The organism is Clostridium aciditolerans (assembly GCF_016316925.1).
GTDB classification, from domain to species: Bacteria; Bacillota; Clostridia; order Clostridiales; family Clostridiaceae; genus Clostridium_AM; species Clostridium_AM aciditolerans.
In genome coordinates, this window is sequence record NZ_JAEEGB010000044.1 from 1 (window position 1) to 43,132 (window position 43,132).

The following is a 43,132-nucleotide window of genomic DNA, read 5'->3' on the forward strand; positions in this document are numbered from 1 at the left end:
GCTCCGTTGAATTGTACTCTGAATCCACGGTTAACTTGTACGTTTCCGTTGTCGTCTGTCCATGGAACTTTGAACATGATTTGTCTTTCTGGTTCACAGAATCTTTCTAAAAGGTTTTCATCGATGTACTCAGGATGTTTTTCAAGTACTGGTCCTAGAGAACCTAAAACTTCTTCAATTGTTTGTAGGAATTCTGGTTCACTACCATTTCTTTTCTTAACGTTTTCAATAACTCCATTAATGTAAGCTGTTACTCTTTCTTTTGTCATTTTATGATACCCCCAGACAAATTAATTTAAATTTTATTTAAAAATATCATTGGTTAATCGCTTACATTCATAATACTATAATTATTAGAAATTTTAAACTTATTTGTCTAAATTCAATAATAATTAATGCATAAATAAATTTATCCTTAAATTTATTGGTGCAAACAATGGACAAACATAGTTTGATTTAAAAAATTAAGGCTGTTTTAACAAAGTCTTAAAATTTTAAATGAATAATGCAAAAAATGTTAAAAAAATAACAAATGAAATCGTTATAATACCTTAAATTTTGTAGACTTTTAGTGGCGTTTAATTGTATAATATTAATCGATTTAAGATAATATTATAAAATTCATTAAAAATTATGTATTTTAATTATTATTATTTTAATATTTAAATATATATACTATAATCAGAACGAATAATTAATTGTTCAACTAGAGAGGTGTGTCCATGGATAGTTTAGATGTGAAAATATTAAAGTTATTGGAAAATAACGCAAGAGTTACAGCTTCAGAAATCAGCAGTAAAATTAATTTATCTATACCAGCGGTAAGTGATAGGTTAAAAAAGCTTGATGCATCTGGTGTAATAGAAAAGTATACTGTAATTATTAATGCTAAAAAATTAAATAGAAATCTTACAGTAATTATGTTTATTAGTTTAGAATCACCTAAATACACTAACAAGTTTTTAGAAGCAGTTCAGAGAGAAGAAGAGATTTTAGAGTGTCATTATCTTGCAGGAGATTATGATTATGCGTTAAAAATCATTACAGAAAACACTGAAACTCTTGAAAAACTTCTTAATAAAATAAAAGGCTTAAATGGAATTAGCAAAACAAAGACCACAGTTTCTTTATCTACAATTAAAAATAATTATTCTGTAATGCCATCGGAAGAGGACTATTAAAAGAATATTTGTTTAAGGATTCCAAGTTTTTAATATTTAGTAAGGTTTATAAATACTATGATGAAAAGGTGGGATTATTAATGAAATTTTCTAAAAGAATATTAGATATGCAATTTTCTCCAATACGCAAACTTGCACCTTATGCAGAAATTGCGAAAGAAAAGGGAGTTGAGGTATATCATTTAAATATTGGACAACCAGATATAGTAACTCCAGATTGTTTCTTTAATGCTGTTAAAGAGTATGAGGAGAGGGTACTTAAGTATTCAGGTTCTCAAGGAATTGATAAATTAATTGAAAGCTTCATTAAATATTATAAAGGTTGGGGCATTGATTTTGAAAAGAAGGAGATACTAATTACAAATGGCGGCAGTGAAGCAATTATGTTTACCTTGATGGCAATTTGCGATGCTGGTGATGAAGTAATTATACCTGAACCTTTCTATACAAATTATAGTGGTTTTTCAGATGTAGCTGGTGTTAAAGTGGTTTCTTTTATGACAAAAGCAGAGAATGGATTTCATTTACCATCTAAGGATGAAATTGTTAGCAAAATAACAAATAAAACAAGAGGAATAATTGTTTCTAATCCTGGAAATCCAACAGGTGTTGTATATACATATGAAGAAATACGAATGCTAGCGGATATAGCAAAAGAGTATAATATTTATATAATTGCTGATGAAGTGTATAGAGAATTTGTTTATGATGGTTTAAAATATACATCTGCATTAACTATGACAGATGTTTTAGATAGAGTAATTTTAATTGATAGTATTTCAAAACGTTATAGTGCATGTGGAGCAAGAATTGGACTTGTTGCGTCCAAAAATAAGGATTTAATCAACCAGATATTAAAGTTATGTCAATCTAGACTCTGTGTACCTACTTTAGAGCAAATTGCAGCAGCAAATCTAATAAATACTCCAGAAAGTTATTTTTATGGAGTAAAGGCTGAGTATGAAAACAGGCGTAATATCCTTTATAATGCACTATACAAAATTCCAGGAATTATATGTGACAAGCCAACTGGTGCATTTTATATAGTTGCAAAACTTCCAGTTAAGGATGCAGAGGACTTTGCTAAATGGATGCTTACAGATTTCTCTTACAATAATAAAACCGTCATGTTTGCTCCAGCTGAAGGTTTTTATGCTACACCAGGTTTAGGGAAAGATGAAGTTCGTTTCTCATACTGCATTAATTCAGATGAGTTAGAGGATGCAATAGATATCTTTGAAAGAGGATTAATACAGTATTTGAATATGCAGTAATACTTTTAAAGTTTAATATAGGTATATGAAACTCCTTAAATAAAATGACTGTTACGAATCCATTCGTAACAGTCATTTTTTATATAGGATTAAAGTCAAAAAGTTTAAAGCATACCATAATCAAGAACATATAAGTTGTTATTTTCATCGTAACCAAAGGAATTTACTTTACAATACTCATTTTGCAATTCAGGGACTTCCGTTACTAATAATTTTTTAAATTTCTCTAACACCGAAAAAAACTTCTCTTCATTTGCAAATTTTTTTCCTTTTTTAATATAACTATATATTGTCTCATCAGATTCAGTCCCAGTTTCTATAGGATTTAAGAGTTTATGAACTGTCAAATATAAAAACTTACTTTCATATATTGCATATACTGGGCATAATATTTCTTTAAACTTTTCAAGACGTTCATCTTCTGAAGTATATATTTTAAATTCATTAATGCATTGATCAGCTCCTACAGGTAAGGAAAAGCCTGTGGCATCTGATGAAGCCTTAATTATAAAATTATCTAATCGATATACGCAACGCATAGATCGTGCTATTATATTCTTTCTACTTAACTGTTTTAGTAAACTTCCCGCCATTCTCTTGTTTTGACCTAACTTCATACCATACTGATTTAAAAATTTTTCAACTTCATATAATTCCCTATCCATAAATCTTCCTCCCTTTACTTTAACATGAATTAAAGTATCAATTTTTATTAATTGGAATCCTTGCCTTCAATTAATTTTTTGCATAAAAATAAAGGCCATGAAGGCAAGTATAAGCTTACCCCACATGTCCTCTGTATTCTTTACCTGAGAGTTTAGATATAGAGATCTATATTTTACACCTTGGGTTCTGTATTTAAACAGATTTTCAGAGTTTCGTCATATAACGCTACTTTTACCTGAAAGTTTCTGATACAGTTGTGGTGCTATATCATTGCTCCTTCGGTTAACAAAATGTTATCTCACGCTATAATCATCCGAGCTATATTTAATTTTAATTCCTTAAATTCATTATACCATTGTATATTGAGAGTTTCAATCTATGGCATATTAAGAAAATATGAATTAGTATACCATAGGTATCCAAGCCAAGTACTTCTTATTAGAGGTATTTATAGGAGAGGCTTAGTTAAGGCATGTATCCTAGTTGAATATCTATAAAGAGAGATTAGATCAAAGCTCAGTTTACAAAAAATTCATAATGCTATATAATGGTTATACATCATTATATTTCTATTTTTTTGAAAAGGGGTGAATAATGTGTTGAAAATGCTTAGACACAAGAAACTGACAGCAAAGTTAATGACACTGTTTATGCTTTTTTCACTTCTAACGCCTGGTGCGTTTACGAATGTTAAAGCAGAAGCAGCAGCTAAAGCCTTCGACTTAATTGAAATTACTGACTTTCATGGGGCTTTAGAAGATTCTAGTACACCGGCGCTACCTGTTGGTGGAGTTCTTGCAAAGAACATAAAAGATATAAAAAATGCAAACCCAAACAGAACTTTGATTATAGGTGGAGGAGACCTTTACCAAGGTTCACCGATGTCTAATGTATTATTTGGAGTACCAGTTCAAAAACTTATGAGCAGCATTGGAATGGAAGTAACTGCTCTAGGAAATCATGAATTTGACTGGGGATTGGACAAGATTATAAACACTACAATGAAGGATGCAAAATACTCAATAATTTGTTCAAATCTTTATGACAAAAATAAAGGTACAAGAGTATTTGATCCATATAAAATTATTACTAAGGATGGAGTTAGAATAGCACTTATTGGCGCAATAACTACAGAAACTCCAAGTGCAGTTTTACCTGCTAATGTTGCTAACTACAAATTTACAGAACCAGCAGCAGAAATAAATGCTATTGCAAAGGATATAAAAGGTAGTAAAAGAGCTGACGTAATACTGGCTGTTATGCATGAAGGCAGTAATCAAGACAGTAAAACAGGGCCTGTATTTGATATAGCAGATAAGCTTTCTAATGTAGATGCAGTTATAGGAGGACATTCTCACACTGCTGTACAAGCTACAAGCAAAACAGGAATACCTGTTGTAATAGCTAAAGCTCAAGGAAAAGGCTTTACAGATTTAAAAATGAATGTAGATTCATCAGGAAAGGTATCTTTTACAAATGTAGAGTCAAGCTTTATAGCACTTGACAATAATAATTCTAATGGATATAAAGCTGCGAATCCTATTACTGATAGTGAAGCTTTAGCGATAGTAAATGATGCTAAAAGCCAAGTAGGACCTACTTTTAAAGAAATTATAGGAAATACAAAAACTGATTTAACAAGAATGCAGAATTCTAATCCTTTTGGAGAATCTTATCTTGGAAACTGGACTTCTGATGTTATAAAAACAAAGGGTCAAGCTGAGGTTGGATTCCAAAACAATGGGGGAATAAGAGTTGACGTACCAGCAGGAGATATAACTGTAGGAACAATGTTTTATTTGATGCCTTTTGACAATGAAGTTGTTACAGTTAATATGAATAAAGCCCAGTTGGTTAAAGTATTTGAACAAGCTGTAGCAGATAAAGGAAAGGGAATTCAATCTTCGGGACTTAAGGTTTCTTATGATATGGCCAAACCAAGCGGCAGTAGAGTAATAAGCCTAACTAGAGAAGATGGGAAAGCTATATCAGACAGTGAAACAATTAAGGTTGCTACTAATGACTTTTTAGGACAAGGTGGCGATGGTTTCGTAGTATTTAACGAGCCTTCCGTTAAGACAACTTTAAATAATACACATATACTTGTTAGGGATGCTTTAATTGAAAATGTAAAAGCTAACAAAGATATAGTTACAAACATGGATGGAAGACTTGTAGGAAATGGTGATGCAGCTATAACTGTAGTTGGTACATCAGACCTTCATGGAAATATACTACCAATTGATTATAGTAATATGCAACCGGCAAATCAAGGATTAGCAAAGGTTTCAACTTATGTAAAAGGCATTAGATATGCAAATCCTAATGTAATGCTTGTAGATTCAGGAGACACAATACAGGGAACTCCACTTTCATATTACTACGATAAGGTAGACACAACTTCAGAATATCCAATGATGAAAATAATGGGTGCAATGAAATATGATACATGGACTCTTGGAAACCACGAATTCAACTATGGTTTAACGGTTTTAAATAGGGTAATTAAAGATGCTCAAAAGGAAAATATAAATGTTTTATCAGCAAACACTTATAAAACTTCAGATGATTCAAATTTTGTAAAACCATATACTGTTAAAACATTTAAAGTAAATGGAAAAGATATAAAAGTAGGCATATTAGGTCTAACAACTAAATGCATACCTAACTGGGAGAATGCTTCAAACTATGAAGGTTTAAAATTTAATGACTTAGTAGATGAGGCTAAGAAATGGGTACCAGTATTAAGAGATACAGAAAAAGTCGACGTATTAGTGGCTACAATTCACAGTGGAGAAGAAAGCGCTAATGATACAATACCAGAGAATCAAATTAAAGCTGTGGCTAGTAGTGTGAATGGAATCGATGCTATAATATGTGGACATGCACATTCTAATATTGCGAGTGACCTTACTGTTAAAAATCCAAGTGGAAAAGTTGTTCCAATTACAGAGCCTGGCAAGTGGGCTCAAGCTGTTTCACAGATTGATATAAGTGTAAAAGCAGATGGAACTATAGGAACTGTTACTACAAAAACTGTAAAGATGGATGAAAAAATTGAAGCAGATCAGGATATATTAAAACTTGCTAAGCCTTATCAGGATGCAACTGTAAAGTATGTAGGAACTGTTATTGGAAGTTCTACAGGAGAATTCCCAGGTACAAATCAAACAACTGAGCCTACAGCTCTTATGGATTTAATAAACAAAGTGCAAATGGATGGAGCTAAAGCTCAATTATCTATAGCAGCACCTTTAAGCGCAAGTGCATATATACCAAAAGGAGATGTTACAATTCAAAGCATGATGGGAGTATATGTATTTGAGAACTTCTTATATGGAGTTAAAATGACAGGTGCTCAGCTTAAAAATTGGATGGAGTATTCTGTTAGATATTATAAGCAGGTATCAAATCCAGGTGATCAAATAGTTAAGGATTCAGTATTAAATATTCCAGACTATAATTTAGATCAATTATATGGAGCAACTTATGATATTGACTTAACACAACCAGCATGTACTGTTGATGCAAAAACAGGATTAGTTACATCTGGCAGCAGAATTAAAAACTTGAAAATCAATGGTGTGCCTGTAAAGGATACCGATGTATTCACAGTTGCAATAAACAATTACAGATACAATGGTGGAGGAGGCTTTATGAAAGCCGCAGGGCTAAAGCCAGGAGATCCTGCTATAACAACCTATGATTCAGCAAAAACACTAGGCGATGATGGACAAGTTAGAAATATGATGATTAAATACATTCAGGATAAAAAGACAATTACTCCAGATGTAGCAAACAATTGGAAGATAAGCACTACGCCAATACTTCCATTTACAGTGCAGAGCATTAAAGGTGCAGACAGATATGAAACTGCAGCAAATGTTTCAAAGAATGGATGGGATAAAGGTTCTGAATATGCCTTTATTGCAAATGGAGAGATATTTGCAGATGCTCTTTGTGCAGCACCACTTGCTAAAAAATACAATGCTCCAATACTTTTAACTAAGGCTAGTGAGCTTCCAGAAGCTACAAAGGCTGAATTAGAAAGGCTAGGAGTAAAACATGTAATAGTTTTAGGTGGAGAGTCAGTAGTATCAAAAAATATTGAAAATACTCTTCAAAATTCTTTAAAAGTAAAACCTGATATAAAAAGAATATCAGGATCAGACAGATTCGAAACTTCTGTAAATATAGCAAAGGAGCTTGGCACAAAAGATAGTGCAGTTATAGCAAATGGATACCAATATGCAGATGCCTTATCAATATCAGCTGTAGCAGCTGCAAAGGGAATACCAGTGCTTTTGACAGATAGAAATAAGCTTCCTGAAAGTGTAAATTCATATCTAGCTAAGAATAAGCCAGCTAATTCATATATAATTGGATTAGAAGGTTCTATAGACAAAGATGTTAAAGCCGTTGTAGATGCATCAGCATCAACTTCATCTATAAGATTAGGCGGAAATGATAGATATGAGACTAATATAAATATATTAAAACAATTTGAAAAAGACATTAACTTTAATAAAGTATATGTTGCTTTAGGAGATGGTCCTAAGGGAGATGAATTTGCAGATGCTCTAGCTGGTGCAGCACTAGCAGCAGAGGGCAGTTCTCCAGTAGTTCTAACTTATAAATCTGTTCCAAAGACTTCAGTAGATTACATGAAGAATAAACTTAACTCAAATAGTATTGTAATATTAATAGGAGGTCAGGCTGTTATACCAGCAGGCTTCTAAATCTATTAATCATAGACCATACTGCATTTAAATTAGCAGTATGGTCTATTTTTCTTTTGCATATAGGATTACAAGTCCGAAAATTGGCTTACACCCCGGGCTATGTTTCCAAGCTTCAGTCCGTTAAAAACTTTTAGTCAGTCTAAAGCTTATGTTTTAGACGACCTAAGAACTTAGATAAACTCGCTCTGCTCAGACAGTATCTAAGATTCTAAGGTTGTCTTAAAACACTTCACTAAGACTGACACAAAGTTTTTAAATCTACCTTCAGCTTTGGAAACATAGCCCTTTGTGTAAGCCAATTTTCCAGTTTGAAATCCTATAAAAGCAAAAGGACATGAAAGTAAGTTTAAGCTTACTTAGCATGTCCTTAGCTTTTTTAAATGAAAGTTGAAATATATTATGGTTGAGATGATACATATCTTAGACTTTAATAATTTAAGCTATAAAGCTATCATAATAAGAGCCAGAATCAATGATATCCTTTTCAACAATGTCTTTTATATTATAAAAATTAGCGAAAGAGTTTAAAAATTCTTCAGGAGACATACCAGATTTTTTTAGACAAGAATCTAAATCTTTTAGTAATTCCTCAGGAGTTTTAACTACAGTATTGTTCATAACATACACCTCACAATTGTAATATATACTATATAATATGCGTTAATCAACGAAAAAACACACATATTTAATTTTATTTTCATATATAGTATAACACTAATAAAAAATAATTCAATATGCGATTGCGAATTTTATATGTTATTTGACTAAAAAGGTTACAGCGGTATATAATATGAAAGTTGCTCGTGGTTGTAAATATATTGTAATTGTCTTAGCATTTTAAATACTTCTAATAAATCTATGTATTTAATTATGAGAAAATAGTAAAATTAAAATACAATATGAAGTGAAACTTGAATCAGATGGAGTTTCAACCCCACCTGATTCTTAGTTGAACGAATCCAGGGACGTAGCCCGCTCTTTACTCCCACTTTGAAGAAGATGGGAGTATTAGAGCGGATAGTCATCGGATAAATAAGAATTATATATAAATGCAGAAGAAGCTATCAAGCATATATAGAAGAAAATCTAAAGCAATATTTAATAAACAAGATATACTATTCCTAAATGAGGAATAAGTTTAGAAAATTAGTTTTCTATATATTTATTGAAAAGATAATGCACTGAAAGGAGTAATGAATAATGATTGTAGTATTATCTCCAGCAAAAACTTTGAATTATAATAAAAAAACTTTAGCTAATTTATATACGGAGCCAATATTTCAGAAAGAAGCTACTGAGCTAGTAAAGGAGCTTCAACAATATACTCCTCCAGAATTAAGTACATTAATGAAAATAAGTGATGATTTGGCAGAGTTAAATTTTAAAAGAAATCTAAGCTTTCAAATGAAATCTACTTTAGAAAATAGCAAACAGGCAATTTTAACTTTTCAAGGAACAGTTTATCAAGGAATGAGAGCTGATGAGTTCAGTGAAGATGAGCTGCAGTTTGCTCAGAATCATATAAGAATTCTTTCTGGTTTGTATGGCGTACTTAGACCGCTGGATTTGATTCAGCCACATAGACTAGAGATGGGGATTAAACTTAAAAATTCAAAAGGAAAAGATCTATATTCTTTCTGGAAAGATAAGATTACTAACTATTTAAATGAAGAAATTAATAAACATAATAATAAAATTTTAATTAATCTAGCATCTAATGAGTATTTTTCTGCAATTGATACAAAGAGTTTCGCAGGTAAAATTATTAATATAAGCTTTAAGGAATACAGATATGGTACATATAAAATTGTAGCTATTTACGCTAAAAGGGCAAGAGGTTTGATGTCCAGATATATTGCAGAAAATAAGGTTAATGATATTGAAATATTGAAAAACTTTGAAGAAGAAGGCTACTCTTATAATGAGGAGCTGTCTTCAGATAATGAATTTGTATTTACAAGACATGTAAGCATATAATTACGCGAGAAAGTTTTAGGAGGATTGTATATGTCTATAACTATACATGAGGCTTTAGAATTTGAGAGCTTTAAGGGATTTAAAATTATTGCCGGAAATAAGGGGCTTTCAAATAAAATTACTAACGTTGGAATTTTAGATTATGAAATGGGTGGTTTAATAGAAGAGAACTTCATTGAAGGAGAGTTTGTAATAAGTACACTAATGGTAATTAAAGATAACATTGAAGAATTGTACAAGATTGTAGAAAAAATGATTTCAGTAAAAATAAGTGGATTAGCAATTAAAAGTGTATACTTTAATACAATACCTGATGAAGTTATAGAACTAGCGGATAAGAACTTTTTCCCTATTATGATATTCAGTGATACATATTTTGAACACATAATTACAGAGGTTGCTAAAGCTATCGAGGACAGAAAAGAAAATGAGGCATTATCACTAAAGATAGACAATATTTTATACAGCAATCTAGATAATTTGATTATAAAAAAGATAGCTCATGAAATTAACAGAAATTTTAAAGAGAAGAATATAGTAGCCTTTTGTAAAAGGAAAGGTAAGGAAAAATTAATACACACAAAGATTTTCTTTAGTAAAGAGGATTATAAATCTTTAAATAAAATCATACCATATAAGGATGGATATATTTTTATTAATACCTTTGAAAAAATAAGTTCCAAAGAAGCTAAAAAACTTATAGTAAAAAGATTAGAGGAATGTGGAATTACTGCTAAAGAGTATATCATAGGAGTAAGTAGTTTGTATAAAAAACTAGGTGAATTGAATAATTCTATAAAAGAAAGTATGTACTCTTTTAAATATTCAATAGCCTATAAAAAGGATATTTCATTTTTTGATGAGATTGGAGTTAATAAAATCCTAATTCCTCTTATAGATAATCCATGGGTATTGAAATACTATAACGAAATTATAGAACCACTAATTGTTTATGATGAAAATAACGATACAGAACTATTAAGAACTGCAGTAAAGTATATTGAAAATAATGGAGATATTAAAACAACTGCCAAAGAATTATTTCAACATAGCAATACCATAAGATATAGAATAGAAAGGATAAATAAAATACTAAATGAAAATTATGATAACACACATTTTTATGAAGAGCTTGCAGTAGCTATAAGAATATATAATTTATTAAACAACATGTTGTAAAAATTACAAAAGGACCTATTGTAGAATTTAAAATCTTACAAAGCCAAAATCCCCTGAATTAGTATATTATATAAGTAGATTGAAGCAATAGAATATATTGCTTTTATTAATGTTAAGGGGGATCTTAGGAATGACAAAACAAGTTAAAGCAGACGCAGCATTATTATTTGTAACGGTAGGTTGGGGGACATCTTTTTGGTTAACGAAGAACTCCATATCTGAAATGCCAACTTATAATTTTTTGGCAATTAGGTTTATTATAGCCTTTATGATATCATCGCTTATTTTTATGAAGCATATGGTGAAAATAGGAAAAAAAGAGTTAAAGTATGGGACTATGATTGGAGCCCTATTATATTCTTCTTTTGCATTTCAGACTGTAGGGTTAAACTATACTACTGTTTCTAAATCAGCATTTATTACAGGGTTCAGTGTAGTTCTAGTACCAGTTTTTTCTGCAATTATGACCAAGACCAGACTAAATAGTAAAATATGCATAAGTGTAACCCTAGCTCTTGTAGGGCTTGCAATGCTTACACTAAATCAGGGAATTGCGGACATAAATATAGGTGATATATACACACTTATAAGTGCTGTTTTATATGCTTTTTATATTATATTTGTAGGCAAATATACTGCAAAGGTAGAATCTATATCATTTGCTATTATCCAAATAGGCATAGTTGGATTACTAAGTATGGTAACATCACTTTTTATAGAAAAGCCTATAATTCCTACAAGTTATAATATATGGGGAAGCATAATAATGTTGAGTGTAGTTTGTACAGCTGGTGCTTTTATTATTCAAAACGTAGCTCAGAAGTATACAACTGCAACACATACAGCATTGATTTATACAGCAGAACCAGTTTTTGCAGCTATATTTGCTTATATTGTTTCAGGAGAAACTTTAAGTTTAATAGGATTCTTTGGTGCTGTATTAATATTGTTAGGGACATTGATTTCAGAAATTGACTTTAAAATAGCGTTTAGTAAAAATAGTATTAAAGAGATGCCTGAAATAGATGTTTAAGAATAAAATAAATTTCAAATATAGAAGAACTGCAAGTGGATTTTTTAATTAATCTGCTTACAGTTCTTTTTTAGGTTATCTTTGCCTGATTCATCAAGATTTCTAATTACTGCTATAAGCCAAGTAATTGGAATCAGTATGCCTAATGGAAGTATTATAAAAGGGTTCTTTAAAAGATCTAAATTGATATGTTGAACAATATTTTTTGGTATCATAGCTAAGGCTGCATTAATAGCTACCATAGGTATAATTAATAGCTTATAATCTTTTAGATTTAACCACTGAGATAATCCTACAATTTCAGGATAGTAGAAAACTAATAATTCAATATAACTGGATAACATCCAAAGTATAATAAAAAATGCATCAAAGCCAGAAAGAAAATTAGCAATATCAATATAACGTGAAATGTAGTTTAAAGGACTTATAATTTTCATTGTCATATCAATACCAGTAAAACCTATTACCACAATTGATAAAAGCATTAAAAGTATTCCTGATATGGACATACCTATAAGCAGAGCTTTTTTGCTTTCCTTTATTATGTTCAAGCATGGAAGCCATAATGCCATGAAAAGTACTGGTTCTACAGCAAAGGGAAACAATACCACTTGACTTCTCAAAATTGGAATAAAACCATTTTCAAAAATAGGTAATATATTTGAGAAATTTTCATTTGTAAAATTAAGACATAAGATCGAAATTATTAAAATAATTATTATTGGCATAAATAATTCTGTTGTTCTCGCATATACCTCAAATCCATTTCGCATCACATAAATAACTAATAGAGACATTAAAATGTTCACTGCAATTGGTGGAGTGAAAGGAAGGTAGGGGCGCAGCGATTCTATAAGATCTCTCATAATTATTGGAGCCATAAGCCAGAAACCTAAAATATAATAAAGGCCAGCAAGCTTTCCTATGAATTTACCTAAAACTACAGGCAGATACTGAACAAAGGTCTTTTGGGGAAAACGGCGGCCTAAATTAATTAACAGTATCCCGTCTATTGCAGCAATAATGTATGCTAACAAAATTGACATCCAAGCATCTCTTCCTGAATAGTTAACTGCAGGTGAAGTTATAACCACAAAAATATCGCCTATGGCACCTGCAAGTACAAGCATTAAAGCCTGATGACCGGATATTTTTTCACTCTGAAACAAAGAACTTCAACTCCTTCTATGGGGTGATAGAATTAATTATCTTGCCCGTATTGCTTAGCTTCACTTCAACATTTACCTCTACTTCTATTTCAGGAAATACCTCATCCCATTTTGACTCAATATTTTTCCACTCACTAGGGAATTTCTTGTGGATTTTACTACCAAAGCCAACAATATCTGTTTTATATTCTTTTTGAATCTTTTGAAGAGATTCTTTAACTTCTTTTTTTATTTCAGCTGCAAATCCATCTTCAAGTGCTTTGATGCTTTCAGGTGAATTTATATCCACACCTTTATCGTTTTCACGTACTTCTCCTTCTTCCCAAATATCTAAAGATATCATTATTTTGCCATTTATCATTTTAGGATTTATTTTTACTTTTGATCTTACTATTTGTTCGCTTATATTTTCACTGGCGGTACCTGGGTAGCCTGATAGAAGAACTCCTTTACCAATTTCATTAGTTATCCACAAAAGTCCTCTAGTTTCATTCATATTAAGCCATCCAACTAGCTTATCTTTCTTAAAAACTCCGCATCCGTTATAGCCTATGTCAGCAGCACTTCCTTCCTTCGGATCTTCTATCTCTATTTGTGTAACCACAGGTGATGTTGTTTTGCTTGAAAGCTTCATCAAGAAGGTATGTAAAGTCTCTGTTGGAACAGTGGCTACATGATTGCTAATAGTTATAAGATTAACTATATAATCAGCTGATATTGATGTAGCCTCAACTTTTTTATGAAGAATATCTGAGGCCTTTCCTTTGCATACTAAAATCCAACCTCTGGAACGAAAATCGTAGGTTCTGAATATACCATCAATAAAGGAGTTAAGGCCTTCTCGTGCTAAATCCTCTCCAATGACATAAATCCTATTGTGTTGAAATTCAGGTGTTTTACTTGTTCTTTTGTTGTATTTTACCAACGAGTCTGTTATGGATTTTGCTGTTACCGAAACTACGTGAATATTACTTTTCTCACTTGCAGGCCTCAAGGGTGTAGATGCACGTTCAGGTATTATACTTTGAAATGTAACAATTATATTATTCTTTTCATCTCCTTTATCAACACCAATTGCAGTAACTATTTCTCTTTGATTAAGTTCAACTGAATCCCAACAGCCTGTTAGGCTTATGATAGATAAAATTAGCACTATTATAAAAATAAACTTCTTTTTCATTTTTGTTCATCACCAACCTTACCATTACTGGGATCAGGTTTAATATTATTACCAACACGCTCTGATTCTCTCCATCCTATAGAACTAGGTCTTGTTTTCATTAGCCACCAAGGAACTCTTATGATAAAATCCTTCATAGCTTTAAGATTAAAAGGCATAACTGGTGAGAAATATGGAACTCCAAAAGAACGTAAGGAAGCAAGATGAATGATCATTAATATGTAACTCCACATTATTCCGATTAATCCAAATGTACCTGCAGCTATCAACATTGGAAATTTTAATAATGTAATTGGATCAATCTGTGGTGGTAATAAAAAGCTCATCATACCACTTAAGGATATTATTATAATCATAAAAGGGCTTACTAACCCAGCATTAACTGCAACCTCTCCCATAATCAAAGCGCCTACTATACTTACTGCTTGACCTACGGCACGGGGCATACGGACTCCTGCTTCTCTGATTACTTCAAATATGCCTGCCATGAGAAATGCTTCTATAACAGCAGGAAAAGGGACTTTCTCTCTTGTTGTCGCCAATGTAAGCATAAGAGTCTGTGGTATAATGGAAGGATGAAAAGTTGTTATAGCAACAAAAATTGCAGGACCAAAAATAGTCATATGAAAGGCTATTAATCTTAACAGTCTAATCTGTGTTACTAAAAAAGGTGCAGAATAGTAATCTTCAGTTACCTGTAAACTTTCCACAAAAAGGAATGGCACAGTTAGTGCTATTGGTGTACCCTCTGTGAGAATACCAATCCTGCCTTCCAGTATTTTTGCTGCAAATTTGTCTGGTACTTCTGTATTACCAACTGTAGGAAATAGAGAAAATGGAGAATCTTTAATAAATTCTTCAATATACCCAGACTCAAGAATAGCATCAATGTCTATAGACTTTAATCTATTCCTTACCTCTTCTAGAATTTTAGCATTTGCAATACCTTTTAAATATACAATACATATTTTAGTTCTAGTTCTTTTGCCAGCCACCATCTCTTCTATTTTTAAATCAGGATTTTTTATTTTTCTTCTAACAAGTGATGTATTTACACTCATTGTTTCTGTAAAACTTTCACGAGGGCCCCTTACTGTATTTTCAGTTTGAGGTGGTTCAACACCCCTATGTTCCCAGGCTTGCGTTCCTAATTCCAGCGCAGTATCTTCTCCCTCTAGAAAAAGAACTGTATTACCGTTTAATATTCCATCTACAGTCTGCTCTATAGTAGATATTTTTCTTATCTTATTACTGCTTATTGCATAATTTTTAATGTTTTCTAAGTTAATATCATAATTAATAGGAATTTTGCGGATTTCCCACATTAAATTATCTAGTATATTTTTGCTTACTGCGCTTGTTTCGCTTAAGCCTTCCATGCTAACAACTAATGCTTTTATATTATTTTGACCTATTAAAAACTGGCGAATATTTATATCTATATCATTTTGAAAAATACTCTTGATTTTTTCGAAATTATCTTTAATATTTATAGAAATAGGAGTAGGGAGTGGTTCGTTGCTAATGGTCTCTTTACAATTTTTAGGGTCATTAATTATTTTAAAATACTTAAGTTTTCTTAAAAGTTTATCTAACATAGATATCACCTATTGAATTTATAAATTTATAATTATGTGTATTTAGTATTACCCATATTTTATATAAATATATTAATTTTTAATCGGTGTGCTAGTTGAATATACTAGCATTATTTGCAAACAGAAAAACTACAGTTCATCAATAGACTATCCAAAATAAGAAAATATGAGCCTATATCTTAAATTACGGTGTAAAATAAGATATAGGCTTGATTTTATCCGATCGCTACCATTGCTAACACTCCCATCTTTGCATGAAACTCCTTCTCCTATTGTCGAAGGAGTAAGCGATTCGCACTAAATCACAGATTTAGGCTCTCTGCTTAACTGGGGGATAAGCACTGCTGCGCGCCTGGATAAGTTCTTCTAAGTTTCAGATGGAGAAAGTCATCCTTATAAGCAAACTCCATCTGAACCTAAGAATCACTTGATAAGATTCTCGCTATATTTTTTTAATTTATTCTGTTCTTTAAATAAGAGGATATTAATAACTTAAGCTTCTATTTTTTAAATATAATCTAAAGGCTATCTCTTCCATTAAAGAAAATAAACTTGTTGTTATAAGATAAATTCCAACAGCTATTGGAATTTTTATGGTTATCAGTATACTGAAAATACTTGTCAATATAAGGGTAGATTTTGGCATATTGTTATAAGAACTTACTTTTAAAAATGAAAAATATGAAAGTAAATTTGGACTTAGCGTAGCAAGTGCATACAATATAGGAAGAACAAAATAGCTATCTGCTAGTTTAATGCTTGTTACCCAAGGAATAATAATTGTTCCTGTATGGACAGGCATTTTTAAAATTACACTATATAATGTAAATATTATTGGAAGCTGCAGAAAACTTACTAAACATCCAAGCATACTTTTAGCACTTTGTTGATAGTGTTTTTGCAACTCTGATTCTAGTTTTTCTTTATTATTTTTATATTTTTCTTTTAATTCTTCTATTTTTTTAGATAAACTTTGCTGCTGCTGCATGCTCAATTTTTGTTTCATTGACATTGGTAGAAGAAGTGTTCTAACTAGTAGTGTCAATAAAATTATTGCAATACCCCAATCACCTGTTAAGTTAAAGAAATAGTTTAGTGATGTATTTAATACACTAGAAATGATGTTCATATTATCTCTCCTCATTTTGTATTTTTATTGATAGAACACCATCTCTTTTAAAATTCAACACAAAACCGCCATACCTCATATTTTTCAAAAGATATATAGTCTTTTCTCGTCATGAGTTTCCAAAAGTTTAAAGCCTGGCAATAAACCTTTTTTACAAATTGAAAATTAAAGTTTCTAACAAGTTGTTTTATCGAATAAATAGCATAGGAAAAAACACTTGTAAAGAAAACAAATATAAAAAACAAATGAAATATATTTATAATATCATGCTCCATAATTATCTACTCCATCATAGTTTTATATTATTCATCATTATATCATTGACGTGAAATAATTTTCACTTTATAAGGATTAATGATATATCAATAGTTTAATTGCATTATATGGTTTGAATTAACCTTAAACATAGTATAAAACTTTTTTGGATATTTGTAAATAAGTAATTACAATAACATTTAAGTATATAAAAATAGAATTAAGTTTTAACAATTAGAATTTAGATATTTTGTTTTTATTTTTATTATTAAAGTTATATATTTTAAAATTTAAATATAGAAATTAATTGGTGGCTTAATATGGACAAAATCCAATAATATTCTTAAAGAAACTTAATAAAATTGCGATAAATATATAAATAAGGTATCTATTTTTAGTTAAATGACGAAGGAGTGATAAAATGCGCATAAAACAGAAGATTCCAATATTTATAGGGACACTTATTTTAATTACAATGATAATCTCTTGCTCAGTAGTATATTATCAAGTATCCACCAAACTTTACGACGCCAGTCAAATTGAAATGAAATCTATATCTAAAAGTTCTATAGAAACTATATCTGTTATGTTGGAAAAAGAAAGTACAGAGATAGAGGTACTGTCTAACAAAAAATCAATTGTTGAACTTCTTCAACTTTATGATACTTCTTATGATTCTGAAGCATATAAAACTGCTGCTGAAAACATTAATAAAGAATTAGATGAATATGTAAAAAAGCAGGGCAATTTAGAACATACTTTTATAGTAAATAATAAAGGAATTATAATAGCGGACAGCGATAGAAAGCTTATTAATCAGAATATATCAGATAGAAACTATAATAAAGAAGCTTTAAAAGGCAAAACAGCAATTAGTGAGACGCTAACTTCAAAATCAAGCGGCGCACAAATTATAGTGATAACTAGCCCAATAATAATAAATGGAACAATTTATGGATATTCTGCTTCTGCAGTGAGGGCAGAAAGTTTTTCTAAATATTTTAAAGATGTAAAAATAGCAGAGACAAGTAGTAGCTATGCTTATTTAGTAGATGAAAAAGGAAATGTGATTTTTCATCCTACTAAAGAAAAAATAGGTAAGCCAGTAGAAAATGATAAGATAAAAGAAGTTGTAAAAAAAGTACAAAGTGGCGAAAAAGCAAATGGAAGCGCCATTGAATATTTATTTAATGGAAAAGAAAAAAGCTCTTATTATGAAGTAATACCAGGTGTAAATTGGACATTTGTCCTATCAGCAGATAAATCTGATATAATTTCTGGTGCTAGAAAATTAACTTTTATGATAATAGCCATCATGATTGGAATAGCTTTGGCAGCAGTTTTAATATCTAGTATTATATCAAAGAAAATAACAGATCCTATAGAAAAGGTTACTGAGATTGTAGATAGGACTTGTAAACTTGATTTAACATATAATAAAGAATATGAATACCTATTCAATTATAAGGATGAAATAGGTGACATATTTAGAGCTATTGTTAATATGAGAGAAACATTAAGAAGAGTAGTAGGAGATTTATCCTCAGTTTCAAATAATGTAAGCAGTAATGCAATCTTTGTGCAGAAGCTTACAGAAGAATTAAGGGGATACGCACAAGAAACTTCAACAGAAGCTGAAAATTTATCAGCTGCTATGGAGGAGACTGCAGCTACAACAGAAGAAATTTCTGCATCTTCTGGAGAGATGGTAAGTGCGGTAGCCTCTATGTCAGAGAAGGCAGAAAGAGGATCAGAAAACTCTAATGATATTTCAAAAAGAGCTGAAAGTTTAAAACAGACTTCCGTTAAATCTATAAAAGATGCGGATAATATCTATAGTAACGTAAAAGCTGATCTTGAGATGGCTATAGAAGGCACTAAAGCAGTAAATAAAATAAATGAACTTACAGAAGGTATACTTAGTATTACAAGCCAAACAAACTTATTAGCTTTAAATGCGGCTATTGAAGCAGCTAGAGCCGGAGAAGCTGGAAAGGGATTTGCAGTAGTAGCGGATGAAGTTAGAAAGCTTGCAGAGGAGTCTGCAGCTACCGCTGGTAATATACAAAATGTTGTAGGTACAGTAGAGCATTCTGTAAAGAAGCTGATAGAAAGTTCCGTAAGTATACTAAATTTTGTTGAAAAAACTGTAACAAAAGAATATAAAAATATGGTAGACGTAGCTAATCAGTACAATACTGATGCAGATGATATAAATGAATTTATGGTGGATTTTAGTGCTGTTGCAGAGGAGTTAAATGCTTCAATTGAAGGAATAGTAAAAGCTATAAATGAAACTGCTTCTACTGTAAATGATAGTGCTGAAGGAGTGCAGAATATAACTGAAAAAGCTGCAAATATATTTGAAAAGCTTCAGAAGGTAAATGAAAATGCTGTAGAGAATATAAAGAGTGTAGATAGACTAGAGGAAGTTATAAAAGAATTTAAGATTTAGTGAATTTATAGACGTAAAAGGCCGAAAGTTGACCCCTATAAAGTAGATACAGATAAAAAACTGTAGAACTACTTTATAGGGGTTTTCATTTTTGTGTATAATAGTATGTAGCAAATATTTGATCGCACTTTACGAAAGAGGTAAATTTATGAAGCACTTATTTATTATTAATCCAAAGGCAGGTAAAGAAAAAGCACTTCAGCTAATACCTGAAATTGAGAAGGAATTTAAAAACACTAATGAGGAATTTATAATTGAGGTAACAGAAAGAGCAGGACATGCTACAGAGTTAGTCAGAAAATATGTCAGCAGGGGAAATTACAGAGTCTATGCTGTTGGAGGAGATGGAACACTGAACGAAGTGTTGAATGGAATGGTTAATAGTGAAAGCTGTCTCGGCGTTATTCCAAGTGGCAGCGGAAATGATTTTATTAGAAGCTTATATAAAGGGAAGCTGCCTAGAAATATAATAAGAGATACTATAAATGGAGATATAAAACCAATTGATTTAGCAAAGGTTGATGACAGATATTTTATAAATATTTCATCAATAGGAATTGATGCTGAAGTTGTAAATAATGCAAAGAGTATAAAAAGATTCCCATTCATATCAGGAAAAATAGCATATTCACTTAGTGCTATTATTACAATATTTATGTATAAGTATAGAGATATTCAGCTAACAATTGATAGTAAAGAAATAAATATAAAAAATACTTTATTAGCGCTGGCAAATGGAAGGTATTACGGTGGAGGGATGAAGGTAGCTCCAGATGCAGATCTGCAGGATGGACTATTTGATATTTGTGCCATTGAAAAGTTAAGTAGAGCAAAAATGTTTATACTATTTCCAAAGCTTATTAAGGGTGAGCATAATCAAATAGAAGAGGTTACTTTTTATAAAGGAAAAAAGGTAACAGTAAATTCTGAAGAAGAGGTTACCTTAAATATAGATGGGGAAATAGTAAAAAGAAAGAATATTACCTTTGAGATAGTATCAGGGGGAGTAAGATTTATAATACCATAAATTTAGTTTTTATAGGGGTACAAAGTCGAAGATTGATTTATACAAATAGATACTAAAAGGAGAAAGACTCTAACTTAGGAAAATCTTAATAATTTATTAAGAGTAAAATAATATTTTATATCGGATATATTAGTAAAATAAGATATTACATAAGAGAGGTGAAAGACTATGAATGGAAGAATACTTGTGGTGGATGATGAACGGGAAATTGCTGATTTAGTGGAATTGTATTTGAAAAATGAAAACTATACCGTTTATAAATTTTATTCCGCAAAAGATGCTTTGGATTGTATTGCAAAGGATACGATCGACCTTGCGATTTTAGATGTTATGCTTCCCGATACAAGCGGCTTTACAATTTGCCAGAAGATTAGAGAAAAATATACTTACCCTGTGATTATGCTTACAGCAAAGGAAGAAGAAATTGACAAGATTACAGGATTGACACTTGGCGCAGATGATTACATTACAAAGCCTTTTCGTCCATTGGAATTAGTGGCAAGAGTTAAGGCGCAATTACGTAGATATTGGAAATATAATAAGGTTTCAGAACAAGAAGAAAATATCATTATTCATTCTGGGTTAGTCCTTAATATAGATACTCATGAATGCCTCTTGAATGAGCAACCATTGACGCTTACTCCTACTGAATTTTCAATATTGAGGATACTGTGTCAGCGAAAAGGTAATGTTGTTAGCGCAGAAGAATTGTTCCATGAAATATGGGGAGATGAGTATTTTAGCAAAAGCAACAATACCATTACAGTTCATATTCGGCATTTAAGAGAAAAGATGAACGATTCCGTAGAAAATCCCAAATATATTAAAACCATATGGGGAGTGGGGTATAAAATTGAGAAATAAAAGAAAAAGGCCTGACTATATAAAATTAAAGCGTAAAATATTTTTTCAAATGCTATTGATTGTAGTAGCTTCGGTTTTTGTCGCTTTGTTTCTACGTTCCTTATGTAGAGGGAAGATTGGAGAACTGGTTGTTCGATTTCTAGAACGTAGTTTTTTATTACGCTATGAGGATGCATTTACAATCTATCAATACACTTTCCGTAATAATTTAGATATTTTTATGATGATAACAATTATTATATTTTTTCTTATATTCTTTCGTTTTTTTCTTTCTTGGTTTACAAAATATTTTAATGAAATGAATGATGGTGTTGATGCTTTAATAAGAGGTGAAAATAAAGCAATTGAGATGTCACCAGAAATGGATTTCATGGAAAGCAAGTTAAATGTATTAAAGCAAACTTTAAAAATAAGGGAACAAAATGCTCAACAAGCAGAACAAAGAAAAAATGATTTGGTAATGTATTTGGCTCATGATATAAAGACTCCGTTGACCTCTGTTATTGGATATTTAAGCTTGCTTGATGAAGCTCCGGATATGCCTACTGAACAAAAGGTGAAATATGTACGAATTACCTTAGAAAAAGCATATCGCCTAGAAAATTTAATTAATGAGTTTTTTGAAATTACACGATATAATTTTCAAACAATGACATTAGAAAGAGAAACCATTGATCTATACTATATGCTTATTCAAATGACAGATGAATTTTATCCGTTACTTGAGCCACATGGAAAACAAGCTGTGATTCATGCTGATGAAAACATGACAATATATGGTGACCCGGCTAAATTAGCAAGGGTATTCAATAATATTTTGAAAAACGCAGTTGCCTATAGTAACGATAACAGCATCATTGATATTTCAGCGGAAGTCCAGCAAAACAATGTTGTAATCTCTTTTAGAAACACAGGAAAAACAATTCCTAAAGAAAAGCTGAGCTACATATTTGAAAAGTTTTTTAGATTGGATGAAGCACGAACAACAAATACTGGAGGGGCTGGATTAGGGTTGGCCATAGCAAAAGAAATTGTCACATTACATGGAGGAACAATTTCTGCGGAAAGCAGCAATGGTATTACTGTTTTTACAGTCACCTTACCTGTTAAGCAGAATGAGTTGGAAGAAGCATAAATATACTGTAGCCTCTAGCTTTAGTAAAATATTAATTTTTTCTTTACCTTTTCTTAATAATTAAATAGTTTCATATTAAAGTACAGTCTGTTCATTTTCGATAGAATGGTTTTATCGATATGAGCAGGCTTTTTCTTTGTGGAAAGAAGAATGATTAATGCATTCACCATTCCAGGGAGCAGAGCATTTATGGTCAGTTTCTTAATAATGCGAAATAGGCTATGAGCTTTAATAAGAAATTATTAGGTTACTAGGGAGGAAATGAATATGTTAAAAAATGAAAAAATAAAGGGAAAAACTAGCTGTTTAAAAATCAGTATATTTATTTTGATGATTACTTGTTCAATTATTTTATTGGTTCAAGGAAAATCATTGCTGTTTAACGAACCGAAATTACTTAAAAAATTTGATACCCTTCAACAAAACTATTCCGTTAAAATATCAGAGAAAAATCAAGAATTAAAAAAATATCAGAAACAACAAAGGAATGATATTAAGACAAATAAGTTATATAGTTCAAATGCAATTTTACTAGATTTAGAAGACAAGCAGGTGTTAATGGAAAGAAATTCTGAAGATAAAATATATCCAGCTTCATTAACTAAAATAATGACTGCTGTTGTTGTAATTGATACTGTATCAGATCTTAATGAAACAATGAAACTTTCATCTGATATTTTTCCGGAATTATATGCCTCAAAAGCTTCAATGGCTGGGTTTTTACCTAATGAGAAAGTAAAGATTATTGATTTACTGTATGGAGTCATGCTGCCCTCTGGTGCAGAGTGCTGTATTGGATTAGCTAATGAAATTGCAGGCTCAGAAAAAAACTTTGTGAAGATGATGAATGAAAAAGCAGTTAAATTAGGAATGACAAATACACACTTTTCTAATTCAACAGGACTACAAGATAGTCAGCATTATACCACCGCAAAAGACATTGCTGTTTTATTACAGTATGCACTTCAAAAAGATGTGTTTCGTGAAATCTATACAAGTAGTAGATATAGTACCAAACCAACGAACCTGCATCCAGATGGAATAACTTTTAGCAGTACAATGTTTAAATATATGGACCATACAGATATAGCAGGAGGGAAAATATTGGGGGGGAAAACAGGATATACAGAAGAAGCAGGCTTATGTCTTGCTAGTTTAGCGGTTGTGAATGGGAAGGAATATGCCTTGATAACTGCCGGAGCAAGCGGAAATCACCAAACAAAGCAATTCCACATTTTAGATGCCTTTAATGTATATAATCAGATAGGCAAATAAATTATTAGACTTGAATTATCCAAAGCTACAGTTGTAAGAAAAGGAAAACGGTATAACATTATAAAAATGTTATGCCGTTTTTCTTAATTTAAATACATTTTATTTTATTCAGTAGGTTCAAATTGGTCTTTGCCTACACCACATAAAGGGCATAGCCAGTCATCTGGAACGTCTTCGAAAGATGTTCCAGGGTTAACTCCGTTATCCGGATCACCTTGCTCAGGGTCATAAATATATCCGCAAACAACACATAAATACTTTTGCATAATATTACCTCCTACTTTAATTAATAATATTAACAGTGTTTCACTTTTAAGTGAAATAATGCGTAGAATTAATAATTTGTCATAGTATTATTTTACCAAGGATGTATTTGTTTAGTCAGTAACCCTTGTTACGGAAAATTTAAATTATTTATCCGATGTCTACAGCCACTGGATAACGGATTCTAAGCTTCACCTGGAGTTTAAAACTCCACCTGAAGTTTAAAACTCCACCTGAAGCCAAGAATCCTGTTTATATATTAGAAAAATAGGCAAACTATTGATAACACAGATTAAATAAGTCTTGGATAAAAATTAAAATATAGCAAAGTATTTAATAATAAAAGAGGTGTTACTATGAGTTTTAAAATTAATGACAAAGTTACTTGGGCAGGGAAAATAGATTGGGAGCTCAGAAGATTCCATGGTGAGGAATACTCAACACATAAAGGTTCATCGTACAATTCATATTTAATAAGAGATAAAAAAACCATATTAATAGATACAGTATGGAAACCATTTGCTAAAGAATTTGTAGATAACTTAAAAAAGGAAATTGATTTAAAAGAAATTGACTACATAATTGCAAATCATTCTGAGCCTGATCACAGCGGAGCACTTCCAGAATTGCTTAAGGAAATACCTAATGTACCTATTTACTGCACTAAAAGTGGTGCTAAATTACTTAAAGGACATTATCATGAAGACTGGAACTTCGTTGAGGTTAAAACTGGAGACGCATTAGAAATTGGAGAAAATAAATTAATATTTGTTGAAGCAAGAATGCTTCATTGGCCAGACAGTATGTTTACATATCTAACCGGTGAAAACATATTATTCAGTAACGATGCCTTCGGTCAACATTATGCTTCCGAGCTTATGTATAATGATTATGTTGATAACGCTGAATTATATCAGGAAGTAATAAAATATTATGCGAACATTTTAACTCCATTCAGCACACTTGTAGAAAAGAAAATAGATGAGGTACTTAGTTTGAATTTGCCTGTTAACATGATTTGTCCTAGTCATGGTATCATTTGGAGAGATAATCCACTTCAAATTGTCAATAAATATCTAGAATATGCAAGAAATTATCAGGAAAATCAAGTTACTATTATATATGACAGCATGTGGAATGCTACAAGAAGAATGGCTGAGATGATAGCTGAAGGGATAAAATCTGCTAATAGTGACATAGCTATTAAGATATTTAATTCTTCAAAATCTGATAAAAATGATATTATCACTGAAGTTTTTAAATCTAAAGCTATATTGGTAGGTTCTTCAACAATAAATAAAGGAATACTTTCTTCAACAGCTGGAATTTTAGAAATGATAAAGGGGCTTAGTTTTAAAAATAAGAAAGCAGCAGCTTTTGGAAGCTACGGATGGGGAGGAGAGTCAGTAAAGATTATTACTGAAGAGCTTAATAAAGCTGGTTTAGAAGTAGTAAATGAAGGTATAAGAGAATTATGGTATCCAGGAGATGAGGAAGCACAGAGATGTAAGACTTTCGGAGAAAATTTTGCAAAGACATTATAGAATCCAAAAACATATTATCATCTAAATCAAAGCAGCGCTAATCTCTTAGCGTTGCTTTAATTCTATTTTTTTTTAAGTATCATATCAAATACGTCCTTAATACTTTTACAAGTTATATGAGAGTTAACTATAGCTTGAGAGGCACAGCCTTCGTCCCCTATAACAGCTATTGACAATGCTGCTTTTTTCAACATTTCTACGTCATTGAGTCCATTACCTACAGCTATGGTACTTTTATAGCCTAATTTTTCTATAAACTCTTTCTTGTATATAGTTGCATTTCCTCTGCAGAAGGTTTCAATAATAACAGGAAGGTCTTTACATTGTTTTCTTACATTTCCATAGGTGTCTGCAGTTATTATATATACATTTAAATAAGTACTTAGTTCAGTAAGCATATTTTTAACATAATCGGAAAGTGAACCATCTACTGCTATAGTTCCATTATAATCAAAAACAATATTTTTTAATTCTAAATTGCATCTGCCTGTTTTGTAGTATAAATTATTTTAATAGTTTAAAATGCAATTATAAATATAATTTATAAAGATACTTTCGACCTAGTATTTATAGATAGCTGTAGAGCCAAAAAAGATGTGCTGATTTAAGTTTTTCAATACCAAATTTCCGATATTCCAGTGAACAATAACTTTAAAATTTGTAATATTTTATAAAGAATTCTAAAGAGTTTTCTACATTAGCTCCCATATTTCTGTCAAGCTGTATTTTGGAAAGTGATATACCTTTGTATATTACCGTCAGCACATGGTAGTATTTTTAACAATTAATATAAGAATATTATTTTAATCTGGTATTTCAAACATTTTAAATGAATGTAATTTAAATATACATATAAATATATTTAAATTATGAATAAAATATGATGTTAGATACTTTGAAAAATTGTTAACATTTAGTATAATTTTTATATGATTTGTTAAATTGTTATCACTATAATAATTTGATGAATTTTGTATTTATTCAACTATGTTAAATAATATACGGTAAATTAAATTATGAAAAACTGAAAGTTTCATAAAAAACTTTAAATTTGCAATGAATTAATAACTTAAGAGGAGGAGCTATATGAAAATAAAAAGTAAATTTATAATACTGTTTACTAGTTTTGCAATAATACCCTTAATTATAGGTGGAATTCTAATATATTTTATAAATAGTAAAATAAATGTTGAAGACGCAAAAAATACTCTTATAAACCAAGAAAAGGCTGTAAAAATGTCATTAGAGAATTTAGAATCTATAATGGAGAAAATAGGAAATGAAATGTCTTATTCTAAAAATACTATAGACTATTTGAATGATCTAAATACAGGTAAATTAAATCCAACATTAGAAGCATCAATTATAAGTGAATTTAAAAGATACCAAAGCCATTATGGATTTTATGAAAATATAGCATTAATTAGCAAAGATGGTGTAGGGATATTGGACGCTACTGGAACATTAGCAGGGAAAGATTTAAGTAATATGAATTACTTTACAGAGGTTAAAAAACAAAAAAGAGTTTATGTTAGCCAAATAAAGGAAAGTATTACAACTAAAAAACCTATTTTTATTATATCAGAACCTGTATTAGACAATAGTGGTGAATTGTTAGGAGTAATAATTCAAACAGTGGATTTAAAATTGTTGTCCAAGCAATATATTGCCAATAGTAAAATTGGGGAAACAGGATATTTGTATATACTTCAAAATGATGGTACAACTGTAGCACATCCAAAAGAAGAGGAAATACTCAAGAAATCTGTTGCCGATACGGATTTTGGCAAAAAAATAATCTCAACTAAGCAAGGTATAATTCAATATAACTATAATGGAGTAGAAAAGTTATCAGCCTATGATTACAATAAAAGTTTGGGGTGGATCTTTGTAGCTACTGTACCGATGAGTGAACTTACTAAATCTAATATAACTATAGTAGAAGTATTATTATCAATAGCTCTTATAGGAGGAATTTTGTCAGTGTTATTAGCAATGTTCATTGGCAAAAATGTATCAGAACCAATAGAAAAAATCTCTCAATCTATGAATGAAATAGCCCAAGGGGATTTTACTATAAGAGTAAATAGTAAAGGTAAAGATGAAATAGCAAATATGTCAAATAAGTTAAATGATACATTAAATACTATTGGAGAATCTTTAGGTTTAGTGAAAAATGCATCTTTACAGCTTGGAGAATCAGCATCAACTCTTTCTACTATATCAGAGGAGATGGTAGCATCAGCTAGTGAGGTCTCCTGTTCTATACAAGAGGTTTCGCAAAGTGCAGCATCTCAAGCTGGCGAGATATCAAATGTTGTAAGCTGTTTAGTGACTTTAACAGAGGAAATCGATATAGTTAGCAAAAAACTAGCTGAAGTAGGAGAAAATGCAAAAGATACTGAAGTTAAGGCTGTAGAAGGGGAAAGCAAGATTTATGAGCTAATTAATATCATTGTATCAATAAAACAGTCCTATGATGTAGTGCTTCAAAAAGTTAACGGGTTATCCACTACAGTTTTTGAAATAGGTAAAATAACGGATGTTATAAGTAATATATCTGAACAGACGAATCTTTTGGCACTAAATGCTTCAATTGAAGCTGCAAGGACAGGAGAGCATGGAAAAGGTTTTACAGTAGTTGCAGAAGAAGTAAGAAAATTAGCTGAAGAGTCTAGTGGTTCGTCAAAAAAAATAATAGATTTAGTGAAATCTATAACAGATGAAACTCAAGAAGTCATTGAAAATTCCAATAAAGTTGGAGAATTACTTGAGGATCAAGCAGTAACTGCAAATGATACAATAATATCTTTTGAAGATATTATTTCTTCTATGAAAAACGTTCCGAAATCTATAGAAGAAACAGCGAGCACGCTAAGTGATACAATAGATGAAAACAAGATAGTTTTAGAGAAAATTCAAATGATATCCTCAGCGGCACAAGATATTTCAGCTGCTTCAGAAGAGATATCCTCTTCTTCAGAAGAATTGTTAACCTCTTCTAATGAAGTATCACGTATGGCAGATAGAGTAGACAAAGATTCTGCAGAGCTTAGGGAGAAAACAAACTTATTTAAGGTTGAATAAAATGAAAAGATCATTAAAAGGTAATTGAAAGGTACTTTTTAATGGTCTTTTTGTTTTTAAGCAGGCATATTTGTATGCAAAAAAGCATTGTTACTTTTTTAACCTATTTTTGATAGAACTCCAAATTTAGCTAAAATTTCTTTAAATAATAATGTAAATGTGAGCAAATTAATGAAAAGTAAAGTTAATTAAGTGTAACTCGGTACTCAATAAAATTGACATATAAATAGTTTATTGATATAAATAATATAGCACATTTAATTAATGTGTTATATATAATGTACTAAATAATAATATTATTACATAAAATAATATTGAATAATATATTTATGATACATAAGTAATAAATTACTTTTTTAGGAGGAGAGTTTATGTCTATAAATATTGCTATCAACGGTTTTGGAAGAATAGGAAGAGCGGTACTTAGAATTGCTCAAGAAAGAATGGATGAAGATGTAAGGATAGTTGCAATAAATGCTAGAGCAGATAGTAAAACTTTAGCACACTTATTTAAATATGATTCCTGCTATGGAAGATTTAATGGAACTGTTGAAACTACAGATAATTCCATGATTATAAATAGTAATGAAATAAAGATATTAAATGTAAATGATCCTGAAAATTTACCTTGGGAAAAACTTAATGTTGATATAGTTATAGAGTCAACAGGAATATTTAAAGATAAAGAAAAGTTAATGAAGCACGTTAGAGCTGGAGCTAAGAAGGTAATTATAACTGCGCCAGCAAAAGGTGAAGATATAACTGTAGTTATGGGAGTTAATGAAAAGGATCTAGATGTTGAAAAGCACGTTGTTATATCAAATGCATCTTGTACTACAAACTGTTTAGCTCCTTTTGCTAAGGTTTTAGATGATAAGTTTGGAATAGTTAAAGGTTTAATGACTACTATACATTCATATACAAACGATCAGAGAATTTTGGACAAAACTCATAAAGACTTAAGAAGAGCTAGATCAGCTGGAGAATCTATAATTCCAACTACTACAGGTGCTGCAAAGGCTGTTGAAAAAGTATTACCAAACCTTAAAGGTAAGCTAAATGGATTTTCAGTTAGAATACCAACACCAACAGTATCTCTTACAGACTTAGTTTGTGAGCTTTCAAAACCTGTTACTGTTGAAGAAGTTAACAATGCCTTTAAAGAAGCAGCAGCAGGATCTATGGAAGGAATATTAGGATATTCTGAGGAACCACTTGTATCAATAGATTATAAAGGTGATGATAGATCATCAATAGTGGACGGACTTTCAACTATGGTTATCAGTGAAAACATGATAAAGGTTGTATCATGGTATGATAATGAGTGGGGATATTCAACTAGAACTGTTGATTTAGTAAATTATACAGCAAACTTAATGAAGCAACAAAGCGAATGTGATGTTAAGATGGCAGCTAACCAATAAAAGTTGTTGGTTTCCCAAGGGGAAACCTCAACTTTTTTTTGTTCCATCATTATACATATATACTATAAAAAAGAATATAATAGTAATTGTATAAGCTTTTTTAAATTTAATCATATTTTTTAGAAGGAAAAGAAGACAAAATGTAGAAATTATTAATTAGGTTCAATATTTGAAAACAACAGTTTAGGGGGTAATTATATGGCGGATTTAAGTGTAAATCTACGCGGCATTAAATTGAAAAACCCAGTTATGCCAGCTTCGGGACCACAGGTTAGAGATGCTAAACATATGATGGAGTGCGTACGACAGGGAGTTGGAGCTGTAGTAACAAAAACTATATCTGAAATACCTGCCAAGATTCCGAAACCTTTTCTTCAAGAAACAAAGCATGGAGCATTTTTATATAGTGAATTATGGTCAGAAATTCCTGTTGAGCAGTGGGTGCAAAAAGAATATAAATTGTGTAAAGATTGTGGTGTACCTTTTATCATAAGCTTAGGATATACAGCGGAAGATATAGAAAAATTAGCACCTTTGGTTGCTCCGTATGCAGATATAATTGAAATATCAACTCACTATATGGAACAAGACATAGAACCTGTAATAAAATCAATGCAGGCAGCAAGAAAGTTTGATAAGCCTGTTTATATAAAAATAAATCCAGGTATAACTAAAATAGGTTGGTATGTAAAGAAACTAGTGGAAGAAGGAGCAGATGGATTTGTAGCAGTAAATTCTTTAGGACCTTGTCTCCACATAGATGTAGAAACAGGACTCCCTTATTTAGGAAATGAGAAGGGATATGGGTGGCTATCTGGTAAAGCCTTAAACCCAATAGCATTAAGATATGTGTACTCTATATCGAATTCTGTTAAAGTTCCTGTAATAGGAGTAGGAGGAGTTTCTAGTGGAGAAGATGTAGTTGCAATGATAATGGCTGGAGCATCTGCAGTTCAGCTTTGTACAGCAGCTATACTAGAAGGACCAGAAGTATATTCTAGAATAATTAAGGAATTAGATGAATGGCTTGATAAGCATAATTATAAAAGCTTAGATGAAATAAGAGGATTAACTGCAATAAAAATGAAGGAACGAAAGATTAACAAAGAACCTGGTTTACTGCAGGTAAATAAAGAAAAGTGCACATCCTGTGGCGAATGTGTTAAAAGCTGTTCTTATAGTGCAATAATTCTTGAGGATAAAGCCCATATAGATCAGAATAAGTGTTTTGGATGCGGTCTTTGCTTAACAAAATGTAATGATGCAGCTATAAATTATATAAGATAATAATATGTAATAAAAACCTTGTGACGCAAGATAAAAATTTTGCGTCACAAGGTTTTTATAGAGGACAGAGGACAATTGACAGAGGACAGTGAAGGTGAGTTTTCTTCCTTATGTCAGAAAACTATTATATTTTTAAGCTCGTTTCGCTAAGGCGAAACATTGCATTATATATAATAAAGATTTTTCGCAGCGTAGCGGAGAAAAATCATCCTTCACTGTCCTCTGTCCTCTATCAATTGTCCTCTAAAAAAATGCTTCGCATTTTTTTATAAAGACATATATTTTACATTTACACCTTCAACGTCAAGAAGCTCTTTTTCCAAATCTTTAACTTTATTTTCATCAGAATTAATATGTAAAAGTATAAGACCTCGTTCTGAACAAGAATCTGTTGATGTTTCATGAAGCCCAATTCTTGTTTTGATAATGCAGCCATGTTTTGTCAGCACTGTCTGAACTTGTGGTGCATGAGCACTTCTTGGATCAATGGTTAATGCCATAATAGTTGTTTCCATAACTAACATCTCCTTTAACACAATTATTCTTTTTTTCCAACTTAGTATAACCTTATAAAGGAAAATAAATATATAAATCATGAAAAAATTATTATTAATTTTTAACTTTTTAAATTAATATGGGAAAGCATGCATATACATTTAGTGAAACAGGAAAATATGCTAACCTTTTAAGTTAGATATAAAGGAGATGCTTTATGGCTTCAATTAATTTTGAATTAAGTGAGTTGGTGGATATTTTTACTAGAGGAGTTAAAATGCCTGATCAGATAAAACATATTTGCTGTGACCGTAACAAAATAAAAGTTACAATTTCTCCAGGAATGTTGGCACCTAATTTTAATTTATTTTTAACATATGATAAATTCTACAAAGGGAAGATTGTATTTAAGGTTTCTTCTAAAGGTTCAACAGATTTAGTAATTTCTTTTCTAGATAAATTGGGATTTAGTATAAGTGGAAACCTATGTGAATTTAATGCAAAGCATTTTACTGTAGACATAAATGATTATCTAAAGGATAAGTTTAGTTTCATAGAGGTTAAGGACATTATTAATAATAACAGTAAATTCAGCATAATACTTAAACATAATTTTTAAATTTAAATGTAAGGGGACTAGGCGGTCAGTTAATTTCCCTATAGAATAAAAATAAAGAGGTAGATGTAATCAATACAACTACCTCTTACTACTAACACTAAATGTATTAATAGCTTCCGGAAAGAATAATGTGGATTAAGTGGTATAAAATAAAGGTTCTCACAAACCTAAAATATTCTTTATACCGCCACTTTAAACCTTCCTTATGCTACTTAGTGTATCCAGCTGATATCTTATTATTCAAGACTTATTTAGTGACCAAATGGTACTAATGTATCTTCTTAGATAACTTGTGGAATAAAGGATATTCTATATGTCTTTTATTGCATTATTTATTTGATCAAGTAAAAGATTTTTATCCATAGAATCTAAGTCTTCAATAGAGTTTATTAATGACAATATCTTATTTCTAGTTAAGCTGAATTTTTGTGGTATGACTTCTGTATCAAAGGTATCTCCAGATTTAGCTACAAAAGTTGAATATCCTTTAGATATTAAAAGTTCATTAAAACTAGACATTGCTGAGGTATCTCCATGAACTAATAGAACTTTTTCAGGTTTTGCTTTAAAAGCCTCTAACCATCCTAAAAGTCCGTTTCTATCTGCGTGTCCAGATAATCCATGTAGAGTGTGTATTTTAGCATTAACTGCAATTTCTTCTCCAAATATTTTAACTTTTTTAGCGCCTTCTGAAATACTTCTACCTAGAGTGCCTTCAGCTTGATATCCTACAAATACTATAGAAGATTCTTTTCTCCATAAATTGTGTTTTAAATGATGTTTTATTCTTCCTGCTTCGCACATACCACTAGCCGAAATTATAATTGCACCACCTTGAAGTTTATTTAGATTTACAGATTCTTCAGCGGACTTTGTAAATGTTAAACCTTTAAAACTTAAAGGATCATCGCCACTAGCTAAAAGTTTAGTTGCTTCTTCATCATAGTATTTGCGATATTTTGAAAAAATTGCGGTAGATTCTGAAGCTAAAGGACTATCTACATAAACAGAAACTCCCTTTAGAACATTTTCTTCAACATATTTGTTTAGAGTATATAGAACTTCTTGAGTTCTTCCTACTGCAAAGGATGGTATTATGACATTTCCACCTCGTCTTAAGGTATCCTTTATTATTTTAGCTAAATCTTCTAATTCCGAAGATAAATTAGTGTGAAGTCTATCTCCATAAGTAGTTTCCATTAGGACATAGTCAGCATAATCAATAATAGTAGGGTCTTTTAAAATAGGTATATCTTTATTTCCTAAATCACCGGTATAAACTAACTTTGTTTGCTTTTTATCTTCTTCTATCAGCATTTCTATAATAGCAGAACCAAGAAGATGACCTGCATCTCTAAATCTAACCTTAAAACCATCAAAAAGCTCAATCCACTGATCATAAGGATATCCTTTAAAAAGGTACATAGTTACCTGAGCTATTTTTGCAGTATATAAAGGTTCAATTGGAGGAAGTCCTTGTCTCAATCTTTTTCTATTCTTCCATTCCGCTTCTGACTCAAGTATATGTCCACTATCCGCCAACATAACATTGCATAGATCTAAAGTACCTTCAGTGCATATAACGTCTCCTTTAAAGCCCTGCTTATATAAAAGGGGAATTCTTGCACTATGATCAGTATGTGCATGACTTAAAATAACATAATCTATATCCTTAGGATTAAAATTAAAGGTTTCATTTCCTCTTTCTCTTTCATCTTTTCCTTGATACATTCCACAGTCTAATAGAATGTTTTTATCCTTTACTTTTAGAAGATGGCATGAACCGGTGACACAACCTGCGGCGCCATAAAATTCTATCTTCATACAAATTCCTCCTTAAGCTTGTTGTTAGGTATATTATATCACGAAATTTTTAATTTTTAAAATATTAAAAAAAGGAAAATTACTATTAATGAGTTATATATATTAAACTTTGCTATTTGATTTCTTCGCTGGCCTATATTTTCAAAGCTTAGTCCATTAAAATTTTTAAGTTACTATAAAGCTTGTGGTTATATGACTAATATAATTTTAGTAAATAATCAAAATAATATTATAGCAAACGACTTAAATTATTTTGGATATTGTGGTAAAATTTATCCGATGACTACTCGCTCTAATACTCCCACAGGTACTCTGTATAAGCGATCATCCTAAAATCATATATTTGGGTGCATATTTGAACTATTTGTATCTTTTTTAGTGGGAGTAAAGATCGGCTACGTCCCTGGATAACGCCTTCTAAGTGCTAAAGAGACTAAGAAGCCTGTTAATATTTAAATAAGTTGTTGGTTTATGAAAATATATACAAAGTATGAAAGGAAGGTCATAAAAATGGGAGATAAGAGACTTAACAAACTTGCAAAACTTTTAGTGAATTATTCCACTGGAGTAAAAGAAGGAGATTTTGTATTAGTTGGCTGTGAAGATATAGCTGAGCCTTGGATGAGAGAAGTAGTTAAGGAGGCTATAAAAGCAGGAGCACATGTAGAAACCATGCTTGAATCTCATGAGGTTAAAAACATAAAACTAAAGTACAGTAGTGAAAAACAGCTTGAAGAAGAGTATTTCATACAAAGAACAGCTCTGGAAAAAGCAGATGTATGGCTTACAGCTTGGGCAACAAGAAATACCAGGGTTAACTCAAATATACAAGCAGATAAGTTACAGTTAGCTGCTAAAGGAGCTTCTAGCTGGAGAAAAATTTATTCTGAACGTACAGGAGAGGGTTCTCTTAGATGGTGTGGTACCCAATATCCTACTTATGCAGATGCACAAGAGGCTTTAATGAGCCTAGAAGAATACGAGGACTTTGTATATGGTGCAGGTCTTTTAGATATGGAAGACCCCGTTGCAGAATGGAAAAGAATAAGCAAAGAGCAGGAGAGATGGGTAAAGTACTTAGATAAAAAGAAGGAACTGCATATAATCTCTGAAGATACTGATATAAGTGTAAATATTGAAAATAGAAAATGGATTAATTGTGATGGAAGAGTTAACTTTCCAGATGGAGAGATATTCACTTCTCCAGTAGAGGATAAAATAAATGGCTATATTACTTTTAGCTTTCCAGGCATTTATATGGGAAAAGAAATCGAAGGTATAAGACTTGAAGTGAAAGATGGAAAGGTAGTTAAGGCTACAGCTAAAAAAGGAGAGGAATTGCTTCAAAAATTACTTTCCATAGATGAAGGTGCTTCAAGATTTGGAGAGGTAGCAATAGGAACAAATTATGGTATACAAAAATTCACAAGAAATATGTTGTTTGATGAAAAAATTGGTGGAACAGTTCATATGGCTATAGGAGATTCCATGGCCGATGCCGGTGGTAAGAATAAATCAAACATACATTGGGATATGCTTTGTGATATGAGAAATGGTGGTAAAATCTATGCTGATGGTGAGCTTTTCTATGAAAATGGAAAGTTCATAGAGGATGTATTAAAGTAACATATAGGGCTTCAATTTTCGTCTTTGTAACACTATAGCTAACTGAAAGTATGATTTCATTAGAAAAGTAAAAAGGAGTGAATTAACACTCCTTTTACCATGTATATTTTCCTCTTCGTCTTTTTCTCTTTATATCTAGTATTTTCTTCACTGCAAAGGCTATAACTCCTAAGGAAGCTAACACTGCTAGTAAGGCAGCTCCATAAATAGGTAAGTTATTTTTCATTAATGCTCCTTTAGGTAAAGCAGAATATAATTTATAATCCCTAGATGCAGTTCTTTCTTTAATTGTTAATGTACCAATCGGCTCAGTTCCTTTTAGGCTAGAAACTTTTATATCATTTAAGTTAACAACTTCTTTTAATTCTTTTTTATTTGTTGCATTGTCATAATAATTAATATCTTCTTTAATAGTTACAGGAACATCTATAGATTTTTCAGGTCCTACAAATCCTAATGGCTTATATTTAACTGTCTTAGTAGTTATAACTGAATCTTTTTTGTGCAGGCTCACAGGCTTTGCAGCATAGCTCCAGTCTATTACTTTCTTCATATCATCAAATACAAAAGCATCATTTTGATCGTATACCGAATTCATTACAACACCTAGTACTTTTCTGCCACCTCTATCATAAATTGCTACTAAACATCTTCCAGCAGGCACAGTATAACCAGTCTTTCCGCCTATGCATCCATCCGTTCCAAGCAGCTTATTTCTATTTTCTATAAGAAAAGTAGTTCCACTAGAGGTTTTGATAGTGCTTTTCTGCTTTCCCATAGACTCTTTAACCCAAGGGTTTTGGAAAGCTGCACGAGCTATAACACTTAAATCATAGGTAGTCGTATAGTGATTTGGATCATGTAACCCGTTAGGTGTAACAAAATGAGTATTACTCAAATTTAATTTCTTAATTTCTTCATTCATTTTATCTGAAAAGTCTTTAGCATCTTTACTTACATTTTCTGCAATCATATAGGCAACGTCATTACCAGAATACAATAAAAGTCCATCCATTGCATTATCTGCAGACATCTTTTCACCTACAGCGATAGGGTGAAGGTTTAGACTTAAAGAATACTCAGGTTGAGCTTTTGCATCTTGTGTATATGTAAGCATATCTGTTTTATTCTTATTTTCTGCAAGAAGAAGAGCTGTTAAAAGCTTAGTAGTACTAGCAGGATACATCTGCTTGTCTATATCTTTAGCATATATGATTTCACCAGTTTGCATATCTATTGTAACAGCGGCTTTACCATAAATTTGAGGCTCAGTTTTTTGGTTGTCGCCAGCGGCAAATACATTAATATTTAAAGAAAGTATAAAAATAAAAATTAACAAAATAGATAGTTTTTTCTGTTTCAATGTTCATCTCTCCATTTACCCTAAATTTGTGTACATATTTTACTGAAAATATTATAATTAAGACATAACAATTTTCAGTATATCACTTACAATAAAATTTGACAATCGATTATATTAAGCTAAATTCGTTAAATTTTATATATAAAGTTATTATGTAAAAGTAATTGAGCTATAATTTAAAATTACTTAATAAAGGAGGGTATCATTTATGTTAGATAAAATACAAAACATATTTACTAATAGAGAAGCTGGAATAATAGGACAATATAAAAAGAGTGCGGTAATGATTTTGCTCTGTGAAGATAAGGGTAAAACTAATGTGATTTTCGAAGTTAGATCTTTGAATTTAAGACATCAGCCAGGAGATATATGTCTTCCAGGAGGCAAGTTAGAGAAGGGTGAATCTCCAGAAAAAGCATCAATAAGAGAAACAATGGAGGAATTGAATCTTAAAAGAGAGGATATAGAATTTATAGGAAGTATGGATTACATTGTCACACCATATAATTTCATAATATATCCTTTTATAGCTAAAACAAATAAATCTGAAATAGAACCTAATAAATCTGAAGTCGATCATATTTTCAAGGTGCCTTTAGAATTCTTTTTAGAAGATTCGCCTATGCTGCATGAACTTTCAATAATACCAGATCCAGGAAGCGAGTTTCCTTATCATCTTATAAGAAACGGGAAAAATTATAAATTTAGAAGTGGTAAGATGCCAGAGTACTTTTATAAATATGATAATTATATAATATGGGGATTTACAGCATTAATTATAAAGTCTTTTGTTGATATAATTAAAAGAAATATATGAAAATAAAAGAAGGCAATCTTATGTAGATGCCTTCTTTTCTACTCTTGCAGCAAATATAAAGGATAGAACTATGAGAACTGCATATATTAATAAATATATTATTGAAATTAGTTGTACTCTAAATAAAAATTTTATAGAAGCAAAAATTATTATAGAAACTATAAACCAGAACATACATACATTAGCCATCCTAACATTTTTTATCCTCCAGCTTTCAGGATCTTTCATCTGTCCGATTATTTTATCTTTCTGAGGGCTTTCAGGAGAGGTCTTAGTAACTAATAATTTAAAATATAAATAAGCTGCAATAGCTGCTATAGCAATTCCTAAAATAAAATAGGAGAGAGATATACTTGTCAAATTCATAACAACAACTCCTTTCATGAGTCTGATGATAATAGTTTAACCAAAAAATAAAAAATAAGTAGTAAATAGTTGTACTACTTATTTAGATTCACATTTATCATAATAATCTCTGCCCCATTTACACATAGTACCTAAGATAGGCATAAGGCTTTGTCCCTCTTCAGTCAAGGAGTATTCTACTTTTGGAGGTACTTGAGCATAAATTTTTCTATTTACCATGCCGTCTGCTTCTAGTTCTCTTAACTGTTGAGTTAGCATTTTCTGCGTAATTCCAGGAAGGGCTTTTTTAACTTCGCTGAATCTTTTTGTTCCGCCAACACCTAAATGCCATAGTATAAGTGTCTTCCACTTTCCGCCTATAATGTCCAATGTTAACTCCATTGAACAAGTGTACTCTTTGTTACGTATTTTCATAACATTACATCCTTTGTTCATAGTGATGCTCCTTTTAAAAATCTGAAGTATATTTTATATACTTGTATACCTAATAGTTATATAGGGTAATTAGTATATCACTACAAAATTATATCATTTAAGTATATTATATTCAAATTATTATATTTAGAAAACTTTATAACAACCATAAGAAGATTTTAAAAATTTAGTAAATTGTATTTAATTTTCCAATTTCTTATTGTATAATGAAGTTAACTTGAATTATATCTTTTGGGGAGAAGGTGTTGACTATGGATGAATGCCCATTTTTATCAACTTATGATAAAGATGTAGAGTGCTTTAAAGGATGTGCTCTATATAACTATAAGGATACAGGGGGGATTTGCCCTTTTAAAAAAGTCTCTCAATATTCATGTGAAGCATTAGGAAGTAGAAATGATTTAGTAGAGTTATATGAAAAAGATTTTCCTTTTGTAGGAAAGTCATTTTTCGAAGAAAGAAATCAATATTTTTAGCATAATAAAAGGACAGACTATTTATTTTCTGTCCTTTTATTATCAATTAAATTTTATTCAACATATTCGCTAGAGTACTTATGAAGTAGTTCCTCTTTTAAATCCCAAAGTTTTCTTGATAAATCTACATAGTAATTATGAGGATTTTCAAATCTTAAAACTTCAGGCCATAACTTTTCTGTTTCTTCTTGAACAATTTTTCTAATTTCCATTACATCAGGGCTTTCATACACTAGTTTGCCTTTATCAAAGATTTTTACTAAAAGTTCTTTTACGTAGTAATCCTTAATTTTTTTCTTTTTCCATGTGTAAACAGGGTTAAATAATTCTATAGGATTATTTTCATCTATGTTTTCTTCAGCAAGAGTTATTAAATCTGCTATAGCTTTATCATTGGCTTTGTCGAATATTCTGTATATTTTCTTAAAGCCAGGATTAGTTATTTTTTCTTCATTTTCACTTATCTTTATTTTAGGAACTATAGTGCCATCCTCATTTTCTACAGCAGCAAGCTTGTAAACTCCTCCAAACACAGGTTCTGATTTTGCAGTTATAAGTCTTTCGCCAACTCCAAAAGAGTCAATTACGGCTCCCTGACTTAATACATCTCTTATGATAAATTCGTCAAGAGAATTGGATACAACAATGTTTACATCGCTAAACCCAGCTTTATCAAGTATTTCTCTACACTTTTTTGATAAGTAGGTAATATCTCCACTGTCTAATCTTATACCCTTTGGTCTATAACCTTTAGGTAATAAAACTTCATTGAAAACCTTTATAGCATTAGGCAAACCAGATTTTAATACATTATATGTGTCTATAAGAAGAGTACAGTTATCTGGATAGACCTCAGCCCATGCTTTAAAGGCTTCATATTCATTTGGGAAAAGTTGTATCCAACTATGAGCCATAGTGCCAACTGCTGGTATACCGAACATTTGCTCAGCGATTGTACATGCTGTAGAATTACATCCTCCAATTGCGGCAGCCCTTGCTCCATAAATTGCTCCATCATATCCTTGAGCTCTTCTAGAACCAAACTCCATTACGGATCTTCCCTCAGCAGCTCTACAGATTCTATTAGCTTTGGTAGCAATTAAAGTTTGATGATTTACAGTTAAAAGAATCATTGTCTCAACAAACTGAGCTTGAATAGCAGGGCCTTTTACAACAACCAAAGGTTCGTTAGGAAATACTGGATTTCCTTCAGGAACCGCCCACACATCGCAGCAAAATTTAAAATTTCTCAAATAGTTTAAAAACTTTTCAGAGAAAATGTTTCTACTTTTTAAATATTCTATATCTTCATCAGAGAACTTTAGATTTGAAAGGTATTCAATTATCTGCTGAACACCTGCCATAATGCAATATCCTCCGTCATCAGGAACCCTTCTAAAAAACATATCAAAATAAGCTGTTTTATTTCCAGCTTCACTTTCTAAATATCCATTCCCCATTGTAAGTTCGTAGAAATCAACCAACATAGTAAGATTTCTTCCATTTCTTACATCAAAATTTTTTGTGAATTCCATAGTTAAATCTCCCTTATTTGTTTTAGTAGAATCAATAAATGTTAAGAATTATATATATATAAATATTGTAATACTTTACTAATATTATTACAATAGTGTAAAAAAACTAAGAATGTATTATACAATATATTTAAAATTTATTTGATATAATTATATAATAGAGTTTATTATATAATGTGTGTTTAAAATATATAAAGGGAGAAAAGTATGTTCAAAGACGGAAATTTAGATGATTATCAGAGAAATGCAGTTTACACCGATGAAAAAAATGTTTTAGTGGTAGCTCCTCCGGGATCTGGAAAGACGACAGTAATTATAAATAGAGCTGCCCATCTTATAAGAGATAAAAAAGTAAATCCAGGTAATATGATAGTAATAACATTTACAAGGGCAGCAGCCTTAAATATGAAGAATAGATATCTAAAATTAACTAATAATAGCAAAGCTCCTTTTTTCGGGACTTTTCATGCACTTTTTTATAAAATATTGAGTAGACATATAGGCAATATAAATATAATAAAAAGCAGTGATGCCTTTAGACTAGTCAACGGAATTTTAATATCTTATTTAGATTCTGTAGGTGAGGAAAAAGTTAAAGAGGTTTTAAATGACATATCCCTTTTTAAGAATAGTGGAGAATGCATGGAATATTATAAGCCTAAGATAGATAAAAGTATTTTTATAGAGTGCTTTAATGCCTATGAGAGCTTTAAAACTGAAAATAAGCTTATGGATTTTGATGATCTTCAAATTAATGCTAAAAAGTTATTCTTAAGTAAACCAGAGCTTTTTTCTTCTTATAAAAGGCTATTTAAATATATACTTATAGACGAATTTCAAGATTCCGATGCACTTCAGATAGAATTGCTGCAAATGCTTGGCAAAGGCAATTCTATTTTTGCAGTAGGTGATGAGGACCAATGCATATATGGCTTTAGGGGCTCAAGGCCAGATTGTATGGTGGATTTTGATAAGTATTTTGACGGCGGAAAGAAGATCTTTTTAAGAATGAACTATAGAAGTAAAGAGAATATTGTTCATTTATCCAAGACTCTTATAGAAAATAATAAAACTAGAAATTTTAAAGAGATAGAAGCAAACAAAAAAGAAAAAGGAAAAATAAACTTTTTTAATGTTGAAGATGAAAAAAGCCAATCAATAAAAATTGGAGAAATTATTGAAGAATTAGTAGATAAAAATGGTGAGGAATACAGGAACAATGCAATTTTGTACAGAACCAATTTAGAAAGCAGAAGTTTAATAGATACTTTTTTAAAAAAGAACATTCCATTTAAACTTCTTGATAAAGAATACGATTTTTTTGATAACTTCATATGTAAAGACATATTAGCATATTTAAAATTGAGTATTGATATTACTGATAAAGAAAGCTTTATAAGAATAATAAATAAGCCTTTTAGATACATTAGCAAAGTGAATATTGAAAAGGTAAGACGAAACATAATAAAGGAAAGCTGCTTTGAAACATTGAAAAATATAGAGGATATTCCTTTATTTCAAATTAAGGCCATGGATAAATTAGAGAATAATATACTTAAGCTAAAAAGAATGTTCTTAAGAGATGCTATAAATTTTATAGTCAATGATCTAGGGTATTTTGATTACATATATGAGTATAGTCAAAAAATGAAAAATGATTTTGAAGAACTAAAAGACATAATAGAAGGCTTTAAGGAAGCTGCTGAAGACTTTAACAGTATAACAACATTTTTAGTTCATGTTGATGAAATAAAGGAGCAGCTAAATAAAAAATCTCAAAATGAAGATAGTGTTATTTTAAGTACAATTCACGGAGTAAAAGGTATGGAGT

35 protein-coding genes and 1 riboswitch are annotated in these 43,132 nt (G+C 30.8%); of the genes, 20 read left to right on the forward strand and 15 right to left on the reverse strand.

Annotated elements, in window-relative coordinates; all coding sequences use genetic code 11:
• On the reverse strand, positions 1-269 hold a 269-nt coding region (locus tag I6U51_RS22290), incomplete at its 3' end, for a Glu/Leu/Phe/Val dehydrogenase dimerization domain-containing protein (RefSeq protein WP_281396527.1).
• Between the two features lie 453 nt (positions 270-722).
• On the opposite strand from I6U51_RS22290, the gene I6U51_RS22295 reads away from it, so the two are divergent.
• Positions 723-1,181, forward strand: a complete 459-nt coding sequence (locus I6U51_RS22295; RefSeq protein WP_178910673.1) for an Lrp/AsnC family transcriptional regulator — start codon at positions 723-725, stop codon at positions 1,179-1,181.
• An 80-nt stretch (positions 1,182-1,261) separates the two neighbouring features.
• On the forward strand, positions 1,262-2,455 hold the full coding sequence (locus I6U51_RS22300; protein WP_211144762.1) for a pyridoxal phosphate-dependent aminotransferase: 1,194 nt from the start codon (positions 1,262-1,264) through the stop codon (positions 2,453-2,455).
• A gap of 104 nt (positions 2,456-2,559) precedes the next feature.
• Here I6U51_RS22300 and I6U51_RS22305 read toward each other — a convergent pair whose 3' ends face one another.
• Positions 2,560-3,120, reverse strand: coding sequence for a hypothetical protein (locus I6U51_RS22305; RefSeq protein ID WP_211144763.1), 561 nt, complete (start codon positions 3,118-3,120; stop codon positions 2,560-2,562).
• Positions 3,121-3,334: 214 nt separating this feature from the next.
• Positions 3,335-3,434: riboswitch (glycine riboswitch) on the reverse strand.
• A gap of 292 nt (positions 3,435-3,726) precedes the next feature.
• On the opposite strand from I6U51_RS22305, the gene I6U51_RS22310 reads away from it, so the two are divergent.
• Complete coding sequence (locus tag I6U51_RS22310; RefSeq protein ID WP_211144789.1) at positions 3,727-7,860, forward strand: 5'-nucleotidase C-terminal domain-containing protein; 4,134 nt, start codon at positions 3,727-3,729, stop codon at positions 7,858-7,860.
• 438 nt (positions 7,861-8,298) lie between these two features.
• Here the strand turns inward: I6U51_RS22310 and I6U51_RS22315 are convergent, their stop codons facing one another.
• On the reverse strand, positions 8,299-8,481 hold the full coding sequence (locus I6U51_RS22315; protein WP_211144764.1) for a hypothetical protein: 183 nt from the start codon (positions 8,479-8,481) through the stop codon (positions 8,299-8,301).
• A gap of 582 nt (positions 8,482-9,063) precedes the next feature.
• On the opposite strand from I6U51_RS22315, the gene yaaA reads away from it, so the two are divergent.
• The 3 genes from yaaA to I6U51_RS22330 all read left to right on the forward strand — a co-directional run bounded on the left by yaaA (position 9,064) and on the right by I6U51_RS22330 (position 12,052).
• Positions 9,064-9,840 carry a peroxide stress protein YaaA gene (yaaA, locus tag I6U51_RS22320; RefSeq protein ID WP_211144765.1) on the forward strand — a complete coding sequence of 259 codons (777 nt, stop codon included), beginning with the start codon at positions 9,064-9,066 and terminating at the stop codon, positions 9,838-9,840.
• A gap of 30 nt (positions 9,841-9,870) precedes the next feature.
• A complete protein-coding gene (locus I6U51_RS22325) occupies positions 9,871-11,019 on the forward strand; it encodes a PucR family transcriptional regulator (protein ID WP_211144766.1) in 1,149 nt (382 codons plus the stop codon).
• A 130-nt stretch (positions 11,020-11,149) separates the two neighbouring features.
• A complete protein-coding gene (locus I6U51_RS22330) occupies positions 11,150-12,052 on the forward strand; it encodes a DMT family transporter (protein ID WP_211144767.1) in 903 nt (300 codons plus the stop codon).
• A 44-nt stretch (positions 12,053-12,096) separates the two neighbouring features.
• Here I6U51_RS22330 and I6U51_RS22335 read toward each other — a convergent pair whose 3' ends face one another.
• The 4 genes from I6U51_RS22335 to yidC form a co-directional block, all read right to left on the reverse strand.
• Positions 12,097-13,221 (reverse strand): GerAB/ArcD/ProY family transporter, encoded by a 1,125-nt coding sequence (locus I6U51_RS22335; protein WP_211144768.1) that lies wholly within the window; start codon positions 13,219-13,221, stop codon positions 12,097-12,099.
• A gap of 16 nt (positions 13,222-13,237) precedes the next feature.
• Positions 13,238-14,401, reverse strand: coding sequence for a Ger(x)C family spore germination protein (locus I6U51_RS22340; RefSeq protein WP_211144769.1), 1,164 nt, complete (start codon positions 14,399-14,401; stop codon positions 13,238-13,240).
• Positions 14,398-15,999, reverse strand: a complete 1,602-nt coding sequence (locus tag I6U51_RS22345) for a spore germination protein (protein WP_211144770.1) — start codon at positions 15,997-15,999, stop codon at positions 14,398-14,400. Before I6U51_RS22345 ends, I6U51_RS22340 begins: the two co-directional genes overlap by 4 nt.
• A 484-nt stretch (positions 16,000-16,483) precedes the next feature.
• Positions 16,484-17,128: a membrane protein insertase YidC gene (gene yidC / locus I6U51_RS22350; protein WP_211144771.1), complete on the reverse strand. Its 645-nt coding sequence runs from the start codon at positions 17,126-17,128 to the stop codon at positions 16,484-16,486.
• A 676-nt stretch (positions 17,129-17,804) separates the two neighbouring features.
• Between yidC and I6U51_RS22355 the strand changes: the two genes are divergently transcribed.
• From I6U51_RS22355 to I6U51_RS22375, 5 genes are all read left to right on the forward strand, one after another.
• Positions 17,805-19,838, forward strand: a complete 2,034-nt coding sequence (locus I6U51_RS22355; protein WP_211144772.1) for a methyl-accepting chemotaxis protein — start codon at positions 17,805-17,807, stop codon at positions 19,836-19,838.
• A gap of 148 nt (positions 19,839-19,986) precedes the next feature.
• Positions 19,987-20,865: a diacylglycerol/lipid kinase family protein gene (locus tag I6U51_RS22360; RefSeq protein WP_211144773.1), complete on the forward strand. Its 879-nt coding sequence runs from the start codon at positions 19,987-19,989 to the stop codon at positions 20,863-20,865.
• A gap of 168 nt (positions 20,866-21,033) precedes the next feature.
• Positions 21,034-21,729, forward strand: a complete 696-nt coding sequence (gene vanR / locus I6U51_RS22365) for a VanR-ABDEGLN family response regulator transcription factor (protein WP_211144774.1) — start codon at positions 21,034-21,036, stop codon at positions 21,727-21,729.
• On the forward strand, positions 21,713-22,864 hold the full coding sequence (gene vanS / locus I6U51_RS22370; RefSeq protein ID WP_343069850.1) for a vancomycin resistance histidine kinase VanS: 1,152 nt from the start codon (positions 21,713-21,715) through the stop codon (positions 22,862-22,864). The genes vanR and vanS overlap by 17 nt, the downstream gene beginning before the upstream one ends.
• Before the next feature lie 267 nt (positions 22,865-23,131).
• Entirely contained in the window at positions 23,132-24,139 is a 1,008-nt protein-coding gene (locus I6U51_RS22375; RefSeq protein WP_246517624.1) for a D-alanyl-D-alanine carboxypeptidase family protein, read from the forward strand.
• A 104-nt stretch (positions 24,140-24,243) separates the two neighbouring features.
• Here the strand turns inward: I6U51_RS22375 and rd are convergent, their stop codons facing one another.
• Positions 24,244-24,405, reverse strand: coding sequence for a rubredoxin (gene rd / locus I6U51_RS22380; protein ID WP_211144775.1), 162 nt, complete (start codon positions 24,403-24,405; stop codon positions 24,244-24,246).
• 354 nt (positions 24,406-24,759) lie between these two features.
• Between rd and I6U51_RS22385 the strand changes: the two genes are divergently transcribed.
• On the forward strand, positions 24,760-25,947 hold the full coding sequence (locus tag I6U51_RS22385; protein WP_211144776.1) for an anaerobic nitric oxide reductase flavorubredoxin: 1,188 nt from the start codon (positions 24,760-24,762) through the stop codon (positions 25,945-25,947).
• Positions 25,948-26,009: 62 nt separating this feature from the next.
• Here I6U51_RS22385 and I6U51_RS22390 read toward each other — a convergent pair whose 3' ends face one another.
• On the reverse strand, positions 26,010-26,345 hold the full coding sequence (locus I6U51_RS22390; RefSeq protein ID WP_246517625.1) for an HAD hydrolase family protein: 336 nt from the start codon (positions 26,343-26,345) through the stop codon (positions 26,010-26,012).
• A 688-nt stretch (positions 26,346-27,033) separates the two neighbouring features.
• Between I6U51_RS22390 and I6U51_RS22395 the strand changes: the two genes are divergently transcribed.
• The 3 genes from I6U51_RS22395 (at position 27,034) to I6U51_RS22405 (ending at position 31,745) form a co-directional block, all read left to right on the forward strand.
• Positions 27,034-29,034, forward strand: a complete 2,001-nt coding sequence (locus I6U51_RS22395) for a methyl-accepting chemotaxis protein (protein ID WP_211144777.1) — start codon at positions 27,034-27,036, stop codon at positions 29,032-29,034.
• Between the two features lie 371 nt (positions 29,035-29,405).
• Positions 29,406-30,458: a type I glyceraldehyde-3-phosphate dehydrogenase gene (gap, locus tag I6U51_RS22400; RefSeq protein WP_211144778.1), complete on the forward strand. Its 1,053-nt coding sequence runs from the start codon at positions 29,406-29,408 to the stop codon at positions 30,456-30,458.
• A gap of 198 nt (positions 30,459-30,656) precedes the next feature.
• Entirely contained in the window at positions 30,657-31,745 is a 1,089-nt protein-coding gene (locus I6U51_RS22405; protein WP_211144779.1) for a 4Fe-4S binding protein, read from the forward strand.
• 266 nt (positions 31,746-32,011) lie between these two features.
• Here the strand turns inward: I6U51_RS22405 and I6U51_RS22410 are convergent, their stop codons facing one another.
• Positions 32,012-32,260, reverse strand: coding sequence for a CPF_0552 family protein (locus tag I6U51_RS22410; RefSeq protein ID WP_178907740.1), 249 nt, complete (start codon positions 32,258-32,260; stop codon positions 32,012-32,014).
• A 197-nt stretch (positions 32,261-32,457) separates the two neighbouring features.
• On the opposite strand from I6U51_RS22410, the gene I6U51_RS22415 reads away from it, so the two are divergent.
• Entirely contained in the window at positions 32,458-32,859 is a 402-nt protein-coding gene (locus I6U51_RS22415; protein WP_211144780.1) for a hypothetical protein, read from the forward strand.
• A gap of 309 nt (positions 32,860-33,168) precedes the next feature.
• Here I6U51_RS22415 and I6U51_RS22420 read toward each other — a convergent pair whose 3' ends face one another.
• Complete coding sequence (locus I6U51_RS22420) at positions 33,169-34,683, reverse strand: MBL fold metallo-hydrolase RNA specificity domain-containing protein (RefSeq protein WP_211144781.1); 1,515 nt, start codon at positions 34,681-34,683, stop codon at positions 33,169-33,171.
• A 510-nt stretch (positions 34,684-35,193) separates the two neighbouring features.
• Here I6U51_RS22420 and I6U51_RS22425 point away from each other — a divergent pair.
• Positions 35,194-36,309 carry an aminopeptidase gene (locus I6U51_RS22425; protein WP_211144782.1) on the forward strand — a complete coding sequence of 372 codons (1,116 nt, stop codon included), beginning with the start codon at positions 35,194-35,196 and terminating at the stop codon, positions 36,307-36,309.
• Between the two features lie 94 nt (positions 36,310-36,403).
• On the opposite strand, the gene I6U51_RS22430 is transcribed toward I6U51_RS22425, so the two are convergent.
• On the reverse strand, positions 36,404-37,672 hold the full coding sequence (locus I6U51_RS22430; protein ID WP_211144783.1) for a D-alanyl-D-alanine carboxypeptidase family protein: 1,269 nt from the start codon (positions 37,670-37,672) through the stop codon (positions 36,404-36,406).
• 208 nt (positions 37,673-37,880) lie between these two features.
• Between I6U51_RS22430 and I6U51_RS22435 the strand changes: the two genes are divergently transcribed.
• Complete coding sequence (locus I6U51_RS22435; RefSeq protein WP_211144784.1) at positions 37,881-38,489, forward strand: NUDIX hydrolase; 609 nt, start codon at positions 37,881-37,883, stop codon at positions 38,487-38,489.
• 18 nt (positions 38,490-38,507) lie between these two features.
• Here the strand turns inward: I6U51_RS22435 and I6U51_RS22440 are convergent, their stop codons facing one another.
• Together I6U51_RS22440 and I6U51_RS22445 are read right to left on the reverse strand one after the other, a co-directional pair.
• Positions 38,508-38,855 carry a hypothetical protein gene (locus I6U51_RS22440; RefSeq protein ID WP_211144785.1) on the reverse strand — a complete coding sequence of 116 codons (348 nt, stop codon included), beginning with the start codon at positions 38,853-38,855 and terminating at the stop codon, positions 38,508-38,510.
• Between the two features lie 78 nt (positions 38,856-38,933).
• Positions 38,934-39,290, reverse strand: a complete 357-nt coding sequence (locus I6U51_RS22445) for a winged helix-turn-helix transcriptional regulator (protein WP_211144786.1) — start codon at positions 39,288-39,290, stop codon at positions 38,934-38,936.
• Between the two features lie 251 nt (positions 39,291-39,541).
• On the opposite strand from I6U51_RS22445, the gene I6U51_RS22450 reads away from it, so the two are divergent.
• Entirely contained in the window at positions 39,542-39,766 is a 225-nt protein-coding gene (locus tag I6U51_RS22450) for a hypothetical protein (protein ID WP_178907749.1), read from the forward strand.
• 53 nt (positions 39,767-39,819) lie between these two features.
• On the opposite strand, the gene I6U51_RS22455 is transcribed toward I6U51_RS22450, so the two are convergent.
• Positions 39,820-41,301 carry a nicotinate phosphoribosyltransferase gene (locus tag I6U51_RS22455; protein WP_211144787.1) on the reverse strand — a complete coding sequence of 494 codons (1,482 nt, stop codon included), beginning with the start codon at positions 41,299-41,301 and terminating at the stop codon, positions 39,820-39,822.
• 207 nt (positions 41,302-41,508) lie between these two features.
• On the opposite strand from I6U51_RS22455, the gene I6U51_RS22460 reads away from it, so the two are divergent.
• Positions 41,509-43,132 (forward strand): ATP-dependent helicase (locus I6U51_RS22460; RefSeq protein WP_211144788.1); only part of this gene is annotated, 1,624 nt, incomplete at its 3' end.

Coding starts and splice junctions, on each gene's coding strand:
- I6U51_RS22295 (WP_178910673.1), top strand. CDS start 723: ATGGATAGTTTAGATGTGAAAATATTAAAGTTATTGGAAAATAACGCA.
- I6U51_RS22300 (WP_211144762.1), top strand. CDS start 1,262: ATGAAATTTTCTAAAAGAATATTAGATATGCAATTTTCTCCAATACGC.
- I6U51_RS22305 (WP_211144763.1), bottom strand. CDS start 3,120: ATGGATAGGGAATTATATGAAGTTGAAAAATTTTTAAATCAGTATGGT.
- I6U51_RS22310 (WP_211144789.1), top strand. CDS start 3,727: ATGCTTAGACACAAGAAACTGACAGCAAAGTTAATGACACTGTTTATG.
- I6U51_RS22315 (WP_211144764.1), bottom strand. CDS start 8,481: ATGAACAATACTGTAGTTAAAACTCCTGAGGAATTACTAAAAGATTTA.
- yaaA (WP_211144765.1), top strand. CDS start 9,064: ATGATTGTAGTATTATCTCCAGCAAAAACTTTGAATTATAATAAAAAA.
- I6U51_RS22325 (WP_211144766.1), top strand. CDS start 9,871: ATGTCTATAACTATACATGAGGCTTTAGAATTTGAGAGCTTTAAGGGA.
- I6U51_RS22330 (WP_211144767.1), top strand. CDS start 11,150: ATGACAAAACAAGTTAAAGCAGACGCAGCATTATTATTTGTAACGGTA.
- I6U51_RS22340 (WP_211144769.1), bottom strand. CDS start 14,401: ATGAAAAAGAAGTTTATTTTTATAATAGTGCTAATTTTATCTATCATA.
- I6U51_RS22345 (WP_211144770.1), bottom strand. CDS start 15,999: ATGTTAGATAAACTTTTAAGAAAACTTAAGTATTTTAAAATAATTAAT.
- yidC (WP_211144771.1), bottom strand. CDS start 17,128: ATGAACATCATTTCTAGTGTATTAAATACATCACTAAACTATTTCTTT.
- I6U51_RS22355 (WP_211144772.1), top strand. CDS start 17,805: ATGCGCATAAAACAGAAGATTCCAATATTTATAGGGACACTTATTTTA.
- I6U51_RS22360 (WP_211144773.1), top strand. CDS start 19,987: ATGAAGCACTTATTTATTATTAATCCAAAGGCAGGTAAAGAAAAAGCA.
- vanR (WP_211144774.1), top strand. CDS start 21,034: ATGAATGGAAGAATACTTGTGGTGGATGATGAACGGGAAATTGCTGAT.
- I6U51_RS22375 (WP_246517624.1), top strand. CDS start 23,132: ATGTTAAAAAATGAAAAAATAAAGGGAAAAACTAGCTGTTTAAAAATC.
- rd (WP_211144775.1), bottom strand. CDS start 24,405: ATGCAAAAGTATTTATGTGTTGTTTGCGGATATATTTATGACCCTGAG.
- I6U51_RS22385 (WP_211144776.1), top strand. CDS start 24,760: ATGAGTTTTAAAATTAATGACAAAGTTACTTGGGCAGGGAAAATAGAT.
- I6U51_RS22390 (WP_246517625.1), bottom strand. CDS start 26,345: ATGCTTACTGAACTAAGTACTTATTTAAATGTATATATAATAACTGCA.
- I6U51_RS22395 (WP_211144777.1), top strand. CDS start 27,034: ATGAAAATAAAAAGTAAATTTATAATACTGTTTACTAGTTTTGCAATA.
- gap (WP_211144778.1), top strand. CDS start 29,406: ATGTCTATAAATATTGCTATCAACGGTTTTGGAAGAATAGGAAGAGCG.
- I6U51_RS22405 (WP_211144779.1), top strand. CDS start 30,657: ATGGCGGATTTAAGTGTAAATCTACGCGGCATTAAATTGAAAAACCCA.
- I6U51_RS22410 (WP_178907740.1), bottom strand. CDS start 32,260: ATGGAAACAACTATTATGGCATTAACCATTGATCCAAGAAGTGCTCAT.
- I6U51_RS22415 (WP_211144780.1), top strand. CDS start 32,458: ATGGCTTCAATTAATTTTGAATTAAGTGAGTTGGTGGATATTTTTACT.
- I6U51_RS22420 (WP_211144781.1), bottom strand. CDS start 34,683: ATGAAGATAGAATTTTATGGCGCCGCAGGTTGTGTCACCGGTTCATGC.
- I6U51_RS22425 (WP_211144782.1), top strand. CDS start 35,194: ATGGGAGATAAGAGACTTAACAAACTTGCAAAACTTTTAGTGAATTAT.
- I6U51_RS22435 (WP_211144784.1), top strand. CDS start 37,881: ATGTTAGATAAAATACAAAACATATTTACTAATAGAGAAGCTGGAATA.
- I6U51_RS22440 (WP_211144785.1), bottom strand. CDS start 38,855: ATGAATTTGACAAGTATATCTCTCTCCTATTTTATTTTAGGAATTGCT.
- I6U51_RS22445 (WP_211144786.1), bottom strand. CDS start 39,290: ATGAACAAAGGATGTAATGTTATGAAAATACGTAACAAAGAGTACACT.
- I6U51_RS22450 (WP_178907749.1), top strand. CDS start 39,542: ATGGATGAATGCCCATTTTTATCAACTTATGATAAAGATGTAGAGTGC.
- I6U51_RS22455 (WP_211144787.1), bottom strand. CDS start 41,301: ATGGAATTCACAAAAAATTTTGATGTAAGAAATGGAAGAAATCTTACT.